At 36.0% G+C, this 57671-nt stretch carries 51 protein-coding genes (1 of these 51 cut by a window edge); 15 read left to right on the top strand and 36 right to left on the bottom strand.

Annotated features, from left to right (window positions below; translation table 11 throughout):
* The first annotated feature begins 457 nt into the window (after window positions 1-457).
* Window positions 458-1168, top strand: a complete 711-nt coding sequence (locus AC4BB7_RS05580; RefSeq protein WP_086312214.1) for an HAD family hydrolase — start codon at window positions 458-460, stop codon at window positions 1166-1168.
* Window positions 1169-1224: 56 nt separating this feature from the next.
* Here AC4BB7_RS05580 and AC4BB7_RS05575 read toward each other — a convergent pair whose 3' ends face one another.
* The 4 genes from AC4BB7_RS05575 to AC4BB7_RS05560 all read right to left on the bottom strand — a co-directional run bounded on the left by AC4BB7_RS05575 (window position 1225) and on the right by AC4BB7_RS05560 (window position 9509).
* Window positions 1225-4422 (bottom strand): DEAD/DEAH box helicase, encoded by a 3198-nt coding sequence (locus tag AC4BB7_RS05575; RefSeq protein WP_490484687.1) that lies wholly within the window; start codon window positions 4420-4422, stop codon window positions 1225-1227.
* Window positions 4423-4445: 23 nt separating this feature from the next.
* Window positions 4446-7589 (bottom strand): AAA family ATPase, encoded by a 3144-nt coding sequence (locus AC4BB7_RS05570; protein ID WP_490484686.1) that lies wholly within the window; start codon window positions 7587-7589, stop codon window positions 4446-4448.
* Between the two features lies 1 nt (window position 7590).
* On the bottom strand, window positions 7591-8730 hold the full coding sequence (locus tag AC4BB7_RS05565; protein ID WP_490484685.1) for an exonuclease SbcCD subunit D: 1140 nt from the start codon (window positions 8728-8730) through the stop codon (window positions 7591-7593).
* Between the two features lie 155 nt (window positions 8731-8885).
* A complete protein-coding gene (locus tag AC4BB7_RS05560) occupies window positions 8886-9509 on the bottom strand; it encodes a lysophospholipid acyltransferase family protein (protein ID WP_086312210.1) in 624 nt (207 codons plus the stop codon).
* Between the two features lie 169 nt (window positions 9510-9678).
* Here AC4BB7_RS05560 and AC4BB7_RS05555 point away from each other — a divergent pair, with 169 nt between their 5' ends.
* From AC4BB7_RS05555 to AC4BB7_RS05540, 4 genes are read left to right on the top strand one after another with little or no spacing between them, the layout of a single operon-like run.
* The gene (locus tag AC4BB7_RS05555) at window positions 9679-10095 is read left to right on the top strand and encodes a GNAT family N-acetyltransferase (protein WP_490484684.1); all 417 of its coding nucleotides are present in this window, start codon (window positions 9679-9681) and stop codon (window positions 10093-10095) included.
* A 19-nt stretch (window positions 10096-10114) separates the two neighbouring features.
* Complete coding sequence (locus AC4BB7_RS05550) at window positions 10115-10849, top strand: tRNA1(Val) (adenine(37)-N6)-methyltransferase (protein WP_490484683.1); 735 nt, start codon at window positions 10115-10117, stop codon at window positions 10847-10849.
* A complete protein-coding gene (locus tag AC4BB7_RS05545; protein WP_490484682.1) occupies window positions 10839-11102 on the top strand; it encodes a GIY-YIG nuclease family protein in 264 nt (87 codons plus the stop codon). Before AC4BB7_RS05550 ends, AC4BB7_RS05545 begins: the two co-directional genes overlap by 11 nt.
* On the top strand, window positions 11103-11576 hold the full coding sequence (locus AC4BB7_RS05540) for a GNAT family N-acetyltransferase (RefSeq protein ID WP_490484681.1): 474 nt from the start codon (window positions 11103-11105) through the stop codon (window positions 11574-11576).
* 108 nt (window positions 11577-11684) lie between these two features.
* Here the strand turns inward: AC4BB7_RS05540 and AC4BB7_RS05535 are convergent, their stop codons facing one another.
* The 6 genes from AC4BB7_RS05535 to AC4BB7_RS05510 all read right to left on the bottom strand — a co-directional run bounded on the left by AC4BB7_RS05535 (window position 11685) and on the right by AC4BB7_RS05510 (window position 16104).
* Window positions 11685-12782 carry a low temperature requirement protein A gene (locus AC4BB7_RS05535; protein WP_490484680.1) on the bottom strand — a complete coding sequence of 366 codons (1098 nt, stop codon included), beginning with the start codon at window positions 12780-12782 and terminating at the stop codon, window positions 11685-11687.
* Window positions 12783-12941: 159 nt separating this feature from the next.
* The gene (locus tag AC4BB7_RS05530; RefSeq protein WP_490484679.1) at window positions 12942-13490 is read right to left on the bottom strand and encodes a cysteine hydrolase family protein; all 549 of its coding nucleotides are present in this window, start codon (window positions 13488-13490) and stop codon (window positions 12942-12944) included.
* Window positions 13491-13521: 31 nt separating this feature from the next.
* Entirely contained in the window at window positions 13522-14214 is a 693-nt protein-coding gene (locus AC4BB7_RS05525; protein WP_086312203.1) for a 5'-methylthioadenosine/adenosylhomocysteine nucleosidase, read from the bottom strand.
* A 16-nt stretch (window positions 14215-14230) separates the two neighbouring features.
* Complete coding sequence (macP, locus tag AC4BB7_RS05520) at window positions 14231-14527, bottom strand: cell wall synthase accessory phosphoprotein MacP (protein ID WP_086312202.1); 297 nt, start codon at window positions 14525-14527, stop codon at window positions 14231-14233.
* On the bottom strand, window positions 14524-15108 hold the full coding sequence (locus tag AC4BB7_RS05515; protein ID WP_490484678.1) for an NUDIX domain-containing protein: 585 nt from the start codon (window positions 15106-15108) through the stop codon (window positions 14524-14526). Before AC4BB7_RS05515 ends, macP begins: the two co-directional genes overlap by 4 nt.
* 300 nt (window positions 15109-15408) lie before the next feature.
* On the bottom strand, window positions 15409-16104 hold the full coding sequence (locus AC4BB7_RS05510) for a hypothetical protein (protein WP_490484677.1): 696 nt from the start codon (window positions 16102-16104) through the stop codon (window positions 15409-15411).
* 275 nt (window positions 16105-16379) lie between these two features.
* Between AC4BB7_RS05510 and AC4BB7_RS05505 the strand changes: the two genes are divergently transcribed.
* Together AC4BB7_RS05505 and AC4BB7_RS05500 are read left to right on the top strand one after the other, a co-directional pair.
* The gene (locus tag AC4BB7_RS05505) at window positions 16380-17042 is read left to right on the top strand and encodes a 5-bromo-4-chloroindolyl phosphate hydrolysis family protein (protein ID WP_490484676.1); all 663 of its coding nucleotides are present in this window, start codon (window positions 16380-16382) and stop codon (window positions 17040-17042) included.
* A 125-nt stretch (window positions 17043-17167) separates the two neighbouring features.
* On the top strand, window positions 17168-18355 hold the full coding sequence (locus AC4BB7_RS05500) for a toxic anion resistance protein (protein ID WP_490484675.1): 1188 nt from the start codon (window positions 17168-17170) through the stop codon (window positions 18353-18355).
* Window positions 18356-18481: 126 nt separating this feature from the next.
* On the opposite strand, the gene AC4BB7_RS05495 is transcribed toward AC4BB7_RS05500, so the two are convergent.
* The 6 genes from AC4BB7_RS05495 to AC4BB7_RS05470 form a co-directional block, all read right to left on the bottom strand.
* Entirely contained in the window at window positions 18482-19633 is a 1152-nt protein-coding gene (locus AC4BB7_RS05495; RefSeq protein WP_490484674.1) for a mannitol-1-phosphate 5-dehydrogenase, read from the bottom strand.
* Window positions 19630-20064 carry a PTS mannitol transporter subunit IIA gene (locus AC4BB7_RS05490; RefSeq protein ID WP_490484673.1) on the bottom strand — a complete coding sequence of 145 codons (435 nt, stop codon included), beginning with the start codon at window positions 20062-20064 and terminating at the stop codon, window positions 19630-19632. Before AC4BB7_RS05490 ends, AC4BB7_RS05495 begins: the two co-directional genes overlap by 4 nt.
* 1 nt (window position 20065) lies before the next feature.
* Window positions 20066-22147, bottom strand: coding sequence for a BglG family transcription antiterminator (locus AC4BB7_RS05485; protein ID WP_490484672.1), 2082 nt, complete (start codon window positions 22145-22147; stop codon window positions 20066-20068).
* Between the two features lie 105 nt (window positions 22148-22252).
* Window positions 22253-23698 carry a PTS mannitol transporter subunit IIBC gene (locus AC4BB7_RS05480; protein ID WP_490484671.1) on the bottom strand — a complete coding sequence of 482 codons (1446 nt, stop codon included), beginning with the start codon at window positions 23696-23698 and terminating at the stop codon, window positions 22253-22255.
* Window positions 23699-23975: 277 nt separating this feature from the next.
* Window positions 23976-24287: a CHY zinc finger protein gene (locus AC4BB7_RS05475; protein WP_490485120.1), complete on the bottom strand. Its 312-nt coding sequence runs from the start codon at window positions 24285-24287 to the stop codon at window positions 23976-23978.
* Between the two features lie 4 nt (window positions 24288-24291).
* Entirely contained in the window at window positions 24292-24837 is a 546-nt protein-coding gene (locus AC4BB7_RS05470) for a biotin transporter BioY (protein WP_086312192.1), read from the bottom strand.
* A gap of 281 nt (window positions 24838-25118) precedes the next feature.
* Between AC4BB7_RS05470 and AC4BB7_RS05465 the strand changes: the two genes are divergently transcribed.
* Window positions 25119-25946, top strand: coding sequence for an NUDIX domain-containing protein (locus AC4BB7_RS05465; RefSeq protein ID WP_490484670.1), 828 nt, complete (start codon window positions 25119-25121; stop codon window positions 25944-25946).
* A gap of 25 nt (window positions 25947-25971) precedes the next feature.
* The gene (locus AC4BB7_RS05460) at window positions 25972-26493 is read left to right on the top strand and encodes a GNAT family N-acetyltransferase (RefSeq protein ID WP_490484669.1); all 522 of its coding nucleotides are present in this window, start codon (window positions 25972-25974) and stop codon (window positions 26491-26493) included.
* Window positions 26494-26686: 193 nt separating this feature from the next.
* On the opposite strand, the gene AC4BB7_RS05455 is transcribed toward AC4BB7_RS05460, so the two are convergent.
* The 7 genes from AC4BB7_RS05455 to ilvD all read right to left on the bottom strand — a co-directional run bounded on the left by AC4BB7_RS05455 (window position 26687) and on the right by ilvD (window position 35879).
* A complete protein-coding gene (locus AC4BB7_RS05455; RefSeq protein WP_490484668.1) occupies window positions 26687-27088 on the bottom strand; it encodes a VOC family protein in 402 nt (133 codons plus the stop codon).
* Between the two features lie 140 nt (window positions 27089-27228).
* Window positions 27229-29097: an acyltransferase family protein gene (locus AC4BB7_RS05450; protein WP_490484667.1), complete on the bottom strand. Its 1869-nt coding sequence runs from the start codon at window positions 29095-29097 to the stop codon at window positions 27229-27231.
* 505 nt (window positions 29098-29602) lie between these two features.
* A complete protein-coding gene (gene ilvA, locus AC4BB7_RS05445) occupies window positions 29603-30856 on the bottom strand; it encodes a threonine ammonia-lyase IlvA (protein ID WP_170922915.1) in 1254 nt (417 codons plus the stop codon).
* Window positions 30857-30945: 89 nt separating this feature from the next.
* Complete coding sequence (ilvC, locus tag AC4BB7_RS05440; protein WP_490484666.1) at window positions 30946-31941, bottom strand: ketol-acid reductoisomerase; 996 nt, start codon at window positions 31939-31941, stop codon at window positions 30946-30948.
* Window positions 31942-31995: 54 nt separating this feature from the next.
* Window positions 31996-32478: an acetolactate synthase small subunit gene (gene ilvN / locus AC4BB7_RS05435; protein WP_086312185.1), complete on the bottom strand. Its 483-nt coding sequence runs from the start codon at window positions 32476-32478 to the stop codon at window positions 31996-31998.
* Between the two features lies 1 nt (window position 32479).
* Window positions 32480-34174, bottom strand: a complete 1695-nt coding sequence (gene ilvB / locus AC4BB7_RS05430; protein WP_086312184.1) for a biosynthetic-type acetolactate synthase large subunit — start codon at window positions 34172-34174, stop codon at window positions 32480-32482.
* Between the two features lie 13 nt (window positions 34175-34187).
* Window positions 34188-35879 carry a dihydroxy-acid dehydratase gene (ilvD, locus tag AC4BB7_RS05425; protein WP_086312183.1) on the bottom strand — a complete coding sequence of 564 codons (1692 nt, stop codon included), beginning with the start codon at window positions 35877-35879 and terminating at the stop codon, window positions 34188-34190.
* 537 nt (window positions 35880-36416) lie between these two features.
* Here ilvD and AC4BB7_RS05420 point away from each other — a divergent pair.
* Window positions 36417-37166, top strand: a complete 750-nt coding sequence (locus AC4BB7_RS05420; protein ID WP_490484665.1) for a hypothetical protein — start codon at window positions 36417-36419, stop codon at window positions 37164-37166.
* Between the two features lie 57 nt (window positions 37167-37223).
* Here the strand turns inward: AC4BB7_RS05420 and AC4BB7_RS05415 are convergent, their stop codons facing one another.
* Window positions 37224-37739, bottom strand: coding sequence for a hypothetical protein (locus tag AC4BB7_RS05415; protein ID WP_086312181.1), 516 nt, complete (start codon window positions 37737-37739; stop codon window positions 37224-37226).
* Between the two features lie 307 nt (window positions 37740-38046).
* On the opposite strand from AC4BB7_RS05415, the gene clpP reads away from it, so the two are divergent.
* A complete protein-coding gene (clpP, locus tag AC4BB7_RS05410) occupies window positions 38047-38643 on the top strand; it encodes an ATP-dependent Clp endopeptidase proteolytic subunit ClpP (RefSeq protein WP_010760682.1) in 597 nt (198 codons plus the stop codon).
* 103 nt (window positions 38644-38746) lie between these two features.
* Window positions 38747-39268 (top strand): DsbA family protein, encoded by a 522-nt coding sequence (locus AC4BB7_RS05405; RefSeq protein WP_490484664.1) that lies wholly within the window; start codon window positions 38747-38749, stop codon window positions 39266-39268.
* A gap of 14 nt (window positions 39269-39282) precedes the next feature.
* Here the strand turns inward: AC4BB7_RS05405 and AC4BB7_RS05400 are convergent, their stop codons facing one another.
* The 7 genes from AC4BB7_RS05400 to uvrB form a co-directional block, all read right to left on the bottom strand.
* On the bottom strand, window positions 39283-39483 hold the full coding sequence (locus AC4BB7_RS05400; protein ID WP_490484663.1) for a hypothetical protein: 201 nt from the start codon (window positions 39481-39483) through the stop codon (window positions 39283-39285).
* Between the two features lie 47 nt (window positions 39484-39530).
* Window positions 39531-40466: a DNA-binding protein WhiA gene (whiA, locus tag AC4BB7_RS05395; protein ID WP_490484662.1), complete on the bottom strand. Its 936-nt coding sequence runs from the start codon at window positions 40464-40466 to the stop codon at window positions 39531-39533.
* A gap of 31 nt (window positions 40467-40497) precedes the next feature.
* Entirely contained in the window at window positions 40498-41496 is a 999-nt protein-coding gene (locus AC4BB7_RS05390) for a gluconeogenesis factor YvcK family protein (protein ID WP_170922914.1), read from the bottom strand.
* The gene (gene rapZ / locus AC4BB7_RS05385) at window positions 41493-42377 is read right to left on the bottom strand and encodes an RNase adapter RapZ (protein ID WP_490484661.1); all 885 of its coding nucleotides are present in this window, start codon (window positions 42375-42377) and stop codon (window positions 41493-41495) included. Before rapZ ends, AC4BB7_RS05390 begins: the two co-directional genes overlap by 4 nt.
* A 370-nt stretch (window positions 42378-42747) precedes the next feature.
* A complete protein-coding gene (locus tag AC4BB7_RS05380) occupies window positions 42748-42954 on the bottom strand; it encodes a hypothetical protein (protein ID WP_086312176.1) in 207 nt (68 codons plus the stop codon).
* 442 nt (window positions 42955-43396) lie between these two features.
* Window positions 43397-46213 (bottom strand): excinuclease ABC subunit UvrA, encoded by a 2817-nt coding sequence (uvrA, locus tag AC4BB7_RS05375; protein ID WP_086312175.1) that lies wholly within the window; start codon window positions 46211-46213, stop codon window positions 43397-43399.
* Between the two features lie 38 nt (window positions 46214-46251).
* Window positions 46252-48246, bottom strand: a complete 1995-nt coding sequence (uvrB, locus tag AC4BB7_RS05370) for an excinuclease ABC subunit UvrB (protein WP_086312174.1) — start codon at window positions 48244-48246, stop codon at window positions 46252-46254.
* 428 nt (window positions 48247-48674) lie between these two features.
* Between uvrB and AC4BB7_RS05365 the strand changes: the two genes are divergently transcribed.
* The 3 genes from AC4BB7_RS05365 to AC4BB7_RS05355 all read left to right on the top strand — a co-directional run bounded on the left by AC4BB7_RS05365 (window position 48675) and on the right by AC4BB7_RS05355 (window position 52818).
* The gene (locus tag AC4BB7_RS05365; protein ID WP_490484660.1) at window positions 48675-50834 is read left to right on the top strand and encodes an amino acid ABC transporter substrate-binding protein/permease; all 2160 of its coding nucleotides are present in this window, start codon (window positions 48675-48677) and stop codon (window positions 50832-50834) included.
* 1 nt (window position 50835) lies between these two features.
* Window positions 50836-51573 carry an amino acid ABC transporter ATP-binding protein gene (locus AC4BB7_RS05360; protein ID WP_010773153.1) on the top strand — a complete coding sequence of 246 codons (738 nt, stop codon included), beginning with the start codon at window positions 50836-50838 and terminating at the stop codon, window positions 51571-51573.
* Between the two features lie 141 nt (window positions 51574-51714).
* Complete coding sequence (locus AC4BB7_RS05355) at window positions 51715-52818, top strand: SLC13 family permease (RefSeq protein WP_490484659.1); 1104 nt, start codon at window positions 51715-51717, stop codon at window positions 52816-52818.
* A 113-nt stretch (window positions 52819-52931) separates the two neighbouring features.
* Here the strand turns inward: AC4BB7_RS05355 and trhO are convergent, their stop codons facing one another.
* From trhO to AC4BB7_RS05330, 5 genes are all read right to left on the bottom strand, one after another.
* Complete coding sequence (gene trhO / locus AC4BB7_RS05350) at window positions 52932-53873, bottom strand: oxygen-dependent tRNA uridine(34) hydroxylase TrhO (protein WP_490484658.1); 942 nt, start codon at window positions 53871-53873, stop codon at window positions 52932-52934.
* Between the two features lie 207 nt (window positions 53874-54080).
* Window positions 54081-54452 carry a VOC family protein gene (locus AC4BB7_RS05345; protein ID WP_086312170.1) on the bottom strand — a complete coding sequence of 124 codons (372 nt, stop codon included), beginning with the start codon at window positions 54450-54452 and terminating at the stop codon, window positions 54081-54083.
* Window positions 54453-54624: 172 nt separating this feature from the next.
* Entirely contained in the window at window positions 54625-56016 is a 1392-nt protein-coding gene (locus AC4BB7_RS05340; protein WP_490484657.1) for an L-cystine transporter, read from the bottom strand.
* A gap of 227 nt (window positions 56017-56243) precedes the next feature.
* Entirely contained in the window at window positions 56244-56630 is a 387-nt protein-coding gene (locus AC4BB7_RS05335; protein WP_086312168.1) for a DUF1149 family protein, read from the bottom strand.
* 136 nt (window positions 56631-56766) lie between these two features.
* Window positions 56767-57671, bottom strand: the 3' portion of a protein-coding gene (locus tag AC4BB7_RS05330) for a PFL family protein (RefSeq protein ID WP_490484656.1). Its footprint extends 439 nt past the window's final position; the window shows 905 of its 1344 coding nt (coding positions 440-1344); its start codon lies beyond the right edge, outside the window — the gene reads right to left on this strand; its stop codon occupies window positions 56767-56769.

The following is a 57671-nucleotide window of genomic DNA, read 5'->3' as shown; positions in this document are numbered from 1 at the left end:
CTCTATATACTGTTATGTCAATCACTTGAAAAGACCAAAACAATTTGGTAAATTATACGTATACATGTACATCATAAAAAACACCGATGAGTAGCTTATGTCTTGGGGAAGATAGGCCTGATCGGTGTTTCTGTTTTTTATTATACTAAATGTAGTTTTTTTTTACCACTTCAAAAATTTACTATCGATGTTACTTTTTTGAAGAATAAAATATCAAAATATGTTTTTTTATTCGCTTTCTGACTATGATATCGTTGCTTTCTATTATTTATTTTTACTAATTGATGATCAATTAGTAATCAGTCTTTCTATTTTTTCTTACTCCTTTATTTTTTATTATCCCTTACGTGTTAGTATTCTAATCAATTTCTTTCTGTTCTTTTGTGAAAAAGTTCGCTACAATGAAAGAAGATTTTGAAACTTTTTCTGAAAATAATTAAGGGGTGCAAATGTTTAAATGAAAACCATTGTTTTTGATGTGGATGATACGATTTATGACCAGCAACAACCTTTTAGAAACGCGATCAATTCAGTCTTTCCTTGTGTGAAGGCTGAAGATATGCATGCATTATATATTCGTTTCCGTTTTCATAGTGATGAAACCTTTCCAAAGGTCATGGCTAATGAATGGACACTGGAATACATGCGCTTTTATCGGATCAATGAATCATTAAAAGATCTGAATTATCCAAATGTTTCACAAGAAGATGGATTGACTTTCCAAAAAACATATGAAGATGAACTAGATAATATTGTCATGCATCCAGAAGTAAAAAAAGTGTTTGATTACTTAAAAGAGAAAAATATTCCTATGGGGATTATTACAAATGGGCCTACAGATCATCAATTCAAGAAGGTCAAACAACTTCAGTTAGAGAATTGGGTTCCAACTGATAACATCATTATTTCTCAAAGTACTGGATTTCAAAAGCCAGAAAGAGAAATTTTTGACCTTGCAGCTAAAGAGTTTGGCATGGACTGCGAACGTACCTTATATGTAGGTGATAGTTTTGAAAACGATATTGCCGGTGCTAAAAATGGTGGCTGGAAATCGCTCTGGTTTAATCATCGTTTAAGAGAAATGCCTGCTGATGAAGAAGCTCATCACATTAAAGAAGTTACTTCATTTGAGGATTTATTCCCTACGATCCAATCCCTATTTTCATAGTAAAAAAGTACGATTTATACTCAGCGTTTTTCTGAGTATAAATCGTACTTTTAATTTTATTCTCCAATACTTAAAATCATTCGAATATCATCTTCAGTCATTTTTGCTAACTGTTCTTCATTTCCTTGAATCACTTTTTGGAATAATTCGCGTTTTTCCTGCTGTAAAGAATCCATCTTCTCTTCAACAGTTCCCTCTGCAATCATCCGCCACACTTCTACAACATTTTTTTGACCGATCCTATGTGCACGTCCTGCAGCTTGCTCTTCCACCGCTGGATTCCACCATAAATCATAAAGAATCACAGTATCAGCACCAGTTAAGTTCAAACCAGTTCCACCAGCTTTCAATGAAATTAAAAAGACATCTTTTTCACCAGCATTGAATGCATCTGCCATAGCCATCCGTTCTTTAGGTTTGGTACTCCCTCTTAAATAGAAAGTGGATAACTCTAATTCATTTAATTCTTTTTCGATGATCGATAGCATACTAGTAAATTGAGAAAAAAGCAATACTCGTCGATTATTTTCTTTAGCTGCTACCAACAAATCTTTGACTTGCTCTAGTTTTCCAGAGCCGCCTGTATAATCATCAATAAATAGACTAGGATCACAGCAAATCTGACGCAAGCGGGTCAATCCAGCCAAGATACTCAAACGATTCTTCTTAAATGCATCTTGATCCATTTGACTAACATCTTCTTGCATTTGTTTCAGATAGGCTAAATAAACTGTTTTTTGTTCCTCTGTAAGAACGCTGTACAGATTACTTTCAATCTTGTCAGGCAAGTCCGCCAATACCGTTTTCTTATCTCGTCTTAGAATAAACGGCTGGATCATTTTAGCGATTTCTTCTGGTTTCATTGATCTAAATAATGTTTTCGATGGAAATAATCCTGGTATGATCATCTGAAAAATCGACCATAACTCATCTAAATTGTTTTCGATCGGCGTACCGCTTAGAGCAAAACGTTGAGGAACCTTCAAACTTTTTAAAGCTTGTGCTGTTTTCGTTCCACTATTCTTCACCATTTGTGCTTCATCTAAAATCAAGTAGCCTAAATTCAAGGCTTGATACATATCAATATCTTGTCTAAGACTAGCATATGATGTAATCAACACATCTAAATTCTCTTGATTAGCAAGTCTTTCTCTTTCTAATTTGTTTCCAGCTACGACTTCGGCTTGTAAATCTGGAGCAAATTTCTTCAATTCCGCTGCCCAGTTATAAATCAAACTAGCTGGGGCAACAATCAACACTGCTCCTGTTTGTTTTTGTTCTTCTTTTTCAGATAATAAATAAGTAATCGTCTGAAGCGTTTTTCCAAGTCCCATTTCATCTGCTAAAATACCGCCAAATTGATAATAGCTAAGCATTTTTAACCATTTAAATCCATCGATTTGATAGCTTCTAAGCGTTGCTTGGATTTTTTCAGGTAATTGTGCTTCAAATTTTTCTGGATGGGTCAGATTTGAAACCATTTCTTTAAAAGAATCCGAAAAATGAGCCCGTGTATTGTTTTCCAGCATATTTTCGATCATTAACCCTTGGTTTCTCGGGACTTGAATTGTGCCCTGAACGTTTTTCATATTATTCCTCAACATCGTCAGAACTTCACTTGTCTGTTGAAACTCTTCTGAGTCTAGGGATAAAACTTCTCCTGTCTCCAAAGTATAAAAACGGTCGTTACGTAATAGACTAGCCAAAACAGCATCAATTTCCTGTTCGGCTATACCTGTTATATCAAAACGTACATCCAACCAAGAATCAGAGTCGGACACTTCGATCAGAGGTTGATGATGTGCAGCATCTAAATAGAGTTCTCGTAGTTTTTTCCCCATTCGAACTTCACCTAGACGTCTAAATGTCGGAACTTCCGCTTTAAAAAAGTAATACAAACGCTCACCAGCAGGTAGCGGTTTTTCATATCCGTCAGTGACTTTTTGATAACCAAACGCGGTTAATTGCTCTAAAATTTCTTGTTCTTTTTTACCGTCACGAACGACTTCTTGATTGGCACCAGAGGATACTGAATGCTCTTGATCCGTTGAAAAAATTACTTCTCCATAAGTAAAGTCGACACGAACTTTGATCATTCCTTTGATTTTCCGAAAAATAAAGATTGCTTCTAATTGATGATAGACCACTTCTTGAGCAACTTCTGTACTGACATTCACTGTTCCTAATTTTTTCAATAAGGGAATGACCCCGCCAAATAGATCAGATAACTCAGATTTTTCATAAACGATCTCAGGCTTTTCAACTCGTTTTAGTAATTGTAATAACGTTGTGTAGATTGCTTCTTGTTCCTGTGAAAAAATATAGACTTGATCTTTACTGAATCCCCACTGATAGTGGGATAAAAAGGTTGTTATCTGGTCATCGATCACCAGCTTATACTGATTATCTTTTTGTTTACTTATATCAAAAAAGATTGGTAATGATCCCGCTACAAAGGAAAGATGACGATACTTTTGCCCTTCATCGTTTAGTTGAAAATGAGGAAGTCTACTCATCTTTTCAAGTAACACTCGTCCTTGATCGATTGGTAAAACAAGATACCTTTTGTCCATTTTTCCTTTGACTTGCACCCCATTAGCGCCTAATAATTGACTTGTTTGATAAATTGCAGCCAACTGTTCTAATAATTCTTGATTTTCAATTGAAAAAGCTTCTTTCATTAAATCAAAGTGATGCTGTTTATTGATCAAGAAAGTACCTTCTTTTTGGAATGTCTGAAAGAACTCACCAATATTTTTAATAATATAAGTTTTAGGTTTGACCCCTTGATTTCCGAGACGTAATGAAACGCCTAAAACAGCTAACTCAGGATAATAACTGTTTGTTTCTATAACGTCAACGATATATTCAACAGTCAATGGCGTGATCTTATTTTTTTCTTCAGATTGATTTAATTTAGCGAATCCTTTGGTAAACATCTCTGAAATAGACAATGCTCGTTTTTCAAACTGGACAGGTTGGTCTGCTTTTATGATTCGGGAAGTTCCTTTTTGACGTAAATACAATTCAACTGCAACTGTATGCTTACAATAGCCATGATCTTTCCAATATGGGCATTCACAAATATCGTTTTCTTTTGCAGTTCCATCTAATTGTATGCGATAAAGTTCATTCCCTAGCACTTCTGCATGCCAAATTTTTCTCTCAGGATCTTGCACGACTGACAAAACTCTGCCTTCTTTCATATATTCCCTACCGCGCTCAACGATTCGTTCTGGTATACTCCACTTCATTTTCTCACCTCCTCATTTAAAGCCTAAGCCGTTTGATAGGTCACTTGACTTTGACCATTTCCATTTGTTTTGATTTGTAGTTGTTGGGGAATTCTTGCTTTTAATTCACTCACATGACTGATGATACCGATCATTCTTCCTTCATTTTCGATTGTTTCCAATGCCTCCATCGCCATTTCCAGGGCTTCTTCATCTAAAGAACCAAATCCTTCATCAATAAACAAGGCTTCAATCAAAACACCACCAGCTTGTTCCTGGATCACTTCGGCTAACGATAACGCCAACGCTAATGCCGCAATAAAACTTTCGCCACCAGATAATGTGTGAGCACTGCGCGTATTTCCAGCATTATCATCATACACATTGATTTCAAGTCCAGTTTGATTTTTATAACTTCCGGAATCTTGATTCAATTCAAATTGGTAACGATTATTTGTAAGTAAACTTAGACGCTGGTTTGCTACTTTTAAAACTTCCTCTAAATAGGTTTGCAAAACATATCTTTCCAAACTTGTTTTCCTTGGATTGTCGCCATTAACAGTCGTTGCCAATTGATGCAATGCAGTTACTTCTTCCCATTGATGTTCCACAGAAGCAATCAATTCTTTTACTTGCTGTTGAATTTTTTCGTTGGATTGGATTTTTTCTTGTTGTTGATAATAATTTGCTTCTTTCGTTTGAAGTAAAACAGTCAATTGTTCGATCTCCTCTATTAAATTGCTTGTTTCTGGATGCTCTTTATTTTCTAGCTTTTTCTCTAGCTCAGTCAATTGAAACGCCAGTTGATCCTGTTTCTTATCAAAAGTCGTTAGTTCATCACTGATTGCTTCTAATCTAGGTACTTCCCTTAATAAAGCACGCATAACATTTCCGTCTAATTCAAAACTTGATTCTTGTATAGCTTTAGCCAATTGTTGTTCTAATGCTATTTTTTCTGCTAAATTTGCTGCTTGATCCTTTGCAAGATGTTCTTCACTATTTTTTAACAGCAACTGACTCTCTTTTACTTTTGCTAATTGTTCTTCGATTTCTTGTTGTTGTCTTTGCCACTGCATTATTTGTTGTTCAAGTTGTTGTTTTTTATCTGTTATTTCCACTAAGGAAAGTTGCCCATCCATCAATTGTTCCGAAATTGTTTTTAGTTTGGTTTGGCTTTCAGCTTGTTCCAGACGTTTTTCGTTGACAAGTTTTTCTTGTTCTAGCACTTTTAATTGTTGCTCTTTTACTGTATTTTCCAGCTCAAGAATTTTTTCCTTAGCCGCTTCTATTCGTTCTAATTCATGTTCAAGATTGTCAGCTTCCGTTTGAAAGTTCGCTGTCACTAGGTCGATGTCTCTATCAGTTAAAGGTTCCTTTAATGTGATGATTTGCTTATCCTGTAACAGTTTGAATAACGATTCAACTTTATTTTTTTGCTGTTCTAATTCTTTTAGTAATTCTTGTTCAGCCTGTTTAGTCTGTGCGACTTGGGTTTGCAATTTTGCAACCGTTGCTTCTTGTTTTTGAGCAATCAGTTCAATTTCATTGAGTTGCGTTTCGATAGACTGAACTTCCTCTAACGTAAACTCTTGGTGCTCGTTTTGATTTGGATGTTCAACTGAACCACACACTGGACAAGGCTCACCTTCAACTAAAAATAAGCTCAAACGACTGATCTGCATCTTTGCCCATTGACTTTTTTTGTCAGCAACTTTTTTATAAATTTGCTCTTTCTCACTCTCGGCTTGTTTTCGTTCATCATCGGTGATAGACAATTGTTCTAGAATCGTTATTTTCTTTGTTTCAAGTTGTTGTTGTTGCTTCCAACTATCTAAAAAAGTCAGCCATTGCTCTTGATGTCGTTCCAATTCCAATTGTGCTTTTTCAATTTGGACTGTTCCTTCTATAACAGCTAGTTCTTTTTGGTACAATTGTTCAGCGTTGTCTTGTATTTCTTTTACCTCTGTTAGTTTTGTTGTTAAGGTTTCTATTTCCAAATGATTCGTTTCGATCATGCGTATAACTTTGTCTTTTTCTTCATACAAAGGAATTTGAAATTGAAGCTTTGTAGCTTGTTCTTTGGCTGCGTTCATTTCAGCTGATTGCTCAATAGTTTCTTGTTGTGTTTTTTCTAATTGCTGAATCAATTGACATTGTGTTTCTTGTTGGGATTGATTGTTCTTTAGCTCTTGCTCAAACATTGAAATCAACTTAGCTTTTTCATCGATTTTTTCAATCAAGCCTTGATGATTTTTTACCCATTGAAGTTGCTGAACTTCTGCTCGTAATTTTTCTATCATCTCAGCAGTTTGATCTAGCTCTTCTTTTTGTTTTTTGAGCTGACTTTGTTTTGTAAACTCATTTGCTAACTCTTCTAAAGAAAATTGTTCTTGTTCTTTTTGTTGTTTTTGTCTTTGTAATTCAGTCAATGCTGATTTATCTATATCCTGTTGTTTGAGCATTGCTTCTTGTTGCAGCTCTAATGCAGCTAATTGTTGTTCTACAGTTTGCTCTTCTTGTGATTGCTCCTGCCAATATAGTTGATCTAATTTAGCTTGGATCATTTGTTGTGTCGTTTCAATCCCTTTATTGACCGTCTTCAATTGCGCCTTCAGTTGTTCATTTAACGTTTGATACAATTGGGTACCAAATAGATTTCGAAGAACTTTTTCTTTATCGTTACTATTTGCAATCAAAAAGGTTCTAAACTCCCCTTGAGGTAAAAGTACGATCTGAGCAAATTGAGTTGCATCTAAGTGCAGTAGTTCTTGGATAAAACTATCAACTTCACGGCGTTTTGTATACTCTCTAAGTTCCTTTCCAGAACGATCTTTGACGATCAAGGAAATCTTTGCACTTTGCGTTCGAATACCGTCACCGCGTTTTTTATAAAGTTCTTGTTCCGGTTTTCTAGTGATTTCATAAAAATAGTCGCCATGAGAAAAAGTCAAGTGAACTTCAGTTGGTTCTGATGGGTCAGCAAATGTTGAACGCATCTCTTTTCCTTGCCGTAACTTTCCTGAACTTTCACCAAATAAAGCATAGCTCATGCCATCAAAAATCGTCGTTTTCCCTGAACCAGTCTTTCCGCTGATCAAAAATAAAGAAGAATCTTCAAACTTGTTAAAATGAATCGTTTCAGCAATATAAGGGCCAAAGTTTTTTAATGTCAGTGTTAATGGTTTCAACTTATTTCCCTCTTTCTGCTTGGTGAAGCTCTGCTAGATTGTCTTTGATCCAAACTTGCTGCTGTTGCGTCAATTCTTCTCCTGTCACTTCTGAAAAGAACTGACCTACTAGCTCAGTCGGCGCTAAAGCTTTGATTTCTTTTTTTGTCTCATTTCTCTTCTGTTGCAACTCTCTTCCAAATAATCGTTCGACACCGATCACTCGCGGGTAAATCTGTCGTAATTGATTCATCATATTAGGAATCACTGCACGATCCGTTAGTTGAATATGGACATAATTTTCACAATCGAAAGACTCATAAAACTGTTGAGCGGTCAACTCTTTAAAGCTACCTTCAATTTGTACAATATCTCTTAATGGCTGGATCTCTTTGAATTCAAATGCTGTTTCACCCACTTGGGTATCAACGATCCAAACCCCTTTTTTTTGATTCATTTCTGATAAAGAAAATTTTAATGGCGATCCGCTGTACCGTGCATTTTCGGCTTGTAACGCATTTTTCCCATGTAAGTGTCCTAATGCCACATAGTCGAATGATTCAAGCAAAGATAATGGCACAGTATCTAAGCCCCCCACCATTAATTTTGTTTCTGAATCAGACTTTTCACTACCTGCTACAAAAAAATGACTGACTAGAACATGAGCCATATCTGGTTTAAATTGTTTCTCCATTGCGGTGATTACTTCTTTCATCGCTTGTTCGATTGTTCGAATTTCTTCGTTATCAAAATATAAACGAGCTGAAATTGGTTCAAAATATGGTAATAAGAAAAATTGAGTATTTTCCATCTCCACTGGTTGAAACGCCTGATCCAATCGCGTATTCAAATGAAAATTCGATTGAATAAACCATGGACCACCCGTTTCTAAACGAGTACTACTGTCATGATTGCCTGAAATCGCCAATACTGGAAATTTTTCTTGTAAATTCATCTCTACGATCATTCGATTAAAAACCTCGATCGCCTCAACAGAGGGAACCGATCGATCATATAAATCGCCTGCAATGACTATAGCATCCACTTGTTCATCCTTAGCAATCGCCAGAATCTGCTTGAACGCATCCGTCTGCTCTTCTAATAAATCATACCCATGTAATTTTTTGCCGATATGCCAATCAGCTGTATGTAAAAAACGCATGATTCCACCACCTAAAAAAGTCCTTCTTACTATTATACCAAATTTACGGAGAAATATATGGTATAAGCATATAGAATTTTTTTGAAACAAAAAAAACCTGAAATATAACTCTTCTAGTTATATCCAGGTTCTAACAGATGTAAATACATGTACCATTACTTTTCTTTCACTTCATATTTAAAATTGGGATCGATCTCTTGATCTAGGCTATCAAAAGTCGCTTGCATTCTGCGTTCAACTTCTGCAATTCCTTCTTTATCCATCTTAGCAATATCACTAACATCGATTGGTTCACCAAAGCGAACTGTTACTCGACGACGTTTGAATAAGTCTTTCAAAGTCAATGGGCCTTGATAAACAGCAGGAACGATTTTGACTTTCGCCATTTTTGCAATCAATGCCACGCCGCCTTTCAACTCGGAGGAATGACGAGTTCCGCTTGGAAACATTACTAAGCTTAAATCCGTACTTTTTAAAGATTTTACAGGGGTTTTGATCGCACTAGGTCCTGGTTTTTCCCGATCGACAGGAAAAGCATTCGCATGCTTTAAAATAAAACTTAGAAATGGATTTTTAAATAATTCTTTTTTCGCCATAAAACTAAACTTTTTTGGTGATCCGCCCACAGCTAAATACAACGGTTCCCACCACGTTCTATGAGGGGCAACTAAAATATAATTTTCATTTTGAGGAATACGATCTTTCTTTTCATAGTGTGCATTGCCGTTTATAAGAAATAAAACAACCCGAACAACGCCACGCATAAATGTAAAAAACATGTTTTTCTTCCTTTCTTTTCACTAGCTATAAGTATGCCGAAAACTGATGCTTTTGACAAGTCTTTTTCACAGGTTTCTTCTAATCTTAATTGTAGTATAATATAAGGATATCATCTGTTCCATCAAAGAGCTTTGCTGTATAATTCAAGAAAACTGGAGGTCCATGTCGATGATCGAATATAAATCACTAAATCTGGAACAAAATGAAGCTCACTTGATTACATTACTTTCTAAAAATCAAGAAGAAGAAAAAAATATCCCTGCCGAACAGAACACCTCTTTTTCTTTGGCTTTATATGATAACGAACTTTATGTCGGCGGTATCACAGCGAATAAATGGATGAATGCCACTCATATTTCTTTATTAGCCATCAACAAATCTTATCGTGGTAAAGGCTATGGTAGTCAACTCCTTAAAAAAGCAGAAGCATTTGCCATTGAATCAGGATCTGCACTTATAACCATTAATACCCAAGATTATCAAGCAAAAACATTCTATGAAAAATATGGTTACCAAGTTTTTGGACACTTGACAGATACACCTTTTAGCGGCACATCAAAATATTATTTAGTAAAACGAATTTAAACTAAAGGAATGAGTATACATGTTATTACCAGGCGAACGAATCGATCAATTATTTGCGGATGATATTCAGATCATCCAAAGCAAAGAGGTTTTTTCTTTTTCAATAGATGCTGTCTTATTGGCAAATTTCCCTACATTTCCTAAAACCGGTACAATCGTTGATCTCTGTGCTGGAAATGGTGCTGTCGGTCTATTTGCTAGCCGTAAAACAAAAGCTAAAATCACACAAATCGAACTGCAAATGCGTTTAGCTGACATGGGAAAAAGGAGTATTCAATTAAATCACTTGGAAGAACAGATGAACATGATCGAAATGGATTTAAAACTAGCGACAACGGTTGTGAAACCTGACTCTGTCGACTTGGTGTTATGTAATCCGCCTTATTTCAAAGAACTTCCAACAAGTCAAAAAAATCCTAATCCCCATCTAGCGATTGCTCGTCATGAAATACATACAACTTTGACTGAAGTCGTTGAAGTTTCTGCAAAACTATTAAAAACAAATGGACGTTTAGCAATGGTTCACCGACCTGATCGATTTTTAGATATTCTTCATGCAATGGAAGCTGCAAATATCGCACCTAAACGCGTTCGATTTGTTTACCCTAAAATTGGAAAAGAAGCGAACACATTATTGATTGAAGGGATCAAGCAAGGGAAAAAAGACGGATTTCGAGTTCTACCTCCACTGTTTACCTATGATGAACAAAACAATTACTTACCAGAAATGAAGGCGATGTTGTATGGCAACTGAACACTATTTTTATGTACTTCTTTGTAAAGACGATACATTTTACGGCGGCTATACAACCGACCCTGAACGTCGCTTAAAAGAACATAACAGCGGTACTGGAGCAAAGTATACCCGACTTCCCTCACGCTTACCCGTGAAAATGATCCATGTTGAAAAATTCAGCAATCGCAGTGATGCTACCAAAGCAGAGTATGCCTTTAAGAAATTAACAAGAAAACGTAAAATCGCTTATTTAAAAGAAGGGAGTAAGTAAATGAATCTAACGATTCGACCATTTTGCGTTGCTGATGCCACACAAATCGCTATTTTATTAAAAAGAAATTTTTTAGAAATAAACAGCAAAGATTATCCAATCGAGCAAATGGAACAGTTAGCTGCCGAATACACTCCTGAAAAAATTATTGAACAAGCCTCTTACGCTCATACCTATGTAGCTGAAAAAGCTGGTCATGTAATTGGTACGGGAACTATTTGCCCTTTTTGGGGCAGTCAAACAGAGAGTATTATTTTAAGTTTATTTGTCTTACCTGAATTTCACGGATATGGAATTGGTACAGCTATCATGAACTATTTAGAGCAGGACACGTTTTATATCAGAGCCAATCGAATTGAGATTCCCGCTTCTAAAACTGCGGAACAGTTTTATTTACGTCTAGGCTATCAAGCAAAAAATAGTGAACCAACTGAAGACGAAAATGGATATTTACGTATGGAGAAACGACGATGAAAAAATCTTATTCATTTAGGATAATCAAAATTCTAATAAACAGACTCTATTAACCGTTTCTTAAATCAAAAAACCTCAACCTAATGAATGGCTGAGGTTTATTTATGATTAAAGTTCTTGTTTCACCTTATAAAGTAAAAATAATAAAAACACTACATTTACAAGTAAGAATGGTACCATAAAATCTTGAATAAGCAAACTGATCACGATCCATGCTGCGAAATAAAGTATACTCTTACTAATAAAAGGAAGGTAATTATGTTCTTTTTTAGTATAAATAATCATATTAGCAATTGTTCCTCCTAAAAAACAGAGTAAACTGGCGGCTAAACATAAAATAAAGAACAGCGGTTGGATATCATTTTCTACATAGTTTTCATACAAAACGATCGATAGACCCAGTCCCACAAAGATAAAGTAATGAGAATGAATCAAAACCAACCCAGCGGTATCCTTTTGTCGATCGATTCCTGATTTGTACACCGCATTGTAAAATAAGAACATCACGACAACTAATAAAAAGAACAAAATACTGCCAATACTTATTTTATTAAAGATAATTGTACTGGCTACGGCAATTATTGCTTCACCGAATAATAATAGCGTAAACAAACTATAGCGCTCCGTCAAATGCCCAAAATTTGTAGGAAAATCCTCTAGTGCTTTTTTCATAATGATTGGGAAAAATGCTGTAATAAATATAGAAACGACATACACTCCAAAACGAATAGGATAAGTCCCCCAAGGTAAAATCGTCATAAAGCCGATCAATCCACTTGCACATAAAACGATAATCAATTGATTACATAACTTCTTAACAATGTCCTCTTCCGTACTTCTCAGCTTTAAATAGTACTGTAAAGCAATACTGAAAAATAAAATAGAGGTCGCTCCTGCAAAAGTAAAATGTGTTTTCTCAAAATCAACATTGATTGCTTGAGCTAAAACAATCACCCAGAACATATCAAAAAATAGAAACAGAGCACTTGTCTTATTCTTAATAGAAAAACGATTAGCAAAAACGGTTTGATAAGTCCAAATTGTCCAAAAGACGAGTGTCAACATAAAAAATTCACCAAGACTCTTGAAGGATAGCTGTTGATCTGCACCAACAAATAAAATTGATGCAATGCGACTGATCGCATAAGCAAAAATCAAATCATAAAACAGTTCGAACTCGGAAACCTCTTTTTTTAGCACCTGCATTCGATCACTTCCATTCTGATTGATAGTTAGTGTGTTCCTTTTTATTATAATCTCGATCCTCTATTTATTACAAAAATAGTGACCCTTTTTAATACTTTTTGTTACAGAATAAAAAAAAGAGAGACAAACTAAAAAATAGTTTTGTCTCTCTTAATAGATTTATTCGATTACTTCTGCGCCTAAAGTTTGTTTAAAATGGTTTAATGCCCATTCATGTCCAACAGGATCAAAACTAGCAACTGCATTTTTATGAATCACGATTTTATAGCCTAAATTATAAGCATCTACGGCTGTATGCAACACACAAATATCTGTACAGACACCTACCAAATGAACTTCCGTAATCCCTCTTTCACGCAGACGAATATCTAAGTCTGTTCCACTAAAAGCTGAGTAATGACGCTTATCGATCCAATAACAAGTAGCTTGCGTTCGATTATCTTCATAAACTTCAGCAAGTTTGCCATACAGTTTTCGACCATTTGTCCCTGCAATATTATGAGGTGGAAATAAATTATTTTCAGGATGATATGGATCATTTAAATCGTGACGGTCAATTGCATAAACCACAAAGTCATTATTATCAATAAACCTTTTTGTTACTTCTACTAAAGATTCTTCAATTGCTTGCCCTGCACTTCCCGTAGTCAAAGCTCCCTTTGTTGCAACAAAATCATTTGTGTAATCAATTGAAATCAATGCTTTCATTTTAGAACCTCCATTTTAAAAGTAGAGTAAATTAAACCAGATGCTCTACAAAATTGATGACCATTTGCGCAGATTTTTCTCCTGCTTCTTCAATAAATTCATCAAACGTTTGAGAAGCTTCATGATCCGCAGTATCACTGATTGCTCTTACAACTAAAAATGGGATATTAAACTGCGCCGCTGCTTGAGCAATTGCTGCCCCTTCCATTTCACAAGCCAAAGCTTCTGGAAATTCAGCAATGATTGCTTTCACTTTTGTTTGATCATTAACAAAAGAATCTCCTGTTACGATCAAGCCGTGATGAATCGACATTCCTGTTTTCTCAGCTGCTTTTTTCATTTCAAGTTTTAAATAGTCGCTTGATTCATAATACAGAGGCATTCCTGGTAACTGTCCTGGTTTATAACCAAATCCAGTAACATCTACGTCAAAATAAGCTAGTTTATCCGCAATAACTACATCACCTACAGCAAGACCTTGACCAATACCACCTGCTGATCCTGTATTGATCACCATATTGACACCATATTGATGAATCAATAACGTAGTTGTGACAGCAGATAACACTTTTCCGATTCCAGAGCGTACAACGATCACTTCATGACGACCTAAAGAACCTGAAACAAACACGGCTCCAGCTCTTTCCCATGATCGAGTATCAGATAAGGCTTCTTTTAAGATTTTTACTTCTTGATCCATTGCACCGATAATTCCAATTTTCATTGTGACATCCTCTTCTCTATAAATTCAATACTATAAATATTACAATAGCCAACAAAATCGCTACAACAATGATTGCTTTGGTCAGCGTACTGCTGCGTTCGCGGATTTTGGTTTGCTCATTTGAACGTGATTGAGTGATTTCTTTTTGTTTCTTATGTTCTTTTCGGTAGAAATTCGAGATTTCTTTTTCTTTTTTACGGTATTCTTTATCCGCCTCTTTTTGCTCTTGCTCGAACAATTTCTGTGCGGCTTTTTCCTCTTCTTCTTTGCGTTTCCGTAATTCTGTCCGAGTGACCAGCGGACCTTTACTCATCGGTTATCCTCCTTCAGCAGCCTTTTTAGTTGCTGTAATTCCCAGTACTGCACAGCAAAAATTGTTTTTGCATCACAAATTAATCCACTCGCAATCTCTGCGTTCGCTTCGTCTAATGTTAATGTATATAATTCTAAAATTTCGTCATCATCTTGAGGACGGGGATTAGGAATTTTTTCTAACTCTTCAGCATAATAAATATGAAGAAGCTCATCAGCGAAACCAGGAGAAACATACATCGACGTCACAAAGGTGAATTTGTTGGCTCGGTAGCCTGTCTCTTCTTCCAATTCTCTTTCAGCAGTTTCTTTTGGGTGATCCTGTTCACCTGGATCAATTTTCCCAGCTGGAATTTCCAAGAGAACTTTTTCCATTGGTTTTCTAAATTGCTTGACCATAATCAATTTATTATCAGCTGTGACCGGAATGACCGCAACTGCTCCTGGATGGAAAACTAATTCACGTGTGCTCGTCTCGCCATTTGGCAAGCGGACTTCATCCAGAACAACGTCAATAATATGACCTTTAAATATTTCTTTTCTGGAAATCGTCTTTTCCTCAAACTCTTCAAAGTTCATCATGCATTTCACCAATCTTTCTATGGATATAATACCTTAATTTGGAAATTTTATCACTTATCGATCTTCTTGTGAATCTTTTCTTTGCTGTAAGTAGGGATTTTATACAATCTATTTCATTTATTAACAATTAATTAAGCAGTATGATAAAAGTTTTTTCCTACCTAATTATACCAGTAATTAAAATTTGAAACAGTCTCTTCGATGAATAATATAAAAACAAAGAGAGGCAAAACTAGGCTACTAGTCTTACTTCTCCTTTTAAAGATCGAACCTATTCATTTTGAATTTATTTGTATTCGACTATTTTTGCAATTCAGCCAGAGAGTTCATGATTTTAACCAAATCAGATTTGTTGCTCTCTTGTTTTTCAGCTAGAGTCCAACTGATGCACTGTAAATAATGATCCTTACCCTCCATCAAATCATAGATGTAGAAAACTTCAACACCATCTTTACTTGCAGTAAATGTGCGGCGTTCCCCTTTGAGATCATTGTATTTGACAGATTCTTTCTTTTCATCCGTCCTTTCGCCCAAATCAGACAAATCAACAGAATCTTTAAATGCAGCAAAATTGTCAAAATCTTTTTTACCTTCACTTAAAACCATATAGTATTCTTCTTTCGAAGCATTTTTTAAACTAACATCTGCATTGTCGCTCAGTTCTTTTGCTTCTACAGATTGCCAACCATCCGTTAATTCTACTTTGAAATTACCATTTTTAGTTTTGATAACTTCAACCTTACCTTTTGAATCATCGGTTTGTGCTTTTGTTTCTTCAGTTGCAGCTTTATTCTCATCTGCTGAATCGCTCGTCTCAGACTTATCCCTAGGCTCATAAAATACTTCGTCATCACCATAAGAAGTCGATTCCTCTACACTAGAACTTGTTTCTTCTATATAAATGTCATCGTCAACCTCTTCTTCGACTTTACGCCCAGAACAGCCTGTGATCACTAATACTACCAGTAATATAGCTATGATTTTAAATTTTTTCACACTGTTTCTCCTTTTATCCTGATCATTACCTTCCATTATACATTAGGTTTCTCTATTTTTCTCATATTTCTTTTTGACTTTTTTGTGAACACTTTGGCCTTTTCTACATCTAAAGTAGTAAAAATCACTGTTTTCTCTTGTCATTTCTTACATTTTCTCTAAATATCAAAATCAACCTTTGGACTGATATTCTTTATGGAGCACAATGTGCTAAAATAACTTATATAGCGAAGGATAGTAACTTTCGATGGAATGAATGATTGGAGGGAATTTAAATGAGAAAAGGAAAGCTTATACAAGTAATTGCTTATTTATTTTTAGCAGGTTTAGTTCTGCGTTTTATTACTGGTGTACATCTACCAGCAGTTGTCGTGGTTCTTTTGATTCTATTAGTGCTACTTTTTACTGGTTCAAAGAAAAAAGGCGTGAAAAAGGAAGATCAATTGCCGAATCTCACAAAGTCTAAAGAAGAACACTATGAAACGATCGGAATGTCGGAACAAGAAATCGACTTTTTCCGTGATACAATGAATACAACTAAAAAACAAATCGTTCAATTACAAGAAAATATGAACGCTTCTACTAAATTAAGAGCAATTGACTTACGTAATGATACATTACGAGTATCAAAAGCCTTGTTTAAAGAATTAGTTAAAGATCCAAAGAAATTACACTTAGCAAACCACTTTCTTTATACCCACTTACCTAACCTAGTTGATTTAACTAGTAAGTATCTGGAAATAGACGATCATGAAATCAAAAACAAACAAACGTATGAAAAGTTGGAAGAAAGTGCTCAGATTATCGATCAAGTTTCAAAATTAATCAAAAAAGACTATGAACAGTTTGTCGCAGATGATTTAGAAGATTTAGATGTTGAGATATCCGTTGCTAAAAATAGTTTAAAAAGAGATAATGAGAGTAGTAATAATCAGTAAATATTTTCCCGAAAGATTACCCTTATAAGTTAATCTTTTGGGAAAATGAAACAAAGAACGGTGCAATTCTGAATTTCTAAAGGATCAACCAATTTGTTTCGCTTTTAAATTTAGGAGGAATCATAATGGAAAATGACCAAAAAGAGGTAACACCAGTAAATGATACACTGGATGATCTATTAAATAACCCGTTTTCAACACCTATCGATTCATTAACAACTACGCAGCAAAGTGAAATTTCTGCTTTACAGGATCAGCAAGTTGCTGCTCGTTTAGTCGATAAATTGCCAGCAGATAGACAAGCCCAAGCAAGAGAGCTTGCTTCAAAAATCGATGTCCAAGACTCACAAGCCGTGATCACTTATGGTTCTGCTGCTCAAACAAAATTAAGTGAGTTTTCACAGTCAATGCTAAATCATGTACAAGCTCAAGACATTGGTCCTGTCGGTGATTCATTGACTGATTTGATGTATCGCTTAAGTGAAGCTAACCCTGATCAGCTTCGAGCTGGTGAAGGGAATTTCTTCTCCAAAATGCTTGGCAAAGTGAAACAATCTGTTTTTGAAATCACCGCAAAATATCAAAAAATCGGTGCTCAAATCGATAAAATTTCAATCAAATTAGACCACGAAAAGAACGGTCTTTTAAAAGATAATTTAATGCTAGATCAATTATATAATAAAAATAAAGACTACTTTGATGCATTGAATATTTACATCGCAGCTGGTGAGTTGAAGATGGAAGAACTGCAAACTACGATCATCCCTGAAGCTATGAAAAAAGCGGAAGAATCAGGTGATCAAATGGATGTTCAAATCGCAAATGACTACACTCAATTTTTAGATCGTTTAGATAAACGAACCCATGATTTACGTTTAGCACGTCAAATCACGATTCAACAAGCACCACAAATTCGCTTGATCCAAAATACAAACCAAGCGCTAGCTGAGAAGATTCAAGCATCGATCAATACTGCGATTCCACTTTGGAAAAACCAAGTTGTGATTGCTTTGACCTTATTACGACAAAAAGATGCAGTTACTGCACAAAGACAAGTATCTGAAACAACCAATGATCTATTGAAGAAAAATTCTGAAATGCTTAAAATTTCAGCAATCGAGACTGCTAAAGAAAATGAGCGCGGTATTGTTGATATCGATACATTACAAAAAACTCAAAATGATTTAGTTGAGACAATTCAGGAAACTCTACGAATCCAGCAAGAAGGTAAAGAAAAACGTCGTGCTGCAGAAATCGAATTAGGTCATATGGAAGAAGATTTAAAAAACAAATTATTGGAACTAACTCAATAATACTAAAAACCCGCACAATGCTTTTTATGCTTGTGCGGGTTTTTGAACCACCAAAGTATTTAATTCTTAGAAAATTTTATTCTTAAAGACAAATACAATCAAAACAACTTCTATTGCCGAGATTTTTTAAACTAATTCATGATAAGAAGTTCGAATTTTCTCAAATAATTTGGTATAAGGCTTAAGTCCCGTATATTGTTCAATCGCTTGATCCAATCCTTGTTCTTCAATAGCTTCTTGTAAAGCACAGGCTTCTGCATCTGTTGGTTCTTTAAACTTCATTGCGGCTGCAATCGCAATTGCTAATGCTTTGGGCGTCTCATTAAAGGCTTCCACAAATTGTCTTGCAGGTTGAATAAATCGATCATTCTCACCTATTTTTCTAATTGGAGACCGTCCAACTCGTGTAACATAATCTGAAACATGTGGATTTTTAAAACGTTCAATGATCTTATCAATATACGCTTGATGTTCTTGATGAGGAAATTGAAATTTTTTCTCTAGCAAAGCTCCCGTTTCTTCCAATGCACTTCGTACAATAAACAAAACTTTTTCGTTATGGATTGCATCTTCGATCGACTCTATATTCCTCATATAGCCAAAATAAGCTGTGACAGCATGTCCAGTATTCACTGTAAATAATTTTCTCTCAATATAAGGTGTTAGATCAGATACATAGTTCAATCCCAAAATTTCTGGTGCCTGCTTTTCATTCGTTGGTTTTTCTACCACCCATTCATAAAAAGGTTCTACTGTTACAGTTAGCGGGTTTTTATGTTCTTGATTTGGAACAATGCGATCAACAGCCGAATTAGGAAATGCTACAAACTCACGAGCATATTCTTGGGCTGAGACAGATAATAAAGGCAATACAGTAGCTTGAAGAATTTGAGAGGCCCCAATCATATTTTCACAAGCAATCACACATAAATAGCGCTTTGAATCCTTTCTTCGTTCAATCCCTTTTGCAAGGATCTCCGCTAACCTTGGTAAAATCGTAGGACCTACCGCAGTCGTCATGATTTCAGCTTCACTGATATACGCTAGTAAAGTTTCACTTTCAGTTGTACTGTTAACAGCTTTGATATTTTTAACTGTAAATGATTCTTGTTCAGCGTTTGCCAAAATGACTTCATACTGCTTTTGAGTGTTGATTTCCTCGACGATTTTTTCATCTACATCAGCAAAAATAACTTGATAACCTGATTGAACGAGTAACCAACCAATAAAGCCTCGACCAATATTCCCTGCACCAAAATGGACCGCCAGCTTTTTCATACACTCACCTCACCTTTAAATAGCTCAATGATTTTCGCTTCTGATTCAGCATTCAGCAATTGCTCCACATTCGCTATTTCAGAGCATACTAGGGCAATATTAGATAATAATTCTAAATGTTCATCCCCTACACCTGCAATACCAATGATCAATTTTACTTCATTACCATCAAAATCTACACCTTCTGGTACTTGTAAAATAACGATTCCAGATCGATCGATCAAATGCTTTGAATCATCTGTTCCATGAGGAATTGCTACCATATTACCAATGTATGTTGTCGTTAAATTATCTCGTTCAAGCATTTTTTCAATATACTCCACAGCCACATATCCTTGCTGTGATAATTGTTTCCCGGCTGCTTCGATTGCTGCTTTCTTAGTAGAAAAACGTTGATTTAAAACGATATCTTCCTTTTTTAATGTGAGCATATTACTTTTCCCTCTCTTCTATAAAAGTTAGTAATTTTTGAACAACATATGTCGTAATTTCTTCATTCATACCTTGTTCCAACTGCTGAATCATGTGTTGATCATTGACAAATAGCGTACTAATATAGCTAATAACTTCCAATCCTTCTTGTGAAAATTTTTCTGGAGCCAGTAGCAAAACAATCCGATCAATTGCTATTTTTGTTTGATCCATCGTTTCTATAAAGATAGGTTGTTCTAATGAAAATAATTGAAAAAATGGTTCTTTGATCGTTTCATTTCGAGCATGAAACATTCCAATTTTTGTACCTGGAATACCAAACGCTTTCCAATTTCCATCATACAAAAATGTCCTGACTAGCGCCTCAACTTCTAATGCAGGTGCTTTTTCCAAAAGTTGCGTGCAAATGACACGAATCGTATCTTCCATTGTTCCTAGATTTTTATTCAAATTAGAATAGCTAAAATTTTTTAAAATCGTTAAAACGATTGACGTAAATAGTTGTCGTTGCTCTAAAAAATGAGTAGCTTCAAGTAACGTCAATTGCACCGCTTGCTCTTGTTCAGCAATTTGCTTGTGGTACCCATTGTGTAAACTTTTCAAAAAAATACTAATTTGAGAAAGTTCTCTTTCCGTTAGAATAGGTGAAACTAAAAAATAATCAAAATCAACTGAACCTAAATCGATCGTAGAAATAATGATATTATAATGACCTTGAGCCTTTTTTCTTCCTAGTTCAAACAAAGAAACTGTTTCTAATTTTTTCAGTTGTGGAATCCTTTGACGTAATCGGGTAACTAACATTCTTGAGGTCCCAATGCCACTTGCACATACGACTAGTCCTGAAAAACTATTTTCGCTTTCTAGTTGTAAAAGTACGGCACCAAAATGCAAAACTAAATACCCAATCTCTTCATCTGGCGCTGAGTTTTTTTGGCAAACCTGATCAAATGCCCGCCTGACAACTTTGAATAAGTCTGCATAGTCTTGTTTGATCGAGTGGATCAGTGGATTATATATTCGCATCCCTTGTTGTAGTCGCCTTAACGTTGGCCGCAAATGAGCAATCAATCCTTTAGTCAAAAGTTCTTTTGGCAGTTCTTGTTTTAATTCAGTTTCAACTCGCTCAATCAATTTGTTCACTAACAGCATCACTTCTAATTCGTCATTCTCTAATAAATGAATCGTACTTTCAGTTGTTTTTACACCTCTGAGATGTGTTGTAATGTATGCCGCTTCCCCAGCTGGTACAAACTCTGGTTCCATCTCTAAAATATCTGCTAACAATCCTTGTGCAGTGATAAATTCTGGATAGCTAGTCATTTCATTGCTACTTGTACACGCTTGAATATAATTTCCTGCAATCATTCGTTCTACTGAAATAGAAATGTGTACAATTAAATTTGCATACGCTTCATCACTGATAGTCTCCAAATTGTTGTTGCGCCAGATTTTAATGGTCTGTTCCACTTTTTTCAATAACGGTTCACTGACCAAATCCAATAAACGGCCTTCTATCCTCTCACTAGTAACTAAATCACGAGATTTGTCTTGAAAAAATTTTAGCAGTTGGTAATCGGGAAATTGCTGCCCAAAAAGCTCACTCATCAATCGTCTTTTTTGAGCTTCATCGGCTTTTAAAGATACACCAAATCCTCTTTTTCTTTCGATTTCAACGTTTTTTGGCAGTTGTTCTTCTATTTTAGTCAGATCGTTACCAATCGTTGAAACCGTGACATTCAAATCATTCGCTAACCCGACCAGTTTTAGACTTTCTTCTTTTAATAGCAATTTGAGAATTTTCTGTTGGCGTTCTTCTGGACTGTATTCATTATAAGATAAGTCCATCAACTGCCAACGGAAGCGCTGTTTATCTGAATCATGTCCCTCTAATAATAAAATTCCATGTTCTTTCACCAATTTAAGCTTGTAGGAATCAAGTACCTCTTCAACCTCTTTTAGATCACGTCGAATGCTTCGCTCACTAACACTTAAAGCTTCTGCTAGTTCATTCATTAAAACGGAGCGCTTATTGATCAACAACTGTTCCAGGATCAACCGAGCTCGTGCTGAAAGATACATAGAATTCCTCCTTAGATTAAAAGCAAAACAGGCCCACTTGACTCCGACTGAAAAATAGGAAATGATCACTGCGGAACATGCTTAGCTAGATAAGATCATTGCTGTTTAGATAGATGTTATTACTGCTGATAATTTTTCAACTAATTCATCATATTTCTTACTGCTTAGAAAATTATCAACAGATACATGATAAGCTTTAGGTAATTTTTCTTTTGCTCGTGAAGTTAGATCTTTATGTGTCACAACAATATCTGCATCATTTGGTAATTGAGATATCGCGGAATTGACTACTTCGATCGGTAAACCAGCTTTTTTTACTTTATTTCTTAAAACGGAGGCTCCCATAGCACTAGAACCCATTCCAGCATCACAAGCAAAAATAATTTTTTTCGTATTAGCAAGCGTCTCAACTGTATCACTCATTTTCTCAGCTGCCGAAAAGCTTGTTGCAACATCTGCTGTTCCAATTTTCCGTCCTTTTAATGCGCTGGACTTTTCAGTTGCCTCTTCAATTGTTGTCTCTGTTGTCTTTGATGCTTTTAAAACAACTGTCGAAATCGCAAATGATACTACCGTTGCCGCAATAATTCCCGCAAATACACCTAGATAACCATCTCGAGGTGTCATTGCTAAAATAGCAAAAATACTTCCAGGTGAAGCTGGAGCTACCAATCCTGCATTAAATAATGAAAATGTCATAACTCCCGACATCCCTCCACCAATTGCTGCAAGAATTAAAATAGGTTTCATTAAAATATAAGGAAAATAAATTTCATGGATTCCACCTAAAAAATGGATGATGATCGCACCAGGCGCTGTCTGTTTTGCACTCCCTTGACCAAAAACTGTATAAGCTAACAAAATCCCTAATCCAGGTCCAGGATTTGATTCTAGTAAAAACAAAACAGAACGACCTGTTTCTGCTGCTTGTTCAATTGCAATTGGACTAATTACGCCATGGTTGATGGCATTGTTCAAAAATAGTACCTTTGCTGGTTCTACAAAAATACTTGCTAAGGGAAGAAGTCCATTATTTACTAATAAACCAACCCCTGTTGCCAAAATATTGTTCAAGCCTTCAACAGCAGGACCCACGATTAAAAAGGCAATAATCGCTAAAGCCGAAGCTAAAATACCCGATGAAAAATTATTGACCAACATTTCAAAACCTGGTTTGATTTTTCCATCGACTAACTCGTCAAATTTTTTAATACAGTATGCACCCGCAGGACCAACTATCATTGCACCAAGAAACATTGGAATATCAGCACCCGTTATTACGCCCATCGTGACCATTGCCCCAACGACTCCACCACGAATATCATAAACTAAACGGCCACCTGTAAAACCAATCAAAATTGGCAATAAATAAGTAATTGTCGGGCCCGTTATTTCATTTAATTGTTCATTAGGAAACCACCCCGTAGGAATAAATAAGGCTGTCAAAATCCCCCACGCTATAAATGCTCCAATATTCGGCATGATCATTCCACTAAGAAAACTACCAAATTGCTGAACTTTTACCTTTATATTTACTTGCGTTTGTTCCATCATTCTCCTCCTCTTTCTTAAAACAAGAAAAATACTGAATCTTTTGATCTGCGCAGATCACTCCTTTGACAAACCTTTCGTTGTCTTCTACATTGTAAACGCTCACTTATAAGGATTCAAGAAGATGAAAATGCAATTTTGTCCAACCCTTTCGGACAAAACTTGAAGAGCTACTTATCCTTTGCAGCCAGTTGTTTCGCTTCAATCGTGTACAACAAAAAAACTGAACGGAGCATTTTCGCTCAGTTCAGTTGCTCTATACTATATAACGTTTTTTCTAACTAAAATAGATAGAATCATGGATTGAACAGTTTGGGTTAAACGAATGCTTGCAATTCAAACATTCCGTCTGCGCCATGTATTCCATAGCAGTCATTTCATGCTGACAATTACCACAAAGAACAACTTTTGTGTCAGGGGCAATTGAGATTGGCCAAGGTAAAAAAATATGATTTTCCAATTTATTATGACAATGAAAACAAGCATAATATTTTTTACAAGAGTAACATTTGTTCGCAATCACATCAACTGGCGAATGATAATGCGTGCATCTCCCTTGCTCATCAATTATTGAGCCAAATATTTTCACCAACTCAATCTCTCCTTTTAGAAAGAGATTTTGAGATTCTCTTTGCTACAAAGGCTGTCATAAACGCTTTAATAGCATCTCCAGGAATAAACGCTAAGCTGCCTAGTAAACTTTTAGACAAAGAGACATTTGATAAAAGACTGACACCAATAGCACCACAAAAATCAATAAATAGAGCACCAAAAAGAAGCGTTATCCCAAAGCCATAGGCAATATTTTGATTATGTGGATTAAACTTTTCAGTCATCCAACCGATAAAAAATGTCGCAAACGGATAAGCTAAAAGATATCCCACGGTAATCCCGAAAAAGACTGTCATCCCTCCTCTTCCACCAGCTAATATTGGAAATCCTATCCCAACCAGAAGTAAAAAAAGGAGTGTGGCAATCGTTCCATTTTTCTTCCCAAGAAGTAATCCGCTAAGCATAAAACCAGCATTTTGAATAACGATCGGCACTGGCAAAAGACTAATCGGGATTGGCGGAAAAAAGCCTAAAACAATAATAATACTGATCATAATAGCTATTTGCGTGATATCCTTTGTCTTCATTTGTTCCCTCCAAAATATAAACACTATTTACATCATTAAAAATACTACTTCCATTTTTATTTGTCAACCAAAAACAAAAACAAGTTAACTAAAAAACAAAAAATAAACACTTTGCTTGCAAATATGTCATGAAAGTACTTATTTTGATGCAAATGACTATTTCTTCCTCAGCACTCAACAACTTTTATTGAAAGAAAAACACGTCTTTAGTTGTTTTTCCTGATGAGAATGATACAATAAAGTAAAAATTACTTTTATCTAATTTAGAGAGGATGACTAACTTGACACACTTTAGTTCAAAGGAAGAAGAAAAGCAATACTACGAACAGCAAGCCGATGAAGCTGACTTTCTAAAATGGTACCATCAACAAGAACTTCCTGAATACGAAAAACCTTCTCTGACTGTGGATATTGTTTTGATGTGTTATAACAAAGAAGAAGATCAATTGAAAATACTATTAATTAAACGAAAAGGACATCCTTACAGAAACTCTTGGGCTTTGCCTGGCGGATTTGTAAATAGAAATGAATCCACCGGTGAAAGTGTTCTACGAGAAACAAAGGAAGAAACAGGCGTTGTTATTTCTAAAGACAATATAGAGCAACTTCACAGTTTCAGTAGACCTGATCGAGATCCTCGCGGTTGGGTAGTAACTATTAGTTATTTAGCATTTATCGGCGAAGAGCCGTTGATTGCTGGAGATGATGCAAAAGAAGTCCGATGGTTTACAATGGAACGTCAAAAAAATATGCTTTCTCTTACAAACGATGATGTAGAAATAATTTTAGATTTAAACTCAGGTGTATCAACTGGAAAGGATACATTGGCTTTTGACCATAGCGAAATTATTTTAAAAGCGTTCAATCGAGTGGCCAATAAAATGGAACATGATCCCCAAGTCCTTCAAGTTTTAGGCAAAGATTTTACTATTACTGAAGCTCGAAAAGTCTTTGCTAAGTTTTCCGGCACTGATTATAAAACGATTGACCACTCAAATTTTAAAAAAGCAATGCTTCATCATTTCGAAGAAATTGGCGAACGTCCTGTCGGGATCGGACGTCCTTCTAAAATCTATCAGCTAAAACCAGAAAACTCATACAAAAAATAAGGATCAATAAAGAAGGATAGAGAATATGGCTAGATATTTAAGAAAAGCTGTCCCAGAAGATTTAGGTAAAATCATGGAAATTATTGCTGCCGCAAGGCAAATGCTTCATGACCAAAAGATCCCTCAATGGCAACATGGTGAAGGGCCAAATGAAAAACAATTAGAACAAGACATTTTCCTACAGCAATGCTATGTTCTAATTATCGATCAAGAAATTGCAGGACTAGGAATCCTTTCAACTACTGCCGAATTGCCTTATGAGCAGATAAGAAATGGACAATGGCAACAAACCAATCAAGAATATGCAGTCATTCATCGAGTTGCTCTTGATCCTATGTATCAAGGGCAGGGTCTGGCCTTACTTTTAATGAATTATCTCATTACAACTGCTCGATTAAATGATTACGTAGATATTCGAATTGATACGCATCCAGATAATAAAACAATGCAACGTCTCATAGAAAAAGCTGGTTTTACCTATCAAGGAGAAATTTTATTACCTGTTTCTAACGGTGAACGAGTTGCGTATCAATTGGTGATATCCTAAATAAAATAAAACACATGACAAGAGCCTTTTGATTTTGAGCAATCTGACTCCGAATAAACAGTGGAAAAACCTGACTTTTTCACATCGTTTATTCGGATTTTTTGATGCCATTAAAAACACTCCAACTGTCTTGCGCCAGTCACAAGATAGTTGTTGGCTTTCGTACAAAGATTTTCTATTTTTTTATTCACTCTTAGAAATCCAGATTATCTCGAAACTCAATAATCGTTCCTTCAGGTGCTTCAATTTTGAACAATGAGCCATTTTCAACATGATAAATCATTTGATTTTCTTTTGTTAAAAAAACTACATCGAATTGTTGAAATTTCATTTTTGCGGCTTCCAAGTCTTCTACATAAAAACAAATATGCACAGGACCTGTCGTCTCTTTGTCAAATGGCGCAACCTGCTTATTTTCTTTGCCAGTTTGAAGTTCCAAGTAAAAGTCAGAGGATTTAAGCCAACTGTTGTATGCTCGACCATGAAAATTTTTTGTTTCCTTTACAAGGGCAAAGCCAAGAACATCTGTATAAAATTCAAGACTTTCCTGATATGTATTTGTTTGAGTGCACACGTGATGGATTTTTATATTCAACTTGCTCACTCCTTAAATCATTATATATATTCCTCTTCTATTCATATTTATTCAATTATACACGGTAATTCCTCCTACTAACATAAAATAAGAAGATGAAACAAAACTTAAAAGCTGTTTTGTCTCATCTTCTTGAGTGATTATTTTACAATCTGCTTCGCTATAAAACTTGAATATTTCACTTGACCATCTACATTTGGATGAACGCGATCATCATAAAACCATTCATCATGTGCATTACTATAATTATACCAGTCAATAACTACTAAATTTTTATATTTCTTTTTCATCGTCTCTAGCATAGCATTTACTTCGTTTTGCCATCTGCGTGTAGGCACGCGAACATTGATCCAATAAACTTTACGTTTAGAACCGATTGCTGTCATAAATTCATCGAATTGAGCCTCTGTAAATGAGCCATTCGTCCCTAGCCCCACTAAAACATTATTTTTCAATAATTTTTCTTTGTCTAACTTTTCGATAATAGGTGTGCTGGTATACAACTGTCTGCCAACTTCGCCATCAACGATCATCTTAGGGAAAATTTCCTGTAAGCCTGCTGCAGCATCAAGAATGACTGAATCTCCAAAAGCGGTAATTTCCATTCCTTGTGCTTTCTTGACTTCTTCCTTAGTTAAATCAAAATTCCCCTCTGGTGCACTAGTTGACTCTTTTGATGATTCTGTTGTTTTTCCTTCATTTTTAGCTTTTTCCTCTGCTTTTCTCTGATCTGCCTTCTTCTTATTGGCTTCAATATTTTTTTGCAACTGTTGTTGATCCGCTGTAACTTCGTTAGAAGGTGCAACAGCAAACGCAAAAAGTGCAAAGCATGATAAAACGACGCTGATCAAAGCAGTAACCTTAGGCACTGTCACCCATGGTTTACGGAAGAAATCCTTAATTGCAAACCAAGTATATTGATAATAAAATTTGCCTAATGGTTTTTCAATAAAGCGATAGGAAAGTTCACTTATTCCTAGGATCAATGCAATTTCAATCAGTGAGTGTAAGAATACATGATCACTTAAATTTTTGATTTTAGCTTCATAAAAAATCATAACTGGAAATTGATACAAATAGATACCATAGCTTCTTCTTCCAAACCAAGTAAATACTGGATTTGTCAGCCAGCGATTTAAATCAGCACCTGGATGCGCTGTGACTGCAACTAAAATCGTAGCAAAAATACTAACAATAAACATTCCTCCGTAATAGACAAAGGAAAAATGATCTGCTAAGAATAAAAATGAAATCAACAATACAACCAATGAAGCAATACCGACACCGTTCAATAGCGTTTTAGCTTTTATCGGAATTTCCTCTTTTAAACGGAAACTCGGCCAAACAAAAGCCAGCGCACTCCCCATCAATATAGAAAACAGTCTTGTATCTGTTCCATAGTATACTCTCGTTGGATCAGATCCAGGAGTATATAGAACCGCCATCAAAATTCCAGAACCGACAGCTAATGCCATAATCAAACCAAAAATTTTACCACTATGCTTAACGTACCTTTTAAGAACAATAAATAACAACGGCCAAATCAAATAGTTCTGGGCTTCAACCGCTAGTGACCAAATATGAGTAAATGGTGACTGAGTTGTAAAACGATCAAAATAAGAAAAACCTCTGAAAATCTGCCACCAATTATTATAGTAAAATACACTGCTGGCGACAACACTTCGTAAGTTATTCAATAAATCTCTTTGGAAAAATACAATGTAGGCTGATGCTGCCACAAGCATAGCTACTAAGCCAGGGTAAAGCCGTTTCATCCGCCGAATATAAAATCCTTTAACATCAATTGTTTCAGTTTGAAGCCATTCTTGTCTTAACAAATCGGTAATTAAGTATCCAGAAACTGCAAAAAAAATAGGGACGCCTAAATAGCCCCCACGCATTATATTAGGGAACAAGTGATAGAGAATCACGCCGACGACCGCAATAGTTCGAATCCCATCGAACCCGGTAATATAACGGCGATTTTCTAACCTTTTTTTATTATTCATTTATATTCCAACTTTACTTATATACTTTTTTATATTTCGAGTAATTTTTAACAAAGGAAACATGATTTAAAATTGACAGATGATAGAAAAAATAAGTCGTAGTTGACCCAAAAGGGGGTCTGTAGAAGTGTTAAAAAATTTCTATCGGGCTCATGCTCTTTGACGGTCGTTGTTTTTCTGACCGATTTAATGTAGTAAGTTTAATATACGTTCTTTCTGAACAAATGGCAAGAACTCTCTCTCTTTTTTTTTAACTTTTTAAGCAAATTTTAGATATTTTTATAAAAAAAAAGATTGGACAATATGCAAGAATTTGATTCCGCAGATTATCCAATCAACTAAACGATATATTAATGTTTTTTTATAGGGCATTTTATAGCGACCAGACAGTGTTTTCACTATAAAATTTTGTTCGGGCATACTTTTTTGGGGAACAAGATAAGACTTTTTATATGATCAAAATCTTCAAAACACTTTATCTTATTCTCTCATTGATTTATTCAGATTAAACTAACAATGCATATAATGACGGATTATCACTAAGATCGATAAACTTAGGATCAAACGTGGTCATCTTTTCTAGTAAATTTGGTAATTCCTCTTTATCTTTCAACAGTATCCCTAAAACCACAGGACCAGTGCCGCGATTAACTTTTTTGGTATACTCAAAACGTGTGATATCATCATCGGGACCTAAGATATCTGTTACAAACTCTCTTAATGCGCCTGGACGTTGCGGGAAATTGATGACAAAATAATGTTTTAGCCCTTCAAAAATCAATGAACGTTCTTCGATTTCTTCCATACGATTAATATCATTATTGCCACCGCTAATAATACAAACTACGTTTTTTCCAATAATGTCATCTTTGACCAACTCTAATGCTGAAACACTTAGGGCACCAGCGGGTTCTACAACGATTGCTTGTTTGGTGTATAGCTCTAAAATCGTTGAACACACTTGTCCTTCATCAACAGCTATCAGTTCATCAACATACTCAAGCGCGTGTTGATAAGTTAAATTCCCAACTTGCTTGACTGCTGCACCATCTACAAATTTTTCCACACTATCTAACATTACTGGTTTGCCTTCATCAAATGCGGCCCGCATTGATTGAGCACCAAGTGGTTCTACGCCAATCACAGCTGTGGTAGGACTGACACTTTTGGTATAGGTTGAAACCCCACTAACTAATCCACCACCGCCAATTGCTGCCAATAAATAATCCACTTGGAATTCAGATTCTTTTGCTTCTTGAAATACTTCAACTGCCACTGTTCCTTGCCCAGCCATAATATTTAAATCATTAAAAGGATCAATAAATGCTTGGTTATTGGTTTGAGCATATTCTTTGGCAGCTTTTGCAGAAGCATCAAAAGTATCTCCAATCAATTTTACTGTTACTTCATCTCCTCCAAAAAATTTTACTTGAGAAATTTTTTGTTGAGGTGTCGTCGTTGGCATAAAAATCGTAGCAGCAACTTTCATTTCGTGACAGGTAAATGCCACTCCTTGAGCATGGTTTCCTGCACTGGCACAAACAACACCATTTTTCAGCATATCATGAGGAGTTTGTTTAATCGCATAATATGCCCCTCTTAATTTGAATGAACGAACTTTTTGTAAATCTTCTCTTTTTAAATAAACGTTGCATTGATATTTTTGCGATAGATACAAATCGTACTGTAATGGTGTTTTCGTTACTACATCTTTTAGCGTATCGTATGCTTCTTCAACTTTTGCTTTTGTTAGTTTCAACAAATTCTCCCCACCTTTATTATGTAATAAAAAAGAGACTGAGATGGAAGCATTCAGCTAGTTTCTCAGCCTCTTGTTTAGTATTTATTTTAGTCTTCTCTTGAAACGAAAGGCATCATTTTACGCAATTCTGCTCCAACTTTTTCAATTGGGTGTCCAGCATTTTCTTTACGCATTTGATTGAATTCTTTAAAGCCATTTTTATTATCATCGATAAATCCTTTAGCAAATTTGCCGTTTTGGATATCTGTTAAAACGTCTTTCATATTCGCTTTTGCTTCTGATGTAACAACGCGAGGTCCTGAAACGTAATCTCCATATTCCGCAGTATTTGAGATAGAATTACGCATTTTCTCAAATCCTCCTTCATAAATAAGGTCAACGATCAATTTTAATTCATGACATACTTCAAAGTAAGCTAATTCTGGTTGGTAACCAGCTTCTGTTAGTGTTTCAAAACCTGCCTCGATCAAGCTTGTAAGACCTCCACATAATACTGCTTGCTCGCCGAATAAATCTGTTTCTGTTTCTTCTTTAAATGTAGTTTCTAATACACCAACACGAGTTGCGCCAATTCCTTTAGCGTAAGATAAGGCTACATCACTTGCTTTGCCTGTTGCATCTTGATAAACCGCAAATAACGCTGGTACTGCAAATCCTTCTGTAAAGGTACGACGAACAAGGTGTCCTGGTCCTTTAGGAGCAACTAAGAAAACATCCACATCTTTTGGTGGGTTGATTACATCAAAATGAATATTGAAGCCATGTCCGAATGCTAACGCATTGCCAGCTTCTAAATTTGGTGCAATTTCATTGTCATAAAGATCTCCTTGAATTTCATCAGGAGCTAAAATCATGACTACATCTGCTTTTTTAGATGCTTCTTCAACTGATAATACATCAAAACCATCATTACGAGCAGCTTCTGCTGATTTTCCTTCACGAATTCCGATGATTACTTGATTGCCATTATCTCTAAGGTTTTGCGCATGTGCATGTCCTTGTGAACCGTAACCGATAATTGCGATTGTTTTTCCTTCTAATTGATTGTTTTCTACTGAGTTATCGTAATATACTTTTGCCATTCTTGAACCCTCCAAATTTTTTATGCTTATAAGCGTATGCTTTAAGACCCGTTTTTAGTTGTTGCCTCTAGTAAAACCTGTAACACCAGTTCGCGCTAGTTGTTTGATGCCATATGGTGCAACAACATCGACGAACGCACTGATTTTTTCGCTGGTACCCGTGACTTGGATCACGACAGAACGTGTACCGACATCGATAACATTTGCTCTAAATGGATCGATCACTGAGAATAGTTCAGCTCGAACAGCAGCTGGAGCATTGACTTTAACCAATGCTAATTCTCTTTCTAAATGTGGTTCATCCGTAATATCGGAGACCTTGATCACATCGATTTGTTTATTTAATTGTTTGGTCACTTGTTCACTTTCATTTAAATCTGCCACTTGGACAACGATCGTGATTCTTGAAACATTGTCTAATTCTGTCGGACCTACAGAGATGCTATCGATATTCACTTGTCTACGTGTCAAAACACCACTAAAGCGATTTAAGACACCAGAATTATTATTGACAGTTGCTGTAATAATACGTCTCATTTTAGTCCACCCCCAGCATCTGATAGTTGGCTTTACCAGCTGGAACCATTGGCAGTACATGTTCCGTTGGCGATACCATAACTTCGATCAACAAAGGCCCTGTCTCTTTAAACGCTTCTGTCAATTCAGCTTCTACCGTTTCTGGATCTTCTATTCTGATCCCCTTGATATGATATGCTTCTGCCATCTTCACAAAATCCGGCTGTGTTTCAAAAACTGATTCAGAACGACGTTCACCGAAGAAACTTTCTTGCCATTGACGCACCATTCCTAGCGAGCGATTATTCAAGATTACGATTTTGATCGGAATATTGTATACATTCAAAATTGCTAATTCTTGGTTTGTCATTTGGAATCCGCCATCACCAACAAAAAGGACGACTTCTTTATCAGGACACCCTAATTTTGCGCCGATTGCAGCTGGAACGCCATAACCCATTGTTCCTAATCCACCACTTGTAACGAGTTGCTTTTCATTTTTAAATGGATAAAACTGAGCGGCCCACATTTGGTGCTGCCCTACGTCGGTTGCAACAATTGCCTCGCCTTTTGTCAATTCTCCAATAAACTCAATGACCTTTTGCGGTTTGATTTCTGCTTTTTGTTCTTTATCATATTTAAATGGATGCCGTTTTTTTCTTGAAAGATTAAGCTTTCTCCAATCTGTAGTATCTGCACATTCTACCTCGATTTTCAGCATTTCTTTCAGCGTTTCTTTGGCGTCTGCTACGATTGGGATTTGTGTTTCGATCGTCTTACCAATTTCAGCTGGATCGATATCAACATGAGCAATCAGTGCATTTGGCGCAAATTCTTTTGGTGCGCTAGCTAAACGATCATCAAAACGAGAACCTATATTGATCAAAAAATCGCAATCAGTCAATGCCATATTTGCTGCAAACGAGCCATGCATACCGCCCATTCCTAGAAAAAGCTCATTCGTTGTTGGAACTGCTCCTAGCCCTAATAACGAACTTAATGTTGGTATTTGATATTTATTGATAAATTCTACTAACTCTTTTCCAGCATCAGCATGTAAGACTCCTGCTCCAACCAGTACTAATGGTTTTTTTGCCGTAGTTAATGCATCCATTAATTTTTTCACTTGAAGTTTATTCGGTTTAACTGTTGGTTGATAGCTTGGTAAGTTCAGTTTGACCTCAATATCTGCATCGGTCTCCATTATCGTTATATCTTTTGGCAAATCGATTACAACGGGGCCTTTTCTACCAGTTGTTGCTATATGAAACGCTTCTTCAATGATCCTTGGTAATTCTTTTGTTTCCCGAACTTGATAATTATTTTTTGTAATTGGCATCGTAAGCCCAATAACATCGGCTTCTTGAAACGCATCTTTACCGATGCCATCAGTGAGGACTTGTCCAGTAAAAACAATCATTGGAATTGAATCACTCATCGCATCAGCAATACCAGTGATTGCATTTGTTGCACCTGGACCACTGGTTACGATGACAACTCCTGGTTTGCCCGTCGCTTTTGCATATCCTTCAGCCGCATGAACGGCACCTTGTTCATGTCTTGTCAAAATATGAGGAATGTCTCCGTCATACAATGCATCGTACAAAGGAAGGACTGCTCCACCAGGATATCCAAAAATCATCTCTACTTCTTGCTTCAACAACGCATCAATCAAAATCCTTGAACCATTTTTCATTTTTCTCTGTTGTTCTGCCATGAGCTTCCCTCCTCTAGTCTAGCAAATCATCTGGAATCTGCATGATTCCTCCTGTATGAGCTGATGTTACTAGTGCCGTATATCGAGCTAAGTATCCTGTTTTTACTTTTGCTTTGAATTTCGGCAATTGGTCATTTCTTTTAGCCAACTCTTCATCTGAAACATGTAATTCTAATGTCCGATTTGTTAAATCAATTTCAATTTCATCGCCATCTCTAACTAGTGCAATCGGACCGCCTGCTGCTGCTTCTGGTGAAATATGACCTACAGCGATTCCGCGAGTCGCTCCTGAAAAACGACCATCGGTAATCAAAGCAACATCTTTTCCTAAGCCTCTTCCAACAATACTTGAAGTTGGTGCTAGCATTTCCGGCATTCCAGGACCGCCTTTTGGTCCTTCATAACGAATCACCACAACATGTCCTTTTTTTACAGTATGATCATCAATGGCTGCAACGGCTTCATCATGAGAACTAAAGCAAATCGCTTTCCCTACAAATTTTTTGATCGACGGATCCACTCCACCAACTTTGATTACACTGCCTTTTGGCGCAATGTTTCCATATAAAATAGATAAACCACCAACTGGGCTATATGGATTTTCTTTTGGATGGATAACTTCTTCATTTTTGATGACTGCATCTTGAACATTTTCACGAATCGTTTTTCCTGTAACTGTAATTCGATCTGGATGGATTGCATTTCCTAAATCGACTAACTCTTTCATGATTGCTGGAACCCCTCCTGCTTCATGAACATCGTGCATTGAGTACGCAGATGATGGCGCAATTTTAGATAAGTAAGGAACACGTTCAGCAATCGCATTAACTTCTTCTAAGTTGTAGTCGATCTCAGCTTCATTAGCAATTGCTAATGTATGCAAGACTGTATTGGTCGAACCGCCCATCGCCATGTCTAGTGCAAAAGCATCATCAATTGCTTCTTTTGTGATGATATCTCTTGGTTTCACTTGATTTTTGACTAGGTCCATTAAATGAAACGCAGATTTTCTAACGAGTTCTCTCCGTTCATCTGATACAGCTAAAATCGTTCCATTTCCTGGTAAGGCCATTCCTAAAACTTCCATCAAACAATTCATCGAATTCGCTGTAAACATCCCCGCACATGAACCGCAAGTCGGACAAGCATTTTGTTCCATAAAGTTAAATTCTTCTTCAGTCATCTTGCCTTCTTTAAAGGTTCCGACTGCTTCAAACATGTTAGAAAGAGTGGTTGTATGTCCTCTAGGATCAACCCCGGCTTTCATTGGCCCACCTGAACAGAAGATTGCTGGGACATTCGTTCGAACACTTGCCATAAGCATTCCTGGAGTGATTTTGTCACAGTTTGGAATATAAAAAACACCATCAAACCAATGGGCATTGATTACTGTCTCTGCTGCATCCGCAATGATCTCTCTACTAGGCAGTGAGTAGCGCATACCAATATGTCCCATGGCAATTCCATCATCTACCCCAATCGTATTGAATTCAAAAGGAATCCCTCCTGCTTCACGGATCGCCTCTTTGGCAACATCTGCTAACTCTCTTAAATGCACATGACCTGGTACAATATCAATATAAGAATTACAAATTGCTATAAACGGCTTCTGCATATCTTTGGCATTTTTCACTTGACCCGTCGCATAAAGTAAACTTCTAGCGGGTGCGGCTTCAATCCCTTTTTTTATTTGGTCACTACGCATTTTTCATCCACTCCAATTCAATTGTCTACAGAAGAACTTATATTTTATTCTCCTGATTCATTTTTGTATTTACTTCACTTGCTTCTCTACATCACTTTTTACAAAAAAAGACATCCCATCGATTAAATGGGATGTCTTAGTAAGAACCCCATCTACCAAAGACAAACAGGACTCAAACATCTGCGAAATTTCTCAGTGTTCTAAGTCCTACACGATAAAATAATGACTAATACGTGATTGTTGTTTGTCTTTTTCATGGCAATGGTCTCCTCTTTTAAAAAAATCTATAAAGATTAAAATAGCATGTGATAAATAAAAGCTTTTGTTAACTATATACCTAATAAATGAGAATGTCAATAAAATTTGATAAAAAGATTCAGAAAATTCTAAAAACATCAGCATATCCTTTCTTACTTATTGTTTGATAATACTAAAAAAGCAAACCTATATTGTTTGCCTCGATTATCTATGCTAAAGTATATGAGTTGAAAACGATTTTATTTTTAAACTTAATTAGAAAAGGAAGATGAGTTACGAATGAAAAAAACAACAGCAATCATTATTTGCATGACGGGGATCTTGTTATTAGGGGGATGTACTAATTCAAAAACAAACAAAGAAACTAAAGCAAATCCAGAAGAAACACAAGCTCTTTTTGAAAAAGCAGATACAACTTTATCTAGTTTAGAAAAAGAGATAGATGCTAGCTATACAGATAACACAAAGGAAGCAATAAAAAAAGATATCACTCTAGCCAAAGTCAGCGAGTTTGAACAAGAGCTTAAAGATTTACCTAAAGATGATTTTACTTCTATTGAAGAAAAAGAAAAGGTTACAGCTTATACGACTCGTAAAAAAGAAGTAACGGAAGAACTTCCTGCATTGAAAGAAAAAATTACAAACCTATCCGCAAAAGACATTATTACTCGTTTTCAATCAGAGGGATTGACTGTTCACTACGTACAAGAAATGAAAAAACCGCAAGATTTTGGTGCTGCACCAACATATGCTAAATCTGCTTATATTTTTGGTGTAGAAGAAGATCCTTTCTACGCTGATAGTGAAGACTTAATGGATAAATACAAAAATGCCCGAGTGATGACATTTGAAAAAATCGACGATCTGAACAAAACCAAAAGCTATTATGATGAATTGGGGCAGCAATCAGGGATACTCTACTCCCATACATTTGGAAATGATGCACGCTTTTTCCTAATTCAAATGAATGGAGATATTCCGCAAGAAACATTTGACTTGTATAAGAATAGTTTAGCTGAGTGGAAATAGTGGCAACATCATAAAAGAAAAACTGCTGACACCTTTTTATGGGTATCAGCAGTTTTTTTAGTTTCTTTGGAAATAATATAAAGGTTTATGTGTCAAACGCTTCATTTGTCTTTTTTTATCTTCAATAATCGAAAGTAGCTCTTCTGAGAAGCTTTCTAAAATAACTCGACCGCCCTTATAAGTGCTTCCTCCCATTGAGATCACTTCATCAGGTGTTAAGATTACTTTTCGATGAGCAATTTTCTTAAAAAATTCTTCGATCAAATAAGTTGGCAAATAAAAATTATTTTGAGCCGAAAAAGATTCCAAATAAATGAAATCATCAATACTGATATAACAATCATCCATTGACATAAAATTCACAGATTTGTCTACATAAATATCTCTTTTTTGTAGGATTTCATTAATCTTTTTGTTCAAAAGATTCAGTGTTTCTATTTCTTTGACAAAATTTTCTAGTTCTCGATAACGTACCGCTTTGCGTTCGTCGTATGTTACACGTAAAGCGACACCAACCGATACAATAACAGCGCCAATCAAAACGCCAGTTATTCCTGCAATAAAAACAACCATTCGGATTCCCTCACTCTTTTCATTCTTGTTTTTTTAGTATAACATACTCTTTCACAAGCGTAAAAAAATAAGATGGAAATACAAAGGATTAAAAATAAATTTAATAGTAAGTCGTGATTCTTCTCAATACAGTATTTCTACTTATTTTTTATAGTAAAATAAAAATAGCTAGCGTGTTAGATTCTACTATTTTGTCAAAGCTTTAAAGTTGACCTTTATTGACCAATAAAGTATACTTTTTTTAAGCATTAAGGTATGCTTTGTGATAAAATGATTTGAAGAGTTTTTTATATAGGAGGAATATACTATGAATTTAATACCAACAGTCATTGAACAATCATCTCGTGGAGAAAGAGCATATGATATTTATTCACGATTATTAAAAGATAGAATCATCATGTTAAGTGGCCCGATCGATGATAATGTAGCAAACTCAGTTATTGCCCAATTACTATTTTTAGATGCCCAAGACTCTGAAAAAGATATCTACATTTACATCAATTCACCTGGGGGCAGTGTTTCTGCTGGATTGGCAATTTTCGATACAATGAATTTTGTTAAAGCAGATGTACAAACAATTGTTTTAGGAATGGCAGCATCTATGGGAAGTTTCCTATTAACTGCTGGTACAAAAGGCAAGCGTTTTGCCTTACCAAATGCTGAAATCATGATCCATCAACCACTAGGCGGCGCCCAAGGCCAAGCAACAGAGATCGAAATCGCAGCGAAACATATTCTTGATACACGCGATCGCTTAAATAAAATCTTAGCAGAACGTACTGGTCAACCACTTGAAGTCATTGAACGCGATACAGATCGTGATAACTTTATGACTGCTCAACAAGCAAAAGAATACGGTCTGATTGATGAAGTTATGGAAAATAGCAGTTCTTTAAGCAAATAATCACCTGCCCAAATTTTCTTTTGAAAATTTTGGGCATTTTTATTTAAACTAGGAACGAAAAGCGATACACTTAGATTAGAAGAAATGAAAGGATGATATTACGATGGATATTTCAGTTATTGATGCAACAAAAGTAACAACAAAAAATGGTTTGGCAATTGGACAAGACTCAGCACCAATAAAAATGGTGGAATTTATGAATGTTCGCTGTCCTTATTGTAAAAAATGGTTTGAAGAATCGTTTGATTTACTAAATGAGTATGTTAAAGCTGGCAAAGTTCAACGAATCATCAAACTATTTGATAAAGAGAAAGAAAGTTTGCAACGCGGCAATGTAATGCACCATCACATCAACTATGATTTACCTGAAAAAGGATTGACTGATTTAAAACAAATGTATGATACACAAGATCAGTGGGGAAATCTTTCTCTAGAAGATGTAGCAGTATTTGCTGAAGACAATCTGCAATTGTCTAAAAAAGAAGAACCAGCCATTATCCAAGCAGTTATTGCAGAAGCCGAAGCCGCAAATATTAAATTTGTACCGACAATCGTGATTGGTGAGCATATCTTTGATGAATCAGTAACAAAAGAAGAATTGATCAGCTATTTAGAAGGCAAATAAAAAATAAGACAAAGCTAATTAAGCTTTGTCTTATTTTTTTTAGCTATATCAGCTAATTTCTGTTTCTTTCCGAATGAAGAATCTTCAACTTCTTTTTCAGCATCCTCACCAAAACTCAAAATTTTGTCCACGTCTTCTTTTCCAAGAAACGTTCCTAAACCTTCTCCAAGTTGCTTGATCTGCCTCATAATAAAATCTTTATCTTCTACGCCCATTCTCTTCACCCAACTCTCTGCTCGTTCATCCAGCAATCCATAAGAAGTTACGCACTTTTCTCTCTTAATTTATCAGCAAATTCATTGATTTTGCGAATACGGTGATTGATTCCTGATTTTGAAATCGCACCTGATGGAATCATCTCACCTAATTCTTTCAAACTTACTTCCGGGTACTCTAAACGTAATTCTGCAATTTCCTGCAGTTTACCTGGCAATGCTGCCAAGCCTACAACACTTTCAATATACTGAATATTTTCAATTTGTTTTGATGCTGCATCAATCGTTTTATTAAGATTCGCTGTTTCACAATTGACTAAACGATTTACTGAATTCCGCATATCACGAACGATGCGGACATCTTCAAATTTTAGCATTGAGTTTGTCGCGCCGATCAATGTTAGAAAATCAGCAATCCGTTCAGCTCCTTTTAAATAGGAGATATAGCCATTTCGCCGTTCCAACGTTCGTGCATTTAAATCGTAATAGTTCAACATCTGACAAATATCATCGTTATGTTCTTCATAAATAGAAAATATTTCCAAGTGATATCGACTTGTTTCCGGATTATTAACTGATCCAGATGCCATGAAAGCTCCTCTTAGATAGGATCTCATTTTTTGAGCATTTCCCACAATATCATCTGATACATGTGTATTGAACATCATACCATCTAAAATATCTAAATCAGCTAATACACTTTTTGTATCTTGTTTTAATCGTACGATATAAACATTATTCTTTTTTAATTTCATTTTTTTTCGAACTAATAATTCTGAGCGAACATCATAATGATCTTTTAAAAGAGAATAGATTCGTCTGGCAATCGCTGCATTTTCTGTTTGAATATTTAGAACAAACTGCTGATTCACAATGCTTAATGAACCATTCATCCGAATCAAAGCAGCCAATTCTGCTCTAGCATGTTCCCGATGAACTTCTAAAGTCGTCAGTTCTTTTTTTACATCTGCTGCAAAAGACAACCTACTTTCCTCCTCTCCAATTGTTTAAACCTTAATACCTCGCACCAAAAACAATACGGAATAATTCATCCACCACTTTGTCACCATCATGAAAAACTCCACCATCCCGCAGTTTTAAAAAGTCTGTAGAGATGACACGACAGCCTTCATCCCTTAACTTTTGAAAATCATGTTCTACTTGAACTAAATATTCATCATAGACTTCTGGATCCATGTATCCCTCAGGTACATTTTCAGTATTGACCAAAACAGTGTCAACAAATTTACTTTTAAGATGCTCATGTAATACACAAACATGGTCAGCATCGCTAAAATGTTCTGTTTCTCCTTTTTGGGTCATGATATTACAAATATAGACAACTTCCCCTTCGGCGTTAATGATCGCTTCTCCGATTTCATTGATCACTAAATTAGGTAATATACTCGTAAACATACTTCCAGGACCTAAAACAATCATATCTGCTTCTTCAATTGCTTTCACTACTTTTCTAGCAGCTTTTGGCTGCTCATCATCATTTGTGTTTGTCACAAAGACATGATCGATCGTTTTTCGATCAACAGCAATACTGGATTCACCAACGGCAGTCGAACCATCTTTAAAAACAGCATGCAAGGTCAGTGGTCTTTCTGACGAGGGATAAATATGCCCATCCACATGCATCATCTTTGAAAGTAACTGAATCGCTTCATACGTACTGCCGCGCATTTCTGAAACTGCGGCAATAATCAAATTGCCAATTGCATGATTAGCAAAGTATTTATCTGATTTATCAAAACGATACTGAAAAATATCTTCATACAGTTGAGGCATATCTGATAAAGCGACTAATACATTACGGAGATCCCCAGGCGGCGTCATATTCATCGATTCACGAATCTCACCGCTACTTCCTCCATCATCCGCAACCGTTACGACAGCTGTAATATCCGCACTTTGATTACGTAAGCTTTTTAGAATAACTGGCAATCCAGTTCCTCCGCCAACAACAACGATTTTAGGTTTTCTAATACGATACGTTTTCATTTTCATGAGCGGTTTACCGTCTCTTTCCGCTTCCCTTTATCCCGATGCGTAATATTAACATGATAGTCTTGTTCTAATTCTTTACTTACTCGTTCTGTCAAAGCAACTGAACGGTGTTGTCCGCCAGTACAACCGATAGCGATCGTAACACTTGATTTGCCCTCTTTTTCATAGCCTGGCATTACATTTTTCAACAAATCGATAAATCGTGTATAGAAGCTTTCTGTTTCTGGGAAACTCATTACGTAATCGTAAACAGACTGATCTTGTCCTGTTAGCGGTCTTAACTCAGGGATGTAGTGCGGGTTCGGTAAAAAACGAACATCCATGACAATATCTGCATCGATCGGTAATCCATACTTAAAACCAAACGAAACAAGTTCAACACGAAATTCATGTGTATCTCGTGATTTAAATTCTTCGTTGATTCTTTCTCGTAATTGTCTAGGCGACAAATCAGTCGTATCGATAACGACTTGAGCATCTCCTCTGATTTCTTCAAGAATCGCCCGTTCTTTTCTAATTCCTTCTGTGATCAAACCATCCATCGCTAAGGGATGAGCACGACGAGTTTCTTTATAACGAGAAACTAACTCTTCATCTGTTGCATCTAAAAACATGATCGTTGTATCAATCAAATTGGTATTTTCCAGTTCAACTAACATATCTTGAATTTCTCTAAAGAAATTACGCGAGCGTAAATCGATCACTAACGCAATTTTAGTGACTTTTCCAGACTCTTTAATCAACTCCCAAAACTTAGGAATCAAACTTGGGGGCATATTATCGATACAAAAATACCCCATATCTTCAAAACTTTGAATGGCGACTGTCTTTCCTGCTCCGCTCATTCCAGTGATTATAACTAATTGTAAATTATCAGCCATTTTACAGCGCTCCTTTGGAAACATTTTACTAATTATAGCATCCCGGGCGTATCAAAGAAAGCTTTTCAACTAATTCTAGTTCTTCTTACAGAGTTTCTTAGAATTGAAGACTTTGACTAGAAAATGAAAATAAGACTGAAAACCTATTGTTTACCATCTTTTCGATAATATTAAACGTTCATTTCTTCATAATGAAATACTTTTAAAATAGATATAATTAATATTAACAAAAAAAAAGAGTAAAGTGAACGTTGCAAGCCACTCTACTCTCTTACGATTATCTGCCAGTTTTTCTGACACTCTATATACTATATGATTGGGAAAATTTAGTTCGTTTGTGTTGGTGAACTTATATTCATAACTTCAAAAACTAAGCATCCTCAATGACATCAAAATAATTTAAATTCAAAATAGGATCATCACAATTTATGACTGGACGATCTGTAGGGTGACATTTGACAACTCTGACTTGCACATCTTCTTCTTTTTTGGAGATGGCCTCTCCTACAAAAAACCAAGAAAATTTCGATCCATGACAAACATAATGTGCGCCAATCTTTACTTCTCTCTTTTCCAAGAAAAAATCATCCTTTCATACTCTTTTGATAACTATAGAATATCATGATTTTCAAAAAAATATCATTCAACATACGTATAGATACTTTCTTTTTTTGACTTTTTTTAGATTAAAGTGATTAAAAAACGCTTGTTTTTATTTATTTTATTATTTTTTTCTCATTATTATTTTATCGATAGTCTATTTTATTTTTTTCCAATAAAATATAACTGATCTAAAACAAAAAAAGACAACTCTCTAATAATGAGAGTTGTGCTTTTCTTTTTTGAACGGATTATTTATAGAAGGAAAGATATATACCAATTCGGTTGAACAATATATCTATCTGACTGTGATTTTACTTCAAGAATCTAAAGAAATCAATACCAATAGACAATTTTTATCCAAACTTCAGATTTTCTTTAAAAACGATGATAATACTTTCAAAATGGAGTATACCAATTTATAAAACACGTTTCAAATATTTTCCAGTGTAGCTATCTTTAACTTTTGCAATATCTTCTGGAGTTCCTGTTGCAACAATCGTTCCTCCGCCATCTCCACCTTCTGGACCTAAATCAATAACATGATCCGCTGATTTAATGACATCTAGATTATGTTCAATAACCAGTACAGTGTTCCCTGCTTCAACAAGTCTTTCTAACACGACCAACAGACGAGCAATATCATCTGTGTGCAATCCAGTAGTTGGCTCATCTAAGATGTAGAAATTTTTACCATTTGAATTTTTATGGAGTTCACTTGCTAGTTTCATCCTTTGAGCTTCACCGCCGGATAATGTGGTAGCTGGCTGACCTAAAGTAACATAGCCTAATCCTACATCAACAATCGTTTGCAATTTACGATGTATTTTGGGAATATGTTTAAAGAACGCCACTGCATCCTCAACGGTTAAATCTAAGATATCGGAAATATTTTTTCCTTTATAGTGGACTTCTAATGTTTCAGAGTTGTAGCGTTTCCCATGACAAACTTCACAAGGAACATAAACATCTGGTAAAAAGTGCATTTCGATTTTAATGATTCCATCTCCACGACAAGCTTCACAGCGGCCGCCTTTGACATTGAAACTAAAACGACCTTTTTTATACCCACGGACTTTTGCTTCATTGGTTTTTGCAAATAAATCACGAATATCATCAAAAACGCTTGTATAAGTTGCTGGGTTGCTTCGTGGTGTCCGGCCGATCGGACTTTGATCGATATCGATAATTTTTTCGATATGTTTATAGCCGGTAATACTTTTGTGCTTACCAGGTTTATTTGAGTTGCGATTGATTTTCTGTGCCAAAGCTTTTTTCAAAATTTGATTGACTAACGTACTTTTCCCTGATCCAGAAACCCCAGTCACTGCGACAAATTCTCCTAATGGGAATTCTACTGTGACATTTTTCAAATTATTCTCAGCTGCACCTGTTACTTTGATGCTTTTACCATTTCCTTTGCGACGCTCTTTAGGAACAGGGATTACTTTTTTACCAGATAAATACTGCCCGGTTAAAGAATTAGGATTTTTGGCTACTTCATCAGGTGTACCCGAAGCAACGATCTCTCCACCCAAATGCCCAGCACCTGGTCCAACATCGATCAAGTAATCCGATGCACGCATGGTATCTTCATCATGCTCAACAACGATCAGTGTATTCCCTAGATCCCGCATTTTTTTAAGAGACTCGATCAAACGATCGTTATCTCGTTGGTGCAAGCCAATGGATGGCTCATCTAGAATATATAAAACACCAGATAAATTTGAACCAATCTGTGTGGCTAAACGTATCCTCTGTGCCTCTCCACCAGACAACGTTCCAGCTGCTCGGCTCAGTGTTAAATAATCCAATCCGACATTCTTCAAAAAGTTCAAACGATCTTTCACTTCTTTTAAAATTGGTTTGGCAATCATTTGTTCTTGTTCAGATAATGTCACTGTTTCAAAAAATTGTACTGCATTTTTGATTGCTAATTCACTGACTTGACCGATATTCGTGTTATCGATTTTGACGGATAAAGCTTGCGGATTCAAGCGATACCCCTTACATGTTCTACAAGTTAATTCAGTCATATATAAACGCATTTGATCGCGCGTAAAATCACTATTTGTTTCATGGTAGCGACGCTTGATATTCGTTAAAACACCTTCAAACGGCACTTCTACATCTCGTACTCCGCCAAAATCATTTTCGTAATGAAAATGGAATGGCTCACCATTTGATCCATTTAAAATAATATCTTGATGTTCCTCAGGAAGCTCGTTAAATGGCGTGTCCATATCGATATTAAAACTATCAGCAGCTTGTTCCAACATCTGTGGGTAATATTGAGAACTTATTGGATTCCACGGTGTGATTGCTCCTTCACGTAATGTTTTAGTCGGATCTGGAATCACTAAGTCACGATCGACTTCTAATTTTATACCTAATCCATCACAATCAGAACATGCTCCAAATGGTGCATTAAACGAAAACAATCTTGGCTCCAATTCGCCTACTGTGAAACCGCAATACGGGCAAGCGTAATGTTCGCTAAACAGCATTTCTTCCCCATCAATCACATCAACCAAAGCATAACCATCGGCTAAACGTAATGCGGCTTCGAATGAATCAAACAAACGAGAGCGGATTCCTTCTTTTACCACGATTCGGTCAATTACGATTGCAATATCATGTTTTTTATTTTTTTCAAGTTCAGGTGCTTCTGTTACGTCATACGTTTCTCCATCGACACGCATCCGAACATAGCCCTCACGCTGAATCATCTCGAAGACTTTTTTGTGCTGACCTTTTTTCTTAACGATCACTGGCGCTAATACTTGTAGTTTTGTCTTTTCTGGTAGCTCTAACACCTTGTCTACCATTTGTTCAACAGATTGACTGGTAATTTCAGTACCGTCGTTAGGACAAATCGGATGACCGACCCGAGCAAATAATAATCGTAAATAGTCATTGATTTCAGTGACCGTTCCGACAGTCGAACGTGGGTTTTTACTTGTGGTTTTTTGATCGATGGAAATAGCAGGGCTTAATCCATCGATACTGTCCACATCTGGTTTATCCATTTGACCTAAAAATTGTCTTGCATAAGCTGAAAGACTTTCCACATAACGGCGCTGACCTTCAGCGTACAATGTATCGAAAGCCAGTGAACTTTTCCCTGAACCAGATAATCCAGTCACTACAACCATTTTGTCACGAGGGATCGTAACATCTATATCTTTTAAATTATGTGCGCGTGCGCCATGAATGACGATTTTATCATTTGCCATTGTTTATCTCCTTTGTTGTAAAATACAGCGAGTATTCTTTAATCTCCAGCTTTTAACTCCAATATCGTATCTCTTAAAGTTGCAGCCGTTTCAAAGTCTAAGGCTTTAGCGGCATCCCGCATTTCTTTTTCTAATTTCATTAATAAATCAGCTTTTTCCTGGCGACTCAATTCATGATAAGACTTATCGATCTTGACTGTTTCGCCTTTCTCATTCGTCTTAGAAATTGAGATCAACTCACGGATTTCTTTAATGATTGTTTTTGGTGTAATACCATGTTCTTCATTATATTTTTCTTGGATGGAGCGACGACGTGCCGTTTCATCCATTGCTTTTTGCATAGAATCAGTAATCTTATCAGCGTACATGATTACTCTACCGTCAGAATTACGAGCTGCACGTCCAATGGTTTGAATCAACGAACGCTCACTTCGCAAGAACCCTTCTTTATCTGCATCCAAAATCGCGATCAAGGATACTTCTGGTACGTCTAACCCTTCACGAAGCAAGTTGATTCCAATCAACACATCAAATTCACCTAAACGTAAATCTCGAATGATTTCTGTTCGTTCTAATGTTTTGATATCACTATGAAGATACTTCACTTTGATTCCTAATTCTTTCAGATAATCGGTTAAATCCTCAGACATTTTCTTCGTCAATGTTGTAATAAAGACGCGCTGATCTTTTTCTACACGCTCATGGATTTCACCGACTAAATCATCGATTTGACCCATGATTGGACGAACTTCGATCAATGGATCTAACAAACCAGTTGGTCGAATAATTTGCGGAATCACGGTATCTGTTTGTTCATGTTCATATGGTCCCGGTGTTGCTGAAACATACACCACTTGATGAACGTGCTCTTCAAATTCTTCAAGACGTAATGGTCGATTATCTAAAGCACTCGGCAAACGGAATCCATAGTCAACGAGCATTTGTTTTCTGGCACGGTCACCGTTATACATGCCACGAATTTGAGGCATCGATACATGGGATTCATCGATCACAAGTAGAAAATCATCTGGGAAGAAGTCAATCAGAGTGTAAGGCGGTTCACCTTCTGAACGACCATCCATATGACGAGAATAATTTTCGATACCTGATGTGTAGCCCATTTCTCTCATCATTTCAATATCATAATTCGTTCTTTGTTCTAATCTTTGGGCTTCTAATAATTTATTTTCATTACGCAATACAGTTAGACGAGCATCTAATTCTTCTTGGATTTGGGAAATCGCATGTTCCATATGATCTTCGTTGGTTACGAAGTGAGTTGCTGGAAAAATCGCGACATGTTCTGTCTCGCCGATTACTTCACCTGTGAGAGCATCCACTTCTCTGATCCGTTCGATTTCATCACCAAAAAACTCAACTCTTAACGCATGATCGTCTCTGGAAGCTGGAAAAATTTCCACCACATCTCCTCGTACACGAAAACGTCCACGTTGAAAGTCGATATCATTTCGTTCAAACTGAATATTTACCAAATCAGTCAATAGCTTACTACGATCCATCTCCATACCAACACGAATAGACACAACTTGTTCACTATACTCTTTTGGATCTCCTAAACCAAAGATACAGGAAACCGAAGCAATCACGATTACATCATTTCTTTCTAATAAAGAACTTGTTGCTGAATGTCGTAATTTATCGATTTCGTCATTGATACTGGCATCTTTTTCTATATATGTATCACTAGAAGGAACATATGCTTCTGGTTGATAATAATCATAATAACTAACAAAATACTCGACCGCGTTATTCGGGAAGAATTCTTTAAACTCTCCATAAAGCTGTCCAGCTAATGTTTTATTATGAGCAATAACCAATGTTGGCTTGTTGACTTCTTTGATGACATTGGAAATCGTAAATGTTTTACCTGTTCCGGTAGCTCCTAACAGAATTTGTGCCTTTTCGCCGCCTTCAATTCCTTCAACTAACCTTTTGATGGCTTCTGGCTGATCCCCATCCGGCTTATATTTTGAGACTAAGTCAAATGTATTGGAGGTCTCTCTTTCTATCATTTAACATCCTCCTTTTACTTCATTTAGTTTTGGTTTCTATTCAACTAGAATATCAGCAAATGATCTGGTACACATCTCCTTAAATAGAAACAAAACGTCTCTTATCGACTAGATGATACGCACTTTTTTGCTATTTTTAACTAGTGAAATTGAAAAGAAACTCCTGTAATTATTTTAACATACCGAACATATTTTCGCTAGTTATAGAATGCATTGCGTATACGCAATTTTCGCTAATTTACATTTTATTTAATCTTTTGTTTGCATCCTTTTAGTTTATCCTTTGCTACTTACACCTAGATATGTAATGTTTTGTGACATATGATGTAAGAAAATGAGTTTTTTTTAATTATATCACGTTGAATGACTTGTGTTTTTGCCTTTTTTTACTATATAATTATCCAATATGCAAATATAGGAGGTATTTTATGAAAAGGAAACACTTTTTACTTTCATTCATTGTAATGATGGCAAGTCTACTGACATTTACACTTGGGCAGAATGCTCAAGCTGAGGAAAAAACATATAATATAGGAACAGATTTGACTTTTGCCCCTTTTGAATTTCAAGACTCTAAAGGTGAATATGTCGGAATCGATGTGGATTTACTTCATGCGATCGCTAAAGATCAGAACTTCAAAGTAAACCTGAAACCACTTGGTTTTGACAGTGCGATTCAAGCTGTACAGTCAAAACAAGTTGACGGTATGATTGCCGGTATGAGTATTACAGATGAACGTAAGAAATCATTCGACTTTTCAGAACCTTATTTCGACAGCGGCTTACAAATGGCTGTCAAAAAAGGCAATGACAAAATCAAACGTTATGAAGACTTAAAAGGGAAAACGGCCGCAGCTAAAGTAGGAACTGAAAGTGCTACTTTCTTGGAGAAAAATCAAGAAAAATATGGCTATACTGTCAAAAATTTTGATGATGCAACAGGACTTTATCAAGCGCTAGAAAATGGCGAAGCAGATGCAATTTTTGATGACTATCCCGTTTTGGGCTATGCTGTAACAAATGGTCAAAACCTACAATTAGTTGGCAAAAAAGAAACAGGCAGTTCTTACGGTTTTGCTGTTAAAAAAGGACAAAACAAAGAATTGATCGAAAAGTTTAATGCTGGTTTGAAAGAACTAAAAAGTTCAGGTAAGTATGAGGATATTTTAGCTAAATATATTTCTACTGGAACTGAGACAAAAACTGACTCTGACTCTAAAATGAAGAAGATCCAACCCAAAAAAGAGTCTTACGTGATTGCAAGTGATTCGACTTTTGCTCCATTTGAATTCCAAAATTCAAATGGTAAGTATGAGGGAATCGATGTGGATTTAGTTAACCGCATTGCTGAATTACAAGACTTTACTATCGAGTTTAAATTTATCGGTTTTAGTTCTGCTGTTCAAGCAGTTGAATCTGGACAAGCAGACGCTATGATCGCTGGAATGACAATCACAGATGAACGTGAAAAATCATTTGACTTCTCTACTCCTTATTTTAACAGCGGCATTCAAATCGCTGTCAAAAAAGGCAATGATGATATTCACTCTTACGAAGATTTAAAAGGCAAAAAAGTTGGTGCTAAAATTGGAACTGAAAGTGCTGATTTTCTTGAAACGAATAAAAATAAATATGGCTACTCAGTCAAATATTTAGATACAACTGATGCATTGTATAGCGCGCTTGAAATTGGTGAAATCAATGCGATGATGGATGACTATCCAGTAATCGGTTATGGTGTCGCTCAAAAACAACCATTAGCAACACCGATTCCTCGTGAAGAAGGTGGAAAGTACGGTTTCGCAGTTAAAAAAGGCAAAAATCCTGAATTGGTTCAAATGTTCAATGAAGGTTTAGCTGAATTAAAACGTACTGGCGAGTATGACGAGATCATCGGAAAATACGTAAAAGATGGTTCTACTGAAAATAAAGTAGATGAATCAACCTTCACTGGTATGATTCAAAACAACTGGAAACGTCTGTTGAGCGGTTTATGGATGACTATTCAGTTAACACTGATTTCATTTATTTTAGCGTTGATCGTTGGAGTGATCTTTGGATTATTCAGTGCATCTCCTTCTAAAACGTTACGCGTGATCTCCACTATTTATGTTGATATCATTCGTGGTATTCCTTTAATGGTATTAGCCTTCTTCATCTACTTTGGCTTACCAGGGATTTTAGGTTTTAACATTCCTGTTTTTCTTGCAGGGATCATTACTCTAACATTAAATGCAAGTGCTTATATCTCTGAAATTGTCCGTGGTGGGATCAACGCAGTACCCGTTGGACAAATGGAAGCTTCTCGCAGTTTAGGACTTTCTTATAATCGAACCATGCAAAAAATCATTTTACCGCAAGCAATCAAAATCATGATACCTTCTTTCGTCAATCAATTTGTTATTTCTTTAAAAGATACAACGATTCTTTCTGCGATCGGTTTGATCGAACTACTGCAAACAGGTAAAATAATTGTTGCTAGAAACTTACAAAGTACTATGGTATACTTCGTGATCGCAATGATGTACTTGATCTTGATTACAGCCTTGACGAAATTAGCGAAAGTTTTAGAAAAGAAGGTGAAATAATATGGCTGAAAAAATTCTTGTAGAACATTTAGTAAAAAAATACGGCGATAATACCGTACTGAACGACATCAACGTTTCCATTCAAGAAGGCGATGTTGTTTGTGTCATTGGTCCTTCTGGGTCTGGCAAAAGTACTTTTCTTCGCTGTTTGAATCAGCTTGAAGAAGCCACTAGCGGTGATATTATCATCGATGGAGCAAATTTAACGGATAAAAATACGAATATCAACAAAGTGCGTCAGCATATTGGAATGGTTTTCCAACATTTTAATTTGTTTCCTCACTTATCAATCTTAGAAAATATTACTTTGGCACCAACGGATTTAGGCCGCTTGTCAAAGAAAGAAGCAGAAGAAAAAGCAATCAAGCTTTTAGATACTGTTGGTTTGGCCGATAAAAAAGATAGTTACCCAGAATCATTATCAGGCGGACAAAAGCAACGTGTAGCAATCGCTCGTGCCTTAGCAATGAATCCTGATATCATGCTATTCGATGAACCAACATCTGCACTTGATCCTGAAATGGTCGGTGATGTGTTGAATGTCATGAAAAAATTAGCAAAACAAGGAATGACGATGGTCATCGTAACTCACGAAATGGGCTTTGCAAAAGAAGTAGCCAATCGCGTCATGTTTATTGATGGCGGTAATTTCTTAGAAGATGGTACACCACAACAAATCTTTGAAAATCCACAGAATGAACGGACGAAAGATTTCTTGGATAAAGTGCTTAATATTTAGAAAGAAAGAATGGGTCGCTCTTCATGTATGAGTGATCCATTTTTATATTGTTTGAACTTACTTTATACTTGATAATTATTCTTTTTTAAAGTAAATTTGAACAGTCTTCAGACTACAATACCTAAAAAAAGGAGCCTTGTAATGAAACGACTATATACTTTTTTTACCGAGGATTTATTATTTTCTCTGTCTTTTTTGATTGCCATTATTAGTTGTTATTTCGGTAAATTCTCGTTACACTCAATTGATTTTAAAGTTATTTTTTGTTTACTTGGTTTGATGCTATTCATAAAAAATCTTGAAAAATTTGGTATTCTAACCTATTTTGCTGATAAAATGATTGATTTTTCTTCGACCTCTCGTGACCTGATCAGAAATATTGTCTTTTTATCGTTTTTCAGCTCTATGATCCTAACAAACGATGTTGCGATTCTTACATTGATGCCGATTTATCTCACGATCATCAAGAAGTTTCCAGAAATGGGCGACAAAATTTTTGGTGCCGTCCTGTTGATTGTTGCCGCAAATTTAGGTAGTAGTTTTTTTCCTTTTGGTAACCCACAAAACCTGTTCTTATTTTCTTATTATTCACTTTCCACTGTGACATTTTTTAAATGGTCCATCGTACTACTCATTTCTTCAATTATATTTTTATTGATTTCATTTCTATTCATAAAAAAAAGAGTACTTCCAACACATCACACTCTGGTTCCCAAGATCGACAAAAGAAAAATACCATTTTTTAGTTTCATTGGCTGTTTCATTCTTTTAGGGATTTTTAACATACTCCCATATTATGTTGTAATTCCGATTGCCGTGATCATCCTAACCATTTATGATAAAAATGTACTTAGACAAATTGATTATAAACTGTTATGGACCTTTATCTTTTTCTTTATTGCTGTGGGTAATTTTGCTCAGATCGAACTGCTTTCGACTTTCATTAGAGAACAATTCATCACCAATACACAAACATTTTTTGGTAGTATTCTCGTTAGCCAAATCATCAGTAACGTTCCTGCTGCTATTTTGATTGCACCATTTACAGAACAATCTCAGGCACTTTTTTGGGGTGTTAATGTGGGAGGCTTAGGAACGATCATTGCTTCGTTAGCTAATTTGATTGGTTTTAAACTATATAAAGAGTACTATCCTAAACAATCAAAAGTTTTTCTTTGGCAGTTTACTGCCATAAACGTAGTATTTTTACTGTTCTTCATCATGCTTTTTGGCTTTATATTATAAAAAGGCAAGGCATAGTAATAATAAACTAAACCGACCTCCAAACGTTCAATCAGAAATTTGACGTTTGGAGATCGGTGTTTTTATGGTGAAATATCGTTTTGGATTTAAATTAATTAATTTGCAATGGCTTCAAGTCTAGCCTTCACATCTTGTTCTGAAAGTTCATTTCTCATCACATAACGATTCGCAGGATGATGGCGACATTCATCTGAACAGCTACCAAGATACTTCGCTTCGTTTTCTTCTGATGCTAAAATTTGTTTATTACAGAATGGATTAGCACAATTGATGTAGCGTTCGCAAGGCGTGCCATCAAACCAGTCTTTACCAATGATTTTTTTATCAACATGATTGATTTCAACACTGATTCGTTCATCAAAGACATACATTTTTCCATCCCATAGTTCGCCTCTTGTTTCAGGATCTTTTCCATAAACAGCGATTCCCCCATGAAGTTGAGCGACATCTTCAAAGCCTTCTTTGATCAACCAACCAGAAAATTTCTCACAACGAATACCACCAGTACAGTAAGTAACAACTTTTTTGTCCATAAATTGTTCTTTGTTGTCTCTAATCCATTGTGGTAATTCTCTAAAGTTACGAATGTCAGGACGAACAGCCCCTCTGAAATGACCCAGATCATATTCATAATCATTTCTAGCATCGATTACAACTGTATCTTCATCTAGCAATGCTTCTTTAAATTCCACCGGCTCTAAATATTTCCCAGTTAATTCTAATGGATTCACATCTTCTTCCAAGCTTAAAGAAACAAGTTCTTTTCTAGGACGAACGAACATTTTATGGAAGGCATTTTCTGCTACTTCATCGATCTTGAAATAGGTATCTTTGAAACGATCATCAGCTAACATCACTTCCATATAAGCATCGGTATCCGCAATCGTCCCTGAAAGGGTGCCATTGATTCCTTCATTTGCTACTAAAATTCTTCCTTTTAAGTTCAACGACTTACAAAAAGCTAAATGCTCCTTTGCAAATTCTTCTGGGTTTTCAATTGTCGTGTATTTATAATAAAGTAATACGCGGTAATCCATTTTATCTTTCTCCTTTTTCTTAGAAACTGTTTTGCTATCTCCATAATAACTGTACAGTTCCCTTTTTCTATTCATACGTGTTCAGTATATAAAAAAAGAAATAGGAAAAGCGAGCTATTTGCTTGTGTATAAATGCACAGCTCTAAAAACAAAACAGCCCAGGCTTTTCAAAAAGAAAAACCTGGGCTATTCGTGTATGTTTCCTTCTTATTGTCCAGATACCGCAAAATAATTCTCATCATTATCCGCAAAATTGAACACTAATCCAGTTGGTAATTGAACTAATTCCCCGACACGCACGCCAGCATCCTTCATGTTTTTGTATAAACTAATGACATCATCTGCAAAAAACATCAACGACGGTGTATTGCCTGCAACTTCTGGTGAATGTTGTTGGATAAATTCTAGGTCGTATAACACAATCATTGTTTCAGCAGTTTCACTTGGTGCAATTTCTACAACTAATGTACCGTCAACAGCATCTCGTTCCTTTTCTACAAAACCGATTTTTTGCCAGAATTTGCTTGATTCTTCTACATTCGTTACATATAGCATTATTTTGATTTGGTTGGTAAACATAGTTTCTCCCCTATTCTTACATCATTCTTTTCTATTATATACTTTCTATCATAGCGTATGCTAAGGTTTATGAAAATAAATTTGCTCTACTCAAACTAAAAAGTAAGATACGATCAATAATGATCATACCTTACTTTTTTTACTCTCTTGGGGAAGAGAAGTGAATCACTTTTTAAGCATTTTCTTCAATAACTAGACTACTATCATTCAGCACATCACGGTCTAACTCTTTAATTCGTGAACTAGTCACGATTCCCGCTACCATACTGTCACTAACGTTAACGGCCGTTCTAGCCATATCGATCAATGGTTCGACAGAAATAACCAATCCAACGATTGCCACAGGTAAGTTCATTGCACCCAACACGATCAATGAAGCAAATGTTGCCCCACCACCGACACCAGCAACACCGAATGAGCTGATCGTTACGATTGCGACTAACATTAAAATAAATTCTAAACTAAAGACATTGATTCCAACGGTTGGCGCAACGATTGTTGCCAACATCGCAGGATAAACCCCCGCACAGCCATTTTGTCCAATTGACATACCAAAACTTGCAGCAAAGTTTGCTGTAGCATCATCAACACCTAATGCTTTTGTTTGTGTTTCAATATTTAAAGGCATTGCTCCTGCACTCGATCTTGAAGTAAAAGCAAAACTCAGCACTGGAAACGATTTTTTCAAATAGTTTACAGGATTTACTCTGACTGCCATCAAGATTACTAAGTGAACCAGCATTACAATGATCAATGCGGTGTAAGAAGCGAATACAAATTTTCCTAAGTTAAGGATCGCATTATAATCACTTGTCGCAACTACATTAGTCATCAACGCTAAAACTCCATAAGGTGTCAAGCGTAAAACCAATGTTACGATACGCATCGTGATTTTATAAAGACTGTCGATCAAGTTTGCAAAAAATTCTGCTTCTTTCGGTGCTTTTCTTTTAATACCTAAGTAGGCAATTCCAACAAATGCGGCAAAAATCACCACGCCAATCGTACTAGTTGGACGAGTGCCAGCAAAATCTGCAAAAACATTTTTAGGAATAAAAGATAAAATTTGTTGAGGAATCGATAGGTTTTCAACGGTTTCCTGTCGTGTCGCAAGTTCTGCGATCCGTGCCGTTTCTGCCGTTCCTTCTGTAAATTTCGCACCTTGTAGTCCAAACAATAATGTTGTTCCAATTCCAACCAACGCTGCTATAGCCGTTGTTCCTAACAAGGTCGCTAGGACAGTAAAGCTAATTTTTCCAACTTGCTTGGATTCTTTCATCTTAGTAAATGCTCCTACGATAGAAACAAATACCAAGGGGATTACGAGCATTTGTAAAAACGCTACATATCCATTACCTACAATACCGATCCATTCCATTGCTTGCGTTGTGACTTTGTCTTGGGTACCGAATGCGAATTGAATAATTCCACCTAATACAATACCGACACCTAATGCGGCAAAAACACGAGTTGAAAACTTATAGTGTTTTGCTTGCATACGATAAAAGACGTATAACACTGCAAGAAATGCAAGGACCACTAAAACAGTGATGAGTGTTGTCATTTTTTTCCCTCCTAAATTTAAGTTAAATGACAAGTACATCAAAGGAAGTAAAGGTTCCCGGGGAGCATTCTTCAATGATCCGCCCTAAAAATAAATTTAATTCATTTTCAGTGATACATCCATTGTACCTGATTTAATAGGCCAAGGGGTATTATTTTGTTTCTAGAATGATAAAAAAAAGAGTTTGTGATAGTCAAAAACTATCGCAAACTCTTGAAGATAAACTTTTATTCAGCTGCTGATTGAAAGTTTAATTGGATACCTGGTTTATCTAAAGCAATTTCAGTGATTTCATAAGCCATACGCTGTACAATATCGAACAACGGACTAACCAATTCATCTACTTCTTCTTGTGAGATATCTTCTTGGGTTTCAATCTTATGGTTGATGATATGATTGATTTGACTAACTGAACCAGATAACAAATATTCCTCAAAAACTAAGCGAAACTCTAAACGAGCTGCGATGATCGAATTTTCTTTTGGATAGTTCTCATCAGTTGATTCAATTGGTGAAAAACCTACTCTAAGATCTGTCTCTACTTCTTCCATATCTTGTGTACGCATATCGTAATGAAAAGCTTCTACAACTTCTTGTTGACGTTTTATTTCCATGAATTAAAATCTCCCTTTTTTTAAGTTCAATAACTATTATTGAGACCGGATAAAGACTGGGCAAAACATAGTCTATCTATGCTTTTCATTATACCACACATCTTTTTATCACAAATACTCATAGACTCTTTTTAATCTAATTTTTAAATGAATGGATCGGCGCAGGAATTCGACCACCGCGGAGAATAAAGTCAGTGGAAGCATAATCGTTCACTTTCATAACTGGTGCTCGACCTAATAAACCGCCAAACTCGACCATATCACCAACTTTTGTTCCTTTAGCTGGTATAATTCTAACTGCTGTTGTTTTATGATTGATGACACCGATTGCCGCTTCATCAGCAATCATAGCAGCAATGGTCTCAGCCGATGTTTCACCTGGTATAGCAATCATGTCTAAACCAACTGAACAGATGGCTGTCATTGCTTCTAATTTTTCTAAATTAAGAGCACCATTATTAACTGCATCGATCATACCAGCATCTTCTGACACAGGGATAAATGCACCTGATAATCCGCCAACGTGGTTACAAGCCATCACGCCACCTTTTTTCACAGCATCGTTCAACAGCGCTAACGCTGCCGTTGTACCATGTGTGCCTACACTTTCTAAGCCCATTTCTTCCAAAATGTAGGCAACGCTATCACCCACAGCTGGCGTTGGAGCTAATGATAGATCAACGATTCCAAAAGGAACATTTAAGCGCTCTGATGCTATTTTCCCAACCAATTGTCCCATTCTGGTAATTTTAAATGCGGTCTGTTTTACTACTTCTGCCACAACATCAAACGGCTCACCTTTAACTTTTTCTAGCGCCCGTTTGACAACTCCTGGTCCACTAACCCCTACATTGATCACACAATCAGCTTCACCAACGCCATGAAAGGCACCGGCCATAAATGGATTATCTTCTACAGCATTTGCAAATACAACTAATTTCGCACAGCCCATATCAGATTTTGCAGCAGTTTCTTTGATTACATACCCCATGTATCGAACAGCATCCATATTGATTCCAGCTCTAGTTGAACCAATATTTA

The organism is Enterococcus sp. AAFC-DPL-5182 (assembly GCF_058216605.1).
Note: the sequence above shows the minus strand (reverse complement) of the source record. Positions and strands in the feature narration are given on the sequence as shown.

Bases quoted from the DNA above. Each gene is read 5' to 3' on its own strand.
- AC4BB7_RS05580 (WP_086312214.1), top strand. From the start codon at position 458: ATGAAAACCATTGTTTTTGATGTGGATGATACGATTTATGACCAGCAA.
- AC4BB7_RS05575 (WP_490484687.1), bottom strand. From the start codon at position 4,422: ATGAAGTGGAGTATACCAGAACGAATCGTTGAGCGCGGTAGGGAATAT.
- AC4BB7_RS05565 (WP_490484685.1), bottom strand. From the start codon at position 8,730: ATGCGTTTTTTACATACAGCTGATTGGCATATCGGCAAAAAATTACAT.
- AC4BB7_RS05560 (WP_086312210.1), bottom strand. From the start codon at position 9,509: ATGTTTTTTACATTTATGCGTGGCGTTGTTCGGGTTGTTTTATTTCTT.
- AC4BB7_RS05555 (WP_490484684.1), top strand. From the start codon at position 9,679: ATGATCGAATATAAATCACTAAATCTGGAACAAAATGAAGCTCACTTG.
- AC4BB7_RS05550 (WP_490484683.1), top strand. From the start codon at position 10,115: ATGTTATTACCAGGCGAACGAATCGATCAATTATTTGCGGATGATATT.
- AC4BB7_RS05545 (WP_490484682.1), top strand. From the start codon at position 10,839: ATGGCAACTGAACACTATTTTTATGTACTTCTTTGTAAAGACGATACA.
- AC4BB7_RS05540 (WP_490484681.1), top strand. From the start codon at position 11,103: ATGAATCTAACGATTCGACCATTTTGCGTTGCTGATGCCACACAAATC.
- AC4BB7_RS05535 (WP_490484680.1), bottom strand. From the start codon at position 12,782: ATGCAGGTGCTAAAAAAAGAGGTTTCCGAGTTCGAACTGTTTTATGAT.
- AC4BB7_RS05530 (WP_490484679.1), bottom strand. From the start codon at position 13,490: ATGAAAGCATTGATTTCAATTGATTACACAAATGATTTTGTTGCAACA.
- AC4BB7_RS05525 (WP_086312203.1), bottom strand. From the start codon at position 14,214: ATGAAAATTGGAATTATCGGTGCAATGGATCAAGAAGTAAAAATCTTA.
- macP (WP_086312202.1), bottom strand. From the start codon at position 14,527: ATGAGTAAAGGTCCGCTGGTCACTCGGACAGAATTACGGAAACGCAAA.
- AC4BB7_RS05515 (WP_490484678.1), bottom strand. From the start codon at position 15,108: ATGATGAACTTTGAAGAGTTTGAGGAAAAGACGATTTCCAGAAAAGAA.
- AC4BB7_RS05505 (WP_490484676.1), top strand. From the start codon at position 16,380: ATGAGAAAAGGAAAGCTTATACAAGTAATTGCTTATTTATTTTTAGCA.
- AC4BB7_RS05500 (WP_490484675.1), top strand. From the start codon at position 17,168: ATGGAAAATGACCAAAAAGAGGTAACACCAGTAAATGATACACTGGAT.
- AC4BB7_RS05495 (WP_490484674.1), bottom strand. From the start codon at position 19,633: ATGAAAAAGCTGGCGGTCCATTTTGGTGCAGGGAATATTGGTCGAGGC.
- AC4BB7_RS05490 (WP_490484673.1), bottom strand. From the start codon at position 20,064: ATGCTCACATTAAAAAAGGAAGATATCGTTTTAAATCAACGTTTTTCT.
- AC4BB7_RS05485 (WP_490484672.1), bottom strand. From the start codon at position 22,147: ATGTATCTTTCAGCACGAGCTCGGTTGATCCTGGAACAGTTGTTGATC.
- AC4BB7_RS05480 (WP_490484671.1), bottom strand. From the start codon at position 23,698: ATGGAACAAACGCAAGTAAATATAAAGGTAAAAGTTCAGCAATTTGGT.
- AC4BB7_RS05470 (WP_086312192.1), bottom strand. From the start codon at position 24,837: ATGAAGACAAAGGATATCACGCAAATAGCTATTATGATCAGTATTATT.
- AC4BB7_RS05460 (WP_490484669.1), top strand. From the start codon at position 25,972: ATGGCTAGATATTTAAGAAAAGCTGTCCCAGAAGATTTAGGTAAAATC.
- AC4BB7_RS05450 (WP_490484667.1), bottom strand. From the start codon at position 29,097: ATGAATAATAAAAAAAGGTTAGAAAATCGCCGTTATATTACCGGGTTC.
- ilvC (WP_490484666.1), bottom strand. From the start codon at position 31,941: ATGGCAAAAGTATATTACGATAACTCAGTAGAAAACAATCAATTAGAA.
- ilvN (WP_086312185.1), bottom strand. From the start codon at position 32,478: ATGAGACGTATTATTACAGCAACTGTCAATAATAATTCTGGTGTCTTA.
- ilvB (WP_086312184.1), bottom strand. From the start codon at position 34,174: ATGGCAGAACAACAGAGAAAAATGAAAAATGGTTCAAGGATTTTGATT.
- ilvD (WP_086312183.1), bottom strand. From the start codon at position 35,879: ATGCGTAGTGACCAAATAAAAAAAGGGATTGAAGCCGCACCCGCTAGA.
- AC4BB7_RS05420 (WP_490484665.1), top strand. From the start codon at position 36,417: ATGAAAAAAACAACAGCAATCATTATTTGCATGACGGGGATCTTGTTA.
- AC4BB7_RS05415 (WP_086312181.1), bottom strand. From the start codon at position 37,739: ATGGTTGTTTTTATTGCAGGAATAACTGGCGTTTTGATTGGCGCTGTT.
- clpP (WP_010760682.1), top strand. From the start codon at position 38,047: ATGAATTTAATACCAACAGTCATTGAACAATCATCTCGTGGAGAAAGA.
- AC4BB7_RS05405 (WP_490484664.1), top strand. From the start codon at position 38,747: ATGGATATTTCAGTTATTGATGCAACAAAAGTAACAACAAAAAATGGT.
- AC4BB7_RS05400 (WP_490484663.1), bottom strand. From the start codon at position 39,483: ATGGGCGTAGAAGATAAAGATTTTATTATGAGGCAGATCAAGCAACTT.
- AC4BB7_RS05390 (WP_170922914.1), bottom strand. From the start codon at position 41,496: ATGAAAATGAAAACGTATCGTATTAGAAAACCTAAAATCGTTGTTGTT.
- rapZ (WP_490484661.1), bottom strand. From the start codon at position 42,377: ATGGCTGATAATTTACAATTAGTTATAATCACTGGAATGAGCGGAGCA.
- uvrA (WP_086312175.1), bottom strand. From the start codon at position 46,213: ATGGCAAATGATAAAATCGTCATTCATGGCGCACGCGCACATAATTTA.
- uvrB (WP_086312174.1), bottom strand. From the start codon at position 48,246: ATGATAGAAAGAGAGACCTCCAATACATTTGACTTAGTCTCAAAATAT.
- AC4BB7_RS05365 (WP_490484660.1), top strand. From the start codon at position 48,675: ATGAAAAGGAAACACTTTTTACTTTCATTCATTGTAATGATGGCAAGT.
- AC4BB7_RS05360 (WP_010773153.1), top strand. From the start codon at position 50,836: ATGGCTGAAAAAATTCTTGTAGAACATTTAGTAAAAAAATACGGCGAT.
- AC4BB7_RS05355 (WP_490484659.1), top strand. From the start codon at position 51,715: ATGAAACGACTATATACTTTTTTTACCGAGGATTTATTATTTTCTCTG.
- trhO (WP_490484658.1), bottom strand. From the start codon at position 53,873: ATGGATTACCGCGTATTACTTTATTATAAATACACGACAATTGAAAAC.
- AC4BB7_RS05345 (WP_086312170.1), bottom strand. From the start codon at position 54,452: ATGTTTACCAACCAAATCAAAATAATGCTATATGTAACGAATGTAGAA.
- AC4BB7_RS05340 (WP_490484657.1), bottom strand. From the start codon at position 56,016: ATGACAACACTCATCACTGTTTTAGTGGTCCTTGCATTTCTTGCAGTG.
- AC4BB7_RS05335 (WP_086312168.1), bottom strand. From the start codon at position 56,630: ATGGAAATAAAACGTCAACAAGAAGTTGTAGAAGCTTTTCATTACGAT.